At 45.3% G+C, this 57,671-nt stretch carries 45 protein-coding genes (2 of these 45 running past the window's edge); 15 read left to right on the top strand and 30 right to left on the bottom strand.

Annotated elements, in window-relative coordinates:
* From NCI00_RS02595 to NCI00_RS02625, 7 genes are all read right to left on the bottom strand, one after another.
* A protein-coding gene (locus NCI00_RS02595; protein ID WP_253524717.1) for a glycosyl hydrolase crosses the window boundary here: on the bottom strand, positions 1 to 1,566 show its beginning. It extends 1,719 nt beyond the left edge of the window; 1,566 of the gene's 3,285 nt are visible here — the first part of the coding sequence; the start codon lies at positions 1,564 to 1,566; its stop codon lies beyond the left edge, outside the window.
* A 112-nt stretch (positions 1,567 to 1,678) separates the two neighbouring features.
* Entirely contained in the window at positions 1,679 to 2,587 is a 909-nt protein-coding gene (locus tag NCI00_RS02600) for a sugar phosphate isomerase/epimerase family protein (RefSeq protein ID WP_253524719.1), read from the bottom strand.
* A 136-nt stretch (positions 2,588 to 2,723) separates the two neighbouring features.
* A complete protein-coding gene (locus NCI00_RS02605) occupies positions 2,724 to 5,117 on the bottom strand; it encodes an alpha-L-rhamnosidase-related protein (RefSeq protein WP_253524721.1) in 2,394 nt (797 codons plus the stop codon).
* A gap of 51 nt (positions 5,118 to 5,168) precedes the next feature.
* Positions 5,169 to 6,071 (bottom strand): alpha/beta hydrolase, encoded by a 903-nt coding sequence (locus tag NCI00_RS02610; protein WP_253524723.1) that lies wholly within the window; start codon positions 6,069 to 6,071, stop codon positions 5,169 to 5,171.
* Positions 6,072 to 6,350: 279 nt separating this feature from the next.
* Positions 6,351 to 7,541: an MFS transporter gene (locus NCI00_RS02615; protein ID WP_253524725.1), complete on the bottom strand. Its 1,191-nt coding sequence runs from the start codon at positions 7,539 to 7,541 to the stop codon at positions 6,351 to 6,353.
* Between the two features lie 197 nt (positions 7,542 to 7,738).
* Positions 7,739 to 10,036 (bottom strand): glycoside hydrolase family 3 protein, encoded by a 2,298-nt coding sequence (locus NCI00_RS02620; RefSeq protein WP_253524727.1) that lies wholly within the window; start codon positions 10,034 to 10,036, stop codon positions 7,739 to 7,741.
* A gap of 39 nt (positions 10,037 to 10,075) precedes the next feature.
* Positions 10,076 to 10,834, bottom strand: a complete 759-nt coding sequence (locus NCI00_RS02625; RefSeq protein ID WP_166559711.1) for a cyclase family protein — start codon at positions 10,832 to 10,834, stop codon at positions 10,076 to 10,078.
* Positions 10,835 to 10,879: 45 nt separating this feature from the next.
* On the opposite strand from NCI00_RS02625, the gene NCI00_RS02630 reads away from it, so the two are divergent.
* Positions 10,880 to 11,506: a Uma2 family endonuclease gene (locus NCI00_RS02630; protein WP_253524729.1), complete on the top strand. Its 627-nt coding sequence runs from the start codon at positions 10,880 to 10,882 to the stop codon at positions 11,504 to 11,506.
* On the opposite strand, the gene NCI00_RS02635 is transcribed toward NCI00_RS02630, so the two are convergent.
* The 6 genes from NCI00_RS02635 to NCI00_RS02660 all read right to left on the bottom strand — a co-directional run bounded on the left by NCI00_RS02635 (position 11,470) and on the right by NCI00_RS02660 (position 17,189).
* Positions 11,470 to 11,778 carry an antibiotic biosynthesis monooxygenase family protein gene (locus tag NCI00_RS02635; protein ID WP_253524732.1) on the bottom strand — a complete coding sequence of 103 codons (309 nt, stop codon included), beginning with the start codon at positions 11,776 to 11,778 and terminating at the stop codon, positions 11,470 to 11,472. The genes NCI00_RS02630 and NCI00_RS02635 overlap by 37 nt on opposite strands.
* Positions 11,775 to 12,728 carry a fumarylacetoacetate hydrolase family protein gene (locus tag NCI00_RS02640; RefSeq protein ID WP_253524735.1) on the bottom strand — a complete coding sequence of 318 codons (954 nt, stop codon included), beginning with the start codon at positions 12,726 to 12,728 and terminating at the stop codon, positions 11,775 to 11,777. The genes NCI00_RS02635 and NCI00_RS02640 overlap by 4 nt, the downstream gene beginning before the upstream one ends.
* Before the next feature lie 6 nt (positions 12,729 to 12,734).
* Positions 12,735 to 13,505: an SDR family NAD(P)-dependent oxidoreductase gene (locus NCI00_RS02645; RefSeq protein WP_253524738.1), complete on the bottom strand. Its 771-nt coding sequence runs from the start codon at positions 13,503 to 13,505 to the stop codon at positions 12,735 to 12,737.
* A gap of 35 nt (positions 13,506 to 13,540) precedes the next feature.
* Complete coding sequence (hisD, locus tag NCI00_RS02650) at positions 13,541 to 14,830, bottom strand: histidinol dehydrogenase (protein WP_253524742.1); 1,290 nt, start codon at positions 14,828 to 14,830, stop codon at positions 13,541 to 13,543.
* Between the two features lie 82 nt (positions 14,831 to 14,912).
* Positions 14,913 to 16,049, bottom strand: a complete 1,137-nt coding sequence (locus NCI00_RS02655; RefSeq protein ID WP_253524745.1) for an FAD-dependent monooxygenase — start codon at positions 16,047 to 16,049, stop codon at positions 14,913 to 14,915.
* Between the two features lie 27 nt (positions 16,050 to 16,076).
* The gene (locus tag NCI00_RS02660; protein WP_253524747.1) at positions 16,077 to 17,189 is read right to left on the bottom strand and encodes an alpha/beta hydrolase family protein; all 1,113 of its coding nucleotides are present in this window, start codon (positions 17,187 to 17,189) and stop codon (positions 16,077 to 16,079) included.
* A gap of 156 nt (positions 17,190 to 17,345) precedes the next feature.
* Here NCI00_RS02660 and NCI00_RS02665 point away from each other — a divergent pair, with 156 nt between their 5' ends.
* Positions 17,346 to 17,732: a four helix bundle protein gene (locus NCI00_RS02665; RefSeq protein WP_253524750.1), complete on the top strand. Its 387-nt coding sequence runs from the start codon at positions 17,346 to 17,348 to the stop codon at positions 17,730 to 17,732.
* Between the two features lie 75 nt (positions 17,733 to 17,807).
* Here the strand turns inward: NCI00_RS02665 and NCI00_RS02670 are convergent, their stop codons facing one another.
* Positions 17,808 to 18,800, bottom strand: a complete 993-nt coding sequence (locus tag NCI00_RS02670; RefSeq protein WP_253524752.1) for a VOC family protein — start codon at positions 18,798 to 18,800, stop codon at positions 17,808 to 17,810.
* Positions 18,801 to 19,478: 678 nt separating this feature from the next.
* Between NCI00_RS02670 and NCI00_RS02675 the strand changes: the two genes are divergently transcribed.
* The gene (locus NCI00_RS02675) at positions 19,479 to 20,426 is read left to right on the top strand and encodes an RraA family protein (protein ID WP_253524754.1); all 948 of its coding nucleotides are present in this window, start codon (positions 19,479 to 19,481) and stop codon (positions 20,424 to 20,426) included.
* Positions 20,427 to 20,498: 72 nt separating this feature from the next.
* Here the strand turns inward: NCI00_RS02675 and NCI00_RS02680 are convergent, their stop codons facing one another.
* The 3 genes from NCI00_RS02680 to NCI00_RS02690 form a co-directional block, all read right to left on the bottom strand.
* The gene (locus NCI00_RS02680; protein ID WP_253524756.1) at positions 20,499 to 21,407 is read right to left on the bottom strand and encodes a helix-turn-helix domain-containing protein; all 909 of its coding nucleotides are present in this window, start codon (positions 21,405 to 21,407) and stop codon (positions 20,499 to 20,501) included.
* A 28-nt stretch (positions 21,408 to 21,435) separates the two neighbouring features.
* On the bottom strand, positions 21,436 to 23,001 hold the full coding sequence (locus NCI00_RS02685) for a GDSL-type esterase/lipase family protein (protein WP_253524759.1): 1,566 nt from the start codon (positions 22,999 to 23,001) through the stop codon (positions 21,436 to 21,438).
* A gap of 128 nt (positions 23,002 to 23,129) precedes the next feature.
* Positions 23,130 to 24,149 (bottom strand): LacI family DNA-binding transcriptional regulator, encoded by a 1,020-nt coding sequence (locus NCI00_RS02690; RefSeq protein WP_253524762.1) that lies wholly within the window; start codon positions 24,147 to 24,149, stop codon positions 23,130 to 23,132.
* A gap of 288 nt (positions 24,150 to 24,437) precedes the next feature.
* On the opposite strand from NCI00_RS02690, the gene NCI00_RS02695 reads away from it, so the two are divergent.
* Complete coding sequence (locus tag NCI00_RS02695) at positions 24,438 to 26,477, top strand: glycoside hydrolase family 3 protein (protein WP_253524766.1); 2,040 nt, start codon at positions 24,438 to 24,440, stop codon at positions 26,475 to 26,477.
* Positions 26,478 to 26,580: 103 nt separating this feature from the next.
* On the opposite strand, the gene NCI00_RS02700 is transcribed toward NCI00_RS02695, so the two are convergent.
* Complete coding sequence (locus NCI00_RS02700) at positions 26,581 to 27,258, bottom strand: potassium channel family protein (protein ID WP_166559692.1); 678 nt, start codon at positions 27,256 to 27,258, stop codon at positions 26,581 to 26,583.
* Between the two features lie 188 nt (positions 27,259 to 27,446).
* Here NCI00_RS02700 and NCI00_RS02705 point away from each other — a divergent pair, with 188 nt between their 5' ends.
* The 4 genes from NCI00_RS02705 to NCI00_RS02720 all read left to right on the top strand — a co-directional run bounded on the left by NCI00_RS02705 (position 27,447) and on the right by NCI00_RS02720 (position 30,026).
* A complete protein-coding gene (locus tag NCI00_RS02705) occupies positions 27,447 to 27,653 on the top strand; it encodes a DUF8507 family protein (RefSeq protein WP_253524768.1) in 207 nt (68 codons plus the stop codon).
* Between the two features lies 1 nt (position 27,654).
* Positions 27,655 to 28,065, top strand: coding sequence for a putative toxin-antitoxin system toxin component, PIN family (locus NCI00_RS02710; RefSeq protein ID WP_253524770.1), 411 nt, complete (start codon positions 27,655 to 27,657; stop codon positions 28,063 to 28,065).
* Positions 28,066 to 28,176: 111 nt separating this feature from the next.
* Positions 28,177 to 28,743, top strand: a complete 567-nt coding sequence (locus tag NCI00_RS02715; protein ID WP_253524772.1) for a Crp/Fnr family transcriptional regulator — start codon at positions 28,177 to 28,179, stop codon at positions 28,741 to 28,743.
* Positions 28,744 to 28,829: 86 nt separating this feature from the next.
* Positions 28,830 to 30,026, top strand: a complete 1,197-nt coding sequence (locus tag NCI00_RS02720) for an MFS transporter (RefSeq protein WP_253524774.1) — start codon at positions 28,830 to 28,832, stop codon at positions 30,024 to 30,026.
* 1 nt (position 30,027) lies between these two features.
* Here the strand turns inward: NCI00_RS02720 and NCI00_RS02725 are convergent, their stop codons facing one another.
* The 10 genes from NCI00_RS02725 to NCI00_RS02770 all read right to left on the bottom strand — a co-directional run bounded on the left by NCI00_RS02725 (position 30,028) and on the right by NCI00_RS02770 (position 42,281).
* On the bottom strand, positions 30,028 to 30,333 hold the full coding sequence (locus NCI00_RS02725) for an AtuA-related protein (protein ID WP_253524776.1): 306 nt from the start codon (positions 30,331 to 30,333) through the stop codon (positions 30,028 to 30,030).
* A gap of 2 nt (positions 30,334 to 30,335) precedes the next feature.
* A complete protein-coding gene (locus NCI00_RS02730) occupies positions 30,336 to 31,694 on the bottom strand; it encodes an acyclic terpene utilization AtuA family protein (RefSeq protein WP_253524778.1) in 1,359 nt (452 codons plus the stop codon).
* 34 nt (positions 31,695 to 31,728) lie between these two features.
* Positions 31,729 to 32,385, bottom strand: a complete 657-nt coding sequence (locus NCI00_RS02735) for a transposase (RefSeq protein WP_253524781.1) — start codon at positions 32,383 to 32,385, stop codon at positions 31,729 to 31,731.
* 13 nt (positions 32,386 to 32,398) lie between these two features.
* Positions 32,399 to 33,694: a CitMHS family transporter gene (locus NCI00_RS02740; RefSeq protein WP_253524783.1), complete on the bottom strand. Its 1,296-nt coding sequence runs from the start codon at positions 33,692 to 33,694 to the stop codon at positions 32,399 to 32,401.
* Positions 33,695 to 33,793: 99 nt separating this feature from the next.
* The gene (locus NCI00_RS02745) at positions 33,794 to 35,425 is read right to left on the bottom strand and encodes a sulfatase family protein (RefSeq protein ID WP_253524785.1); all 1,632 of its coding nucleotides are present in this window, start codon (positions 35,423 to 35,425) and stop codon (positions 33,794 to 33,796) included.
* A gap of 13 nt (positions 35,426 to 35,438) precedes the next feature.
* On the bottom strand, positions 35,439 to 36,467 hold the full coding sequence (locus NCI00_RS02750; protein ID WP_253524787.1) for an alpha/beta hydrolase: 1,029 nt from the start codon (positions 36,465 to 36,467) through the stop codon (positions 35,439 to 35,441).
* A gap of 115 nt (positions 36,468 to 36,582) precedes the next feature.
* On the bottom strand, positions 36,583 to 37,581 hold the full coding sequence (locus tag NCI00_RS02755; protein ID WP_166559684.1) for a sugar phosphate isomerase/epimerase family protein: 999 nt from the start codon (positions 37,579 to 37,581) through the stop codon (positions 36,583 to 36,585).
* 76 nt (positions 37,582 to 37,657) lie between these two features.
* Entirely contained in the window at positions 37,658 to 38,848 is a 1,191-nt protein-coding gene (locus NCI00_RS02760; protein ID WP_253524789.1) for an esterase, read from the bottom strand.
* 150 nt (positions 38,849 to 38,998) lie between these two features.
* Positions 38,999 to 40,606, bottom strand: coding sequence for a carboxylesterase/lipase family protein (locus tag NCI00_RS02765; RefSeq protein WP_253524791.1), 1,608 nt, complete (start codon positions 40,604 to 40,606; stop codon positions 38,999 to 39,001).
* Between the two features lie 40 nt (positions 40,607 to 40,646).
* Positions 40,647 to 42,281 carry a carboxylesterase/lipase family protein gene (locus tag NCI00_RS02770; protein WP_253524793.1) on the bottom strand — a complete coding sequence of 545 codons (1,635 nt, stop codon included), beginning with the start codon at positions 42,279 to 42,281 and terminating at the stop codon, positions 40,647 to 40,649.
* A gap of 128 nt (positions 42,282 to 42,409) precedes the next feature.
* Here NCI00_RS02770 and NCI00_RS02775 point away from each other — a divergent pair, with 128 nt between their 5' ends.
* Both NCI00_RS02775 and NCI00_RS02780 read left to right on the top strand, forming a co-directional pair.
* Entirely contained in the window at positions 42,410 to 43,102 is a 693-nt protein-coding gene (locus NCI00_RS02775) for an NUDIX hydrolase (protein WP_253524795.1), read from the top strand.
* Between the two features lie 131 nt (positions 43,103 to 43,233).
* Complete coding sequence (locus NCI00_RS02780) at positions 43,234 to 44,604, top strand: TrpB-like pyridoxal phosphate-dependent enzyme (protein WP_166559679.1); 1,371 nt, start codon at positions 43,234 to 43,236, stop codon at positions 44,602 to 44,604.
* A gap of 172 nt (positions 44,605 to 44,776) precedes the next feature.
* Here NCI00_RS02780 and NCI00_RS02785 read toward each other — a convergent pair whose 3' ends face one another.
* Complete coding sequence (locus tag NCI00_RS02785; RefSeq protein ID WP_253524797.1) at positions 44,777 to 46,375, bottom strand: hypothetical protein; 1,599 nt, start codon at positions 46,373 to 46,375, stop codon at positions 44,777 to 44,779.
* A 58-nt stretch (positions 46,376 to 46,433) separates the two neighbouring features.
* Here NCI00_RS02785 and NCI00_RS02790 point away from each other — a divergent pair, with 58 nt between their 5' ends.
* The 4 genes from NCI00_RS02790 to NCI00_RS02805 all read left to right on the top strand — a co-directional run bounded on the left by NCI00_RS02790 (position 46,434) and on the right by NCI00_RS02805 (position 51,996).
* Complete coding sequence (locus NCI00_RS02790; RefSeq protein ID WP_253524800.1) at positions 46,434 to 47,879, top strand: AbfB domain-containing protein; 1,446 nt, start codon at positions 46,434 to 46,436, stop codon at positions 47,877 to 47,879.
* A 52-nt stretch (positions 47,880 to 47,931) separates the two neighbouring features.
* Complete coding sequence (locus NCI00_RS02795) at positions 47,932 to 48,861, top strand: hypothetical protein (RefSeq protein ID WP_253524802.1); 930 nt, start codon at positions 47,932 to 47,934, stop codon at positions 48,859 to 48,861.
* A gap of 76 nt (positions 48,862 to 48,937) precedes the next feature.
* Positions 48,938 to 51,505: a LamG-like jellyroll fold domain-containing protein gene (locus NCI00_RS02800; RefSeq protein WP_253524804.1), complete on the top strand. Its 2,568-nt coding sequence runs from the start codon at positions 48,938 to 48,940 to the stop codon at positions 51,503 to 51,505.
* Between the two features lie 86 nt (positions 51,506 to 51,591).
* Positions 51,592 to 51,996 carry a GxxExxY protein gene (locus NCI00_RS02805; protein ID WP_253524807.1) on the top strand — a complete coding sequence of 135 codons (405 nt, stop codon included), beginning with the start codon at positions 51,592 to 51,594 and terminating at the stop codon, positions 51,994 to 51,996.
* 84 nt (positions 51,997 to 52,080) lie between these two features.
* On the opposite strand, the gene NCI00_RS02810 is transcribed toward NCI00_RS02805, so the two are convergent.
* Positions 52,081 to 55,485, bottom strand: coding sequence for a DUF7133 domain-containing protein (locus NCI00_RS02810; protein WP_253524809.1), 3,405 nt, complete (start codon positions 55,483 to 55,485; stop codon positions 52,081 to 52,083).
* A 317-nt stretch (positions 55,486 to 55,802) separates the two neighbouring features.
* On the opposite strand from NCI00_RS02810, the gene NCI00_RS02815 reads away from it, so the two are divergent.
* Positions 55,803 to 57,671, top strand: partial view of a heparinase II/III domain-containing protein gene (locus NCI00_RS02815; protein WP_253524811.1) — the 5' portion only. Its footprint extends 66 nt past the window's final position; only the first 1,869 of its 1,935 coding nucleotides appear in the window; its start codon is at positions 55,803 to 55,805; its stop codon lies beyond the right edge, outside the window.

A 57,671-nucleotide genomic window follows, 5' to 3' on the forward strand; every position in this document is an offset into this window, starting at 1 on the left:
AAAATCCCACAAAAACTTTTCGCTGGCTTCTTCATTTTTGACGATTCGCCCCGTCAGTACGGGCAGCCAAGGCACGATACTGTAACCGCGTCTTTTCTGAAATTCTTCAGGAAATGCTTTGGTCCAGTTCATGTGGCCAGCTTCGTAGCTATCCAACACCATGTATTGCAAACCTTTAGCCCCCATCATACCACCCGTGGCATCTTTGTACATATCCAGATAGGTGTTGATGTATTTTCTGACGGCTTCTTTATCCAATTTATCCACTTCCAAGCCCGTTGCTTCAGGTGAGGCGGGGTGATTTTGACGGCCTGTTAATGAATAGCCCAAGCGGATAATAGCCCAATCACCAGAGGGCGCAGTCCAGTTCAGCGTGCCATCTGCACTCATTTTTGAGGTCACATCCACTACATCTTCCGTAGGAATAGCATCGGCGGCGCTGCCCGTACTCATTTTTCCATTTTCTCGCCACGGCGAAAACCCTGCTTTGTCTTCTACTTGATCAATGCGGGCGGTATTGTAGAGCACAAATTCGGCTACGTGTACCCCGTCCGATTTGGCAGGAGCGCTGGCGTTGCCCATTAGGCCCCCAAACGGATTTCCCGCAGGTGGGAGTGTTTTTATCGCGATTCGCCAATATTTGGCCGTTGTAGGTGCAAAAGCTACCGTATTGAAAGGCACGGTACTGCCTGATACTTTGGCAATTTCTCGAAAATTGGCCCCATCATCGCTTACTTTTAAGCTACGGTTTTCGGGGTTTCCTCTAAATTCGCTCAGGGCACCTTCTATCGCGCCAGCAATCGCAAATGCCTTAAATGTTTGCGGCGAATCAAATTCGTACTGAATCCACATATCTTGCCCTACTTCCATCGGAGGGATAAATTCGGCCTTGGCCAAATCGCCATCACTTAGGTCTTTGAGGCTAAAATTCCCACCACTTGAAGTGACTTTGGGATTCAGTTCGGCAAAAGGCTTATCCGTTTTGGGCAAACGATACGCAATCACCAACGCATCTTGGTAAAAGTTAGGTTTTTCACCCACAAATCCCCCCGTAAGCCCTCCCGCACCAATCAGTACATTCTGAAACTTCCCGATTACGTCAGCAGGTCGGGGCAATTTTCCCGAAAAAGCCTTTCCACCTTCAACGCGTGTTTCCGTCCAAACGTACTTTTTCATGGCATCTTTGGGTTCCACCCAAGGGCCACCCGTTACGCTCCAACCTGGCGAACCCGCAATGGCCATTTCAAGCCCTTTTTGGTCGGCCGTTTGGGTCATAAACTTGAAGGCATCTTTCCAGTCGGGTGTCATGAAAACCAGTTTTTTGGGCACAACAACGGGCGTAAAAAGGTTGGCATCAAAATTCTGAAAACCGCCAATCCCCACGCGGCTCATCCATTCCAAGTCTTTTTGGATACCTTCTTTGGTGATATTGCCGTTCATCCAATGCCACCAAACCCGTGGTTTTGCCGAGCTTGGGGGAGTTTGAAAGTCCGTTTTGTCTTGGGCATAGCCCCCTAAGCTCAATAGCGCAAGCAGGGCTACAATCGGTTTTTTATTTTTTTTCATTTCAGTTTTAAGCGTTGAAATTTGCCCTTTCAGGTGTTTTTCCCCTGAAAAATAAAATGGTTAGCGATAAGGTTGTTGGCGGTGAGAACACCCCCAACGGTACACAAAGCACTTATTTAGGAAAAAATGGTCGAGGTAAATCCAACGTTTTATAATAGTAATTTACCATTTGTTTTAAAGATGTGAGGTTATTGGGTTGCTCTTTTGTATCTCGCTCAAACATGACATGCCCATTAAACCTTTGGTGTTTTAATTCCGCAAAAACCGCGGGAAAGTCCACCACTCCCGTACCCACAGGCACATCTTGAATTTTGTTGTTATTGTATTCAGCAATGTCTTTGAGGTGTATTCCTATAATTTTCCCCTCCAATTTTTTTAACGCATCTACGGGGTTTATCCCTGATTTTGGATAATGCCCCAAATCAGGGCAAGCGCCAAAATTTGGGTGGCCTTTGAGGGCTGCCAACACCGAATCGGGGTGCCAGTAAATGCTATTTTCTTTCCAATGATTATGAAGAGCTACTTTAATACCATAAATTCCCGCCAAGCTGTCCACGCTATCCCACATGTTACGGGGAGGTTCTCCCGTCACGTATTTTACCCCAAAGGCTTTTGCAACCTCAAAATCTCGTTTCCAATCAGCCACATTTTTGCCTCCAACGACGTAGATAGACTCCATTTTAAGCCCTTGGTCCGCCACTTTTTTCTTTAGATTTTGAATACCCGCTGGTGAAAGTTTAAATAACACGGTGTCTTTTAACTCTTTACCTGATTTGGCAAACACAAACCCTTCTACGTATTTTAGAGAAGCACTGTCGGCGTAGGCCAACTGCTCTGGAAACGACATGGTACTAAAAGTATATAAAGCCACGCCCAACTTCCAGTCAACTGCCTTAGAAGTAGGTTTATCTGCCGCCTTTTTAGTACCAGACTGCGCACTTAAAGTCAATGAAAAGCAGCCGTTTAACACGATACTCAACACCGCCGCAGTTAAAAAGTGGATTTGATATTTTCTTTTCATTTTTTGAGATTTTTAAGAAAGAATAAAATTTTGCCTTTGCAGGTGTTTTTCACCTGCAAAATAAAATGGTTAGCAATAAGGGTGTTGGCGGTGAGAACACCCGCCAACGGCATGAATGGTTTTATTTTTTCTTTTTCTAAATATTGAATTGATTCACCCCCTCTTTCAAAGCAATGGTTTTTCCTTTCCAAACCAAGTTACCTGTTATGGTTTTGGGCAGTTCTATCCGAATCTTCCATTTGCCATTTTCCAATTTATAGCTGGCCGAAATGTTTCCCTTGGGGTGCGGCATCGTTCCGTTTATATTAGTCATCTGCCCCAAATGCGGGGTAATTTTTACTTTTGAAAATGCCAATCCATCGCTGTCTATTCCGAGAATTGTTCGGTAAAATTCGATATTGGGGCTTGAACCCCAAGCGTGGCAATCAGAGCGAGTTTTGTCTACATCTGAGGTTTCGGCCCAAGTGGTAAGTCCCATTTGAATATTTTCGCGCCATTTATCAAGCCATTTCAAATAGTCATTTCCTTTGCCTGCTTTTATCAGTGCCTGATGCAAATAATACTTAAAATAGATAGAGGCAGGCGCGAGCTGGTTGTTGGTTAGTAGTGATTGGGCAATTTGTTTTGCTTCCTCGCTACTTGCCAAACCCGTTAGAATAGCCAGCGAATTGGTATGTTGTGAAAACTCATCTTTTTCTTCACGGTCAGCAAACAGCTTTTTAGTACCATCCCAATATTTAGCTCTGATGGTATTTTTTAAAGTTGCAATTTCCTTTTGGTACTGAGCGGCAAAGGCAGGATTGCCCAGTTTGGTTTCTAAATCTGACGCAACTTGATACGCCCAAAGCAATTGAAAATCAAGCACCGCCGAGGTACCGTTGGCGCTCATGGGTCCTGCACCTGCCCGCCATTCTTTGAAATTATCCACCCAGTCGGTAAACATCCATTGAGGGGTATTTTTTAGTCGCCCATCGGCTTGTTGGTAGCTTTTGAAATAGTCCAATATTTGACGAGTACCACTTATTTTGCTTTTAACAAACTCTACATCAGCCCCATAGCGGGCGTAGTCTTGCAGCATACCAATATACCAAAGCGAAAACGTAGGAATAAATTGCGGGGTGTAAGAGGGATGCCTACTCAAGGTTACACCCTCCGGTGTTCGTGAAAAATCCATGAGATTGATGGCATTTTTTACCAGTCGGTCGTCGCCACTGTTGTAGAGCGACACCAATGCCTGTATGCGACCATCGCCGATGTATTGGAGTTGCTCATAATAGGGGCAATCCATATAGGTTTCATACGCACAAAGACGAGCGGTACGCCAACCGATTTCCAGCATCTTGTCCATTTCGGGCTGATTGGCAGATAGTTGGGCGTTCATTTTAAAAGGATACCCCGTAAATGTGCCGTAAATATCATTTAGGGTAATTGCCTCATTTTGAGTAACAATGCTCAGTTGCAAATAACGATAAGTACGGTAGGTAAGGCTGGTAAATTTCTGATTTTGGCTTCCATCCGAAACCAAGCTATCGGCACGGCCCACAAAGGTTTTGCCAGCGGTTTCGTTTCTATTGCCTTTACCCCCCGATTTTGTAAAAAGTGCTTCGGCGTATCTCAACGTAATAGTAGCAGCTTTGCCTCCGCTAAATTCTACATTTGGATAGGCGTTGGTGAGGTAGCTTTGATCTAAAATGATATTTACTTTTGAGTTGGCAGGTATCAGCACCTCTGATTTTTTGGCAGGAAAATCAGCAGGCAAGGCCGTAATACCTTCGTTACTAACGACTTTGGCTAACCGCTCATCTTTCAACTCCATTTGAGGTATGATGGAAGGCACCAACATCCAGCCACTCATCGTACCAAAAGCGCCTAAAATATTTTTGGGGACTCCTCCACCCACTGGCCTTGCTTTTTGCCAATTTTTATCGTCAAAGCCTTCACTTTGCCAATTTTTGGGGCTTAAAGCCATGTTACGAATCTCGCCAGCCCCGGCTACATAATAGCCCCTAGTTCTAAAAACCAAAGGTGCAAAGCTATTGTCTTTCTCACAAAGCCAAGTATTATTGGTATTGATGGCCGACTCCGCCGAGGTAGCACCTTGCAAAATAAAGCCCGTTCGGTAAGTTATCTGAGCCTCAGGTTTAAATTCTCCTTCATTCCAAACTTGGGCCGCTACAATGTTTTTGCCTGCTTTTAAATAAGACGCAATGTCCACAGTTTCATAATTCCAATGGGCAATATCGCCACGGGCAGGGCCCATTGACACCAATTTTTCGTTCACAAAAAGTTTGTAACGATTATCTCCCGAAACATGAATTTTAAAATTATTGGGTTTTGCGGCCAAATCAATGGTTTTGCGAAACATATACACGCCATACCCATCGGTGGTGGCGTTGGGCACGGTAATCCATTGTGCGTGCCAACGCTTGTTTATGACATCGGGTTCTCCGGTGGGTGGCCCAAACTGAGCTTTTACAAGAATTGACGTTAGTGTTACTAAAAGTAAGGCAAGTACAAATACTTTTTTCATGATGAATGGGTTTGACTTAAATTTTCAGGATACATTTATTTCCAATCAATCCTACTTCAATTCTTTTTTCAGAAAAGCCATCACTTTCGTTCGTATTTCATCTACATCGTACATTTTGCCAAAGTGAGGCGCATCTTTGACGATAATGAGTTCATTTGCAACCCCGTTGGTCGTTAGCCAAGCACTCAACAACTGCGAATGACGGGGAGAAACTAAGTTGTCTTTTTCACCGTGAATCAGTAAAAATGGAGGGTCATTTTTGTCAACGTAGGTTACGGGACTCGCCGCTTCTGCCAAGTCGGGACGGGCAAGCGGTGCCGCGCCAATGAGCAGTCCTTCGGGTGATTTGGCATCGTCGGCGCCAGGAAATAAAATCAATTCGGCAGGCCCATAAAAATCAACGACGGCTTTGATTTTGAATTTCGCGACTTGCTTATTCACATAAAAATCAGGCACTTTGTTGTTGTGGGCCAATCCCAAAAGCGATGCCAAATGCCCGCCCGCCGAGAATCCCATCAAGGCGATTCGGTTTTTATCCAAGCCATATTTTTCGGCATTGTCGTACAAAAAAGACACGGCACGATTACAATCTTGGATTTGGGCTGGAAAAGTAGCTTGCGTAGCCCAACGATAATCTATGGACGCTATGGCAATACCATTGTTTATCAAGGCCGATACGGTATTACCCATGTAGCCAATATCGGCGGTTTTGTCATTTCCAATCCATCCACCTCCATGAATAAAAACCACCAAAGGCAGATTTTTAGGCGCATTGGCGGGCAAATAAATATCCAGCAAATGCTTTTTGAGCGTATCACCATTGTACGGAATATCCCCGTACAGTACCGTTCCTTCGGGAAAGAGTTTTAATACACGGTTGGTTTGCGGTTGGGCATTAACAAAAAACGACTGTAACAGCAGCAGCGCAACAAAGCGTAAAAAGTTGATTTTCATTTGGTTAGCAAAATTTAAAGGGTACATTTCCTATCAAAAGCGAAGACCGAATAGATATATTTCAACTCAAATCTAACGGAATGTCTAATCATCATTGAGTGGGTTTATTTCTAACATTAGTACAAGTTTATAGCGCTTTTGTACAGAAAGTATCCTGAACTCACCTGTATTGACCCAAAATGAGACAATAAGTAAAAATAAAAGTGTCAGTCACGCTAAGTCCCAAAGAAGCAATGCTTTAATGCCCAAGTGGACCGTTCTCCAATAGCTCTGTCTTTTTTACAGCTTTGATGGTTCTTTCAATTTCATCACGAAAAACAAGCCGATTAACGCCAATGCCGCCGCCACCCAAAGAAAAGCCGAAGGGTCGATTTTGTCGGAAAGGACGCCCGCCAAGGCCGGCACCATTACTCCTCCTACAATTTCTGCAATGGCCGTAATAAATCCTAACGCTTTGGCTTTCAAATGGTCAGGCACCGACTCGGAAGGCAATACAGCCGCCACGACGGGGAGTAGTCCCATCATAAAATAAGTCAGAAACATGGCTGGAAGATGCAACACCGAGCCCGCCAAAAAATAGACCGCAAAAGGGTAAAACATACCCACCACCATAAAAATCAGCAGCACTTTTTTACGTCCGATTTTATCCGAAAGTCCAGGCACAATGACAGAAGACAAAAGCCCCGAAACGCCCAAAAGCCCCATGGTTTTGCCCATTTGGTCGGCCGACATTCCCTGTGAATTGACAAAATAATTGGAGATAAACGGCAGTGTAGCAAACCACCACCCAAACACACAGCAAGCCGCCCCGATGCCCCATTTGATGTTGTTGTATTGTAACAATTCGGAGATATTGAGGGTGGATTTCTCTCGGGTTTGCACACTTTCAGCGGTTGATTTTTTGACAAATTTCCAAGCCAATAAACCCAACAATAAACCCGGCGCTCCTGCCACAAAAAAGGCATTGCGCCACCCTATATTTTCGGCAATTTGCACCAAAATAACGGGGGCCAAAATAGACCCAAACAAAGCAGAACCTACCCCTTGCAAAATCCCTGCGTTTATGCCCAGTCGGTGAGGAGAAGATTCGCGCTCAACAAAGTTTTGGGCCAACGGTATCACGGGCCCTTCGGCAAAACCCATGACGAGGCGGGCTATCAGCAACGTAACAAACGAAACCGCCCAACCAGAGCCAAATGAACAAAGAGAGAAAGTAAAAACGGCGGCAACGAAAACGAGTTTTTTCTTATTATTGGTTTCGGCCCATGCCGTAGAGAAAAAACTCGAAAATGCCCACGCCAACGACAATGCCCCCGCCAAAAGTCCGATTTGCGTGTTGTTGAGTTGAAGGTCTTTGGCTACATAAGGCATCAAAAAATTGAGCGCCAAGCGGTCGAAAAATAAGCACCCAAATGTGAGTGCCATTAACAGTACAATGCCGTTTTCGTACGTAAAAAGTCCTTTTTTCATGTTTAAAGCGAGGTTTAGGGATGTTCTGTTATTTAAAAAAGTAAGAAAAAATAGGCATAAACCAACTAAAATCAGGCAGAATCAATCATATATTGCCATAAAATACAGCCGTTGCTTCGTATCGAACAAGAACATAATTCATTCCTTTTGATACGAAGCCGCGGCACGCATTGCAGGCTCAGCCTGTCCTTTCCTTACTATTTCCGATACATCGTTTTACGGGCATCGTTGATGACGCCTTTCCAGTTCATACCAAACCCAAAATCGTAGCTGTTTCCTTCCGAATCTTTGTGGCAGGTCATGTCGTAAGGCACATCTTCGGCTTGTTTTTCGACGGTTTTCATGTCGGCCGGCATTTGCATGGGCAACAGCGCTGAGGGCTCGGCTTTGCCCGAAACGATGTCCAAAATGGCTTGGTCTTGCACTCCAAAACTCACCAAAATGGACGAGGCATCTTTCTCAATTTCGGCAAAAACCATGGGGTTAGACGTATTGATTGAAACCACTACGGGCTTGCCTTTCATCTTTGCCTTGGTGTCGGTTACCAATTGCGCATCGGTAACGTTGGCCGTTTTGGTCGATTTGTTTTTATAACCACGGTCGGTAAAATTCTCCAATGGGTCGCCGCCAGCAATGCTTTTTTCACGGGCATCGGTAGCGGTGTAGTCGCCGTATTGTAAACTGATGGGAATATAACCGTTGCCTCCCTTTTTCAAATCCTCTTTGTCGTACCCAATGGTGGCGGTTGGATTTTGAATAAACACCAGCGCAAAATCAGCCTCGTCGACATTGTCAGTGACGTTGTAGTACTTTTTAACAATGTCAATATTCACGGGATATTCCGTTGATGCGGGTGTTTCCACTCCGAGAAAATTACGGCCCGCTGGAGAAAAACGTTTTGGAACATACACCGTTTTTTTTGAAGTAATGGGCAATGCTTTCGCCTGATTTTTCAGGAGCACAACAGATTTCAACTGTGCTTCGTAGCCCGCCTTCATGTATTCGGGTTTTCCAACGATGGCTTTGGTTTCTTCGGGGTTTAAGTAGGGATTTTCAAAAACGCCAACTCTGAAAATATTGCGCAGCAAACGAACGGCGGATTGCTCCATTCTAGCCCTGATTTTGGCTTCTCCGTGTTCTTTTATCCCCAACTGATACGCTTCCAAAATGGGCTTCATGTCATTTACGCCACCATATTGGTCAACGCCCGCCATTAAGGCTTTGTAGTGAAGTTCACCCAAAGAAAGATTCTCTACCCCCCAAGATTTACCGTCGAGAAACGAATCCATTGAGGTGTGAAGTTTGGTTACGTTCCAGTCGGTACACACTACGCCATCGTAGCCATATTTGGTACGGAGTAAGTCAGTAATGATGTATTTGTTGTAGTTATTTGCTACGTTTTCGTGGTATTTTTTATCCTGATTCCACGAAATAGTATAGTAGGGCATCACCGCCGACGCCATTTTGGTTTGTCCTTTCAGCTTAAAGGCACCTTGCGTAAAAGGAATCAAATGGGCATCAAAATTATTGCCCGGATAAACCGCAAACTTACCGTTGGCATAGTGTGCATCACGCCCCGCCTCTCCCGAACCGCCACCCGACCAGTGTTTTACCATCGCATTGACACTTTTCGCACCCCAGACACTCGATTGGAAACCATCGCAATAGGCTTGTCCCATGGCCGCCGACAACGCAGGACTTTCGCCAAACGTACCATTGAAACGGCCCCAACGCGGCTCGGTAGCGATGTCAACCTGCGGCGAAAGGGCCGTGGTAATGCCCAAAGCGCGGTATTCGTCCGCCGCGATTTTACCAAATTTTTCAATCAACGTTGGGTCAAATGTTGCAGCCATTCCCAAGGGGCTTGGCCACATGGAGATTTCACCGCCAGCAGCCGCGTCAAACTCGGCTTTGGCTCTGGTGCCGTGGCGCGGGTCCGAGCTATTGTTGGCGGGGATTCCGAAGCCTACGCTTTCGCAAAAAGCCTGTAATTTGTTGTTCCATTGCGCCGCAATCTCGGGCGTTTGTACCGTGGTGACCAACACATGACGCAGATGATCTTTTTTCAAAAATTCCTTTTGCTGATCGGTCAACTCCGTCGGGTCGGTTTCTCCGGCTTTGAAAGGTTTGCCATTGTACGTTCCTGCAAAATACCCTCCCGCGCGGGCAGGAATGGACTGATGCGACGAGTACAACATCAAACCCGCAATTTCTTCAATACTCAGTTTGGAAGCCAAGTCTTTGGCGCGTTGGTCATACGGCAAACGCCAATCTTCAAACGCATCCAGTTTGCCGTTTTTATTTAAATCTTTAAAGGCTAATCCATTAACGGTCAAGATTTTCACCCCTGACATAGGCGAATAACCTAACGTTTGGCCTCCCTGATTTTCGACCAGATTAAAACTTCCTTTTGGGGTTTCTTTCCATTTGGTTTGGGCATACACTGGCGAAGCAGCCACGGTTAAAATCAGAAAGAATAGCGGGCATTTTCTCATTATTGGGAAATGTTAGGTTGGTTTGAATGCGTTTTTTGCTTACTCAATAATCGCCACGGCGCGCGTCCAGCCCGCACTTGCGGCTTTGATTTTGGCGGGGAAACAGGCCACTTTAAAGCCAAACGGCGGCAGTTGGTCCAGATTAGCCATTTTTTCGATTTGGCAATATTCTTTTTCGATGCCCACATAATGCGCCTGCCAGATGATACCCGGACGCGGATTGGCCCGGTAATCCGCCGCCTGAATGTGCAGCGGAATATCCCAACCCCACCCGTCGGTACCCATCACTTTGATGCCTTGGTCAATGAGCCAATGTGTGGCTTTGGCCGAAGCTCCTACGTGGATTTTTACAAAATCGGGGTCGTGCAAACGCTTGTCGGCATCGCAGCGAATCAGCACAATGTCAAAGGGTTTGAGGGTATAATTGATGGCCGCCAGCTTTTCAATCAAGTCTTCTGGCTCAAACATGTAGCCATCGGGTTTGTCGGTAAAATCCAGCACTACGCCATCGTGAAAAAACCAATCCAGCGGCATTTCGTCAATAGTACGCGAGGGTTTGCCTTCGCTGGTGGGGAAATAATGGTACGGTGCATCCACGTGCGTTCCGCAGTGGCTCGTCACGGTCAGAAATTCTCCTGCGGGGCCGTTGCCGTCAATAAACACATCGCCAGCAATGCCTTCAAAGAGTTTTCCACCCATTTTTTTAGCCCCTTCTTTGTGGTCTTCATAGACAATTTTGGTAGGAAGCGGCTCTTTGATTTCTTCAGAAATCGTCACGGAAAGGTCAATGATTTTCATTTGAATTGGTTGATAATTACGTTATTTTTGTAAAAAGAACAGGTCATGACTACCCAAACACGAGAATTTACGCCACCTCTCAAACTGAGCCGTCCTGTGCGTAGATATACGCTCGAACAGTATCTAAAAAAAGAAGCGAAGTCCATTCATAAGCACGAATTCATTGACGGTCAAATCATTAAAATGCCCTACGCCAAAGGCCCTCACAATATCATTTCGGTCAATATGATGACCGAAATGGTTATTAATTTTCGGATATTAAAAGAAAAGTATGTTGTATTTCCTTCCGATCAATTGGTTTATTTCCCAAGTCTTGATGCGGGTGTTTATGCCGATGCTTTAGCCGTTTGTGATAAACCTTTGTATTGGGACGATAATCAACTTTTGCTGATTAATCCCATTGTGGTTGTAGAGGTTTTATCAAAAAGCACCTCTCGCTACGACCGTACAAGCAAATTTGATAAATACAAAACCCTTGAATCATTCCGTGAATATGTACTCATTCGTCAGGATGAATGCTACGCCGAGGTTTGGTTTCGTGAAAGTCCAGGACGTTGGCAGGAAACCATCGTTACCGAAATGACTGGTCACTTACCTTTACAATCCGTCGGCATTTCTATTTCCATGGAATCTATTTATCTTAATGTCGAACTAAAACCCAAGTCTTCATAATGCAGCACCACAGGCGGATTTTCAAAAAACGGCCCAATCAATCCGCGCCATTCTTTGAATAATTCTGATTCCCGAAAACCGATGGTATGCGCTTCGAGGTTCTCCCAGCGAATGAGCAACACATAGCGGTTTTGCTGTTCGATACACTTCTTAAAATCATGTCCCAAATAGCCTTTTGATTGGCTAATCACGGCTTGGGCTTTTTCTAAATTCTGCTCAAACTCAGCATTGGTGCCCGCTTTAATGTCGATAGTGGCAAGTTCTAAAATCATATTACTTTATTTCTTAAAATTCCGATTCCTTCAATTTCCAATTCCACTACATCCCCGGGTTCGAGTGGGCGGTGAACGGTGAAGTTGTTTTCAATCAAACTCCCCCAACCCACTGTTCCTGAGCCCAATATATCTCCAGGCATCAGTGTCACGTTGTTTTCAGAGGCGCGTTCCATCATTTGTTCGAAGGTGTAATACACGGTTTGGTAGTTTCCTTCACAAACCGTTACGCCATTAATACGGGACGTCATTTTGAGATTGAACCTATCCATTTGAACATTTGGTACCCGAATTGGGTCGGTAAATACGCTTTCATCAAACGGCTCTCGGTACGACTCCATTTCGTCGGCCGTCACGATGCAAGGACCGATGGCATTGGCAAAGTCTTTGCCTTTGTGCGGCCCCAACGGAATTTCCATCTCCACTTTTTGGATGGCGCGAGCGGTCCAATCGTTGAAAACGGTATAGCCAAAAATGTAAGGACGGGCGTCTTCGGCTTTGAGGTCTTTGCCTTTTTTGCCGATGATACAGGCCAACTCTAACTCAATGTCCATTTTGGTCTCTTTGGCTGGGCGCTTGATTTCGTCATCGGGGCCGTAAATGGCCTGATGATTGGTAAAATAAAAAATCGGCATATCGTACCAAGCGGGGCCGATTTTGTGCCCAAACGACCGAGACGCATTTTGCATGTGCATCTCAAAACCGATGTAATCCCGAAAACTGCGGGGGTTGGGCAACGGGGCCAGCAATTGAATCTCTGATAATTGATAATGCGGCTGCACATCGCCTAATGCCTTGATAATGGGAAAGTACAATTCGTGATTGTCAATAAAAGTCAACATATCGGTGGGCAGCTTTTCACTGGCCAAATTCATGTCAACGACCTTGTCGCCTGCGAGCCAGCCCGTGCGGGAATCACCCTTTGGATTTTTGAAGGTTACTAATTTCATCTTTTTCTATTTTAAAAGTCTGCCTCCATCAACTGTAATGATATTACCAGTTGAGAAAGTTAGAGAAGTGGCTAAAGCAAAAACGGCATTGGCAACATCTACGCCCGTTGCAAAACGCTCAAGCGGGGTATTATCCATTTGATTTTGTAGGAATTTTGGGTCAAAATTCTTGGTATATTCACCCTCCACAAAACCCGGCGACACCGATACTACTCTGATTTTTGGAGCTAAAGCCCTTGCTAATGAGCGTGTCATGGAGTCAATGGCTGCTTTTGAAGCACAATAGGCTACATTGCTTCCGATACCAGAAATACCTGCAATTGAAGAAATATTTACGATCAAGGAAGACTCATTACTTTCATCCGAACCTTTTTCCAATAACTCTTTGGTTACTCTGACCATCGCAAACGAACCTCTGAAATTGGTCTGCATGATTTTATCGATCCACTCATCGGTCAAGCCTTGTAAATCATCATGCGGTACCGGCGTAGTAATTCCTGCGTTATTTACCAATACATCTAACTTCCCATATTTCTCTGCCACAAATGCCTTTAGTTCAGTCACTTTTTGGGCGTCTGTGGTGGGAGCGTGGAAAATACTGTGATTGGAAAATTGGTTATTGGTTACTGGTAATTGATTTAGCTCAGCCAATAACTTTTCTGCCTTTACAGGGTTCGAGTTATAGGTTGCAATAACATTATAACCGTTTGCTGCAAATTGTTTACAAATGGCCGAGCCAATTTCTCCTGCCCCACCGGTGACTAAGACTGTTTTCATTGGTTGCATTTTTTAAACCACAGAGATAAGAAGGATCACAGAGAGGGAGCTTTGGAATAGCGACGTACGCGCAAATCGGCCTGCTCTTTGTGGCCTGAGAAATTTTCGATGGCACACAATCGAGAACAATATTCACCGATCATTGCACTGGCTTCGGGGGTTTTGATTTCCTGATAGGTACAGGTTTTCAGGAACTTCCCTACCCACAGACCTCCCGTATAACGAGCGGCTTCTCTAGTGGGCAACGTATGGTTGGTGCCGATCACTTTGTCGCCGTACGCTACGTTGGTTTTGTCACCGAGAAACAATCCACCAAAATTGGTCATTTTGTCAAGGAAATAACGCGGGTTTTCGGTCATTACCTGTACGTGTTCGCTGGCAATGCGGTCAGCCTCCGACACCAACTCATCGACGGTGTCTACCAAAATCACCTGCCCGTAGTCCCGCCACGCCACACTTGCCACATCGGCAGTGGGCAACACGGCCAATTGGCGCTGGATTTCGGTTTCGATGCCTTCGGCAATGGTTTTACTGGTGGTCAACAAAATCGCGGGCGACGTAGGGCCATGTTCGGCTTGGCCGAGCAAGTCAGTGGCGCAGGTTTCTACATCGGTGGTATCGTCAGCAATGACGAGCGTTTCCGTTGGGCCAGCAAACAAGTCGATGCCCACTTTTCCGTACAATTGGCGTTTGGCTTCGGCCACGTAGGCATTTCCTGGGCCCACCAGCATATCGACGGGCTGAACGGTTTCGGTACCCAATGCCATCATGGCAATGGCCTGCACACCACCCAACAAATAAATCTCATCGGCTCCAGCCATGTACATCGCCGCCACGGTTGCGGCAGGAATTTCGCCATTGATGGGCGGTGTACAGGCAATAACGCGCTTTACACCCGCCACTTTGGCCGTCAATACGCTCATGTGGGCCGAGGCCACCATCGGGTAGCGTCCGCCGGGCACGTAACAGCCGACCGAGTTGACGGGGATATTTTTATGTCCCAAAATCACGCCCGGCAAGGTTTCAACTTCCACGTCTTTGATGGATTCGCGCTGAATTTGGGCGAAATTACGGATTTGGGTTTGGGCAAATTTGATGTCTTCAATCACTTGCTCGGGCAAACCAGCGATAATCTGCCTGATTTGTACCGCAGATAATCGAAAGCTTTCGGGCGACCATTTATCCAATTTTTCCGAATATTCTCTGACCGCTTTGTCGCCGTTGGCGGCCACGTTTTCCAGCATATTTTCTACCAAAGCCCGCACTTTTAAGTCGGCGTCTTTGCTTTCGGCGTAGGTAATGCCTTTTTTAATTTGTTGTATCATTTGCTTAATGGAGAATTTTAAAAATAGGTTTTAGGCCCTACGACCATGGCTTAACGCCCCATTTTTTAGGGAATTTTTCACTTTAAATTGGAGCCGTTAAGGCCATTCCAGTTTTACCCATGAGCATTCCCATATTCGCACCTTCTGGAAGTGGTTGGTCGTTGTATTCAAGTAACTCCCAAGCGCCTAAAGTTTCGGAAACATCTACCACCATCATACAGCGCTCATAGCGACGTTTCATGTATCTATCGAAAACCGCTTCAACTTCCCCTTCCTTCTGTAATTCTTCTATCAACACCACGGCATCCTCTATGGCTAAGGCAGCGCCTGAGCCCAATTGTGGAATGGTGGTGTGAGCCGCATCTCCCAACACAACCACTCTGTTTTTATACCAAGGTGCTGGCATTTTGAGCGTTTCTAATGCTCGGTAATTCACCAATTTAGCATCGGTTACTTGGGGAATTAGCTCTTGAACGATTGGTACTGGATAAGCCGACATATACCCTTTCAGTTTTTCAACTAATTGGTCTTCGGGAATCATGGGGTTATCGCCTTCGGCAGAATTTAAAAATATATAACACGACTCGGCCGTCATCGGGATAACCCCAATTTTGTGTTTTTTATGAAAGAAAATATAACCCGTATCTAAGCCAGCAGGGCGTTTGAAGGGATAACGCCATACTGATAAACCTACATAATTGGGCTTGAATTCGCCAAAGATGAGTTTTCGTACTTTTGAATGTACTCCATCGGCGGCAATCACAATGTCATAGCTATCCGTTGTACCGTCCGTAAAAGTAACATTAGCAATATCAGGCTGATTATCAATAGATTCTACCGTTACTCCCATCCGATATTTTAACCCGATTTTCTGAGCTTCCTCAAATAAAACATCGTGCAGAATCCGTCGAGAAATACCGTTATGGCTTGGAAATCTGCCAATAGGCGGAGTGCCAGCTTCGCCGATTTGAACGCCGTGAGGCAAACAAAGTTTTACTTTTCCATAAGGTGAGCCTCTTCGCATCACCTCGTCGGCTACGCCAACAGCATCCAACGCTCTGAGGGCGTTGGCTTGCTGAATGATACCAACACCATACACATTAAACTCTGAAAGAATTTCTACCACATCTACCGCAAAACCTCCTTTTTTTAAACCAATTGCTACCGACTGGCCGCCAATTCCTCCGCCAACGATCAGGACTTTCTTAATGTTGCTCATTTTATTTGTGGTTCAAAATTAAATGGGTTATGCCCTTATCTTTTCAGCAATCCAATCGTACATATTGAAGGTCTTGGTGAAATCATCTACTGAGCAGTGCGCCGAGCCGCTTTCTTCTTTTGGAACAATCTCCATAACGTGCTCGCAGGTAAGAACTTCGTTTACTTTATAGGCATTTTCTACAAAATTCTGACGGTCGTCTTCACCGTGTAGGATATACGTAGGCATACTAATTTTTTCGGCGACGCCCTCCAGCGTAAAGTTTTTGAGCTTTTCACGCGCCTCTGTCATGTTTTCAGCGCCCACGATATGCTGCACGATTTCAGCCAAAGGGTGATTGTCGGGACGGTTTTTCCAAATATCATAATACGACCAAACGGCCCCGAAAATCATACAAACCTTGAAACGAGGCTCAAAAGCCGCACAACGTGCCGCCATGTAACCACCCATCGAAACGGCCCCGATACCCACCCGTTCAGTGTCCACTTCGTCTTTTAGGTTTTCGATAATATAATCCAAAACCGCCGTTCCGGGTACGTTGTAATCATAACGGGTATGAATGTGATTGAGACGCAAAGCGGCTCCCTGGCCCGGGCCATCTACTGCCATCATTGCGATACCGCGTTCATTGAGATGTTGAGCTATACCAAAATACAGTTCCTCGGCCAAGCTATCTAAGCCACCGAACATCACCATCACTGGCGGATTTTTCACTCCTGCTGGTTTGAAAAGATAAGCAGGCAAAAACGAGCCTTCAAAAGGGATATTAACCGTTATAGGTCGTTCATCGAATAAGTCAATGGCTTTGATGAACGCATCACGGCATTTGAGATAATAAGGAATCTTGCGTTCATCACGGAGCGTCATAAAAAATTCGGCGGTGCGCAGGTAGTTGAAGGCCCTGAGATAGGTTCTTCTGGCCGAAACTTTATGACCCGCTTGGGCGTATTTTTCGGCAATTTCATACACTTTATCCCCCATTTTTACCCATGCCCGATTAAAGCTTTCTCTATCGGCAGGGTCAATTTCACTGGCTACTTCTAATATTTCTGCAAATTCGCCACCACCGTAATGCGCCTGCGTCAATGCTCTGTTTACTTGATATGAGGGCATGTACTGCCCCGGAAAATAATGCCACATTTTACGTTTGGTTATTGGTTACTGGTGGAATGGTTGATTAGAAATTGGTTAATTGTTTAAATCAGTCTCAATTTCTTACTATCCAATCAATCAATTACCGGTTACTAAAATTATTTGTAACTTGATTTCAATTTTCAAAACACCTATTTCCTACTAATGAAAAATCAAAACTTTACTGAGCTTGAGGTTTATAAAGAATGTCGTCAATTAAGAATCATAATTTCTTCACTTGTAAAAAGCGAATTTCCAACTGACGAAAAATATAAACTGTCTGATCAAATTATTAGAAGTTCGAGAAGTATTACTGCAAATATTGCCGAAGGCTACGGAAGATATTATTATAAAGAAAACATCCAATTTTGTAGAACTTCGAGGGCTTCTTTATTAGAAACTTTAGAACACCTAATTACTGCTTTTGATGAAAACTATATTTCTAAAAATCAACTAATTGAGCTTAAATCCAAAATTGACACTTGCGGTAGATTAATAAATGGCTATATCAATTTTTTAAAAAAACAACAAAAGCCAAAAGATGAGGATTGATATTGGCTATGTGTCATTTGTAATTGAAAATTGGTTATTTTATGTCCCAATTACCAATCCACCAGTAACCAATCCCTAAATGTCCACTGGTTTTACCACTCCGTCGGTGAGGCCGTGCTTCTTACCTTTACCCATTTCGGCAAAAGGATTGGCATTGCCCCACGCATCGTTTGGATTGTCTTTGAGGTAATGCAAGTCAGGCCCGTGGTCGGGGGCAAAAATCAATCTGGCTCCCGCATAAAATTCAAAAATGATGTTGCTGCCGGGGTCAATGATGTAGATAAAAAACCCTTCGTCGGCTTTGTGGCGCGTGGGGGCGCCCATTACGCTTTTGAAACCTTTTTCGGTAAAGTAATCGAGGGCCAACAACACCTCTTCGCGGCTGTCGAAGTTGAATGCAATGTGGTTGAGGGTAGCTTCGCCAGGGCCCACATTGGGGTCGGTAAAGATGGCAATGTCGTGCGAAAGATTCGCCGTTGTCCAAAGACCTCCGATGGGTGGGATTTCGTCGTCAATTCTTACTTCATCGGGATTCTTCAGTCCCATTTTTTTCCAAAATTCTTTTTCTTTGGAATACTGAAACTTAGCCACCATGTACGTGACGTGGTCTATGCGGCGCGGGTTGACCCCAATACGGCGATTGCTGGCGTAACGGTCGGCGTATATACTACCACGTTCGCCCGTTTCTTTCAGCCAAACCACATCCCAAAAAATTTCATGTATATGTCCTTCGGGAGATTGAAAACGATAGGCTTTGCCATGCCCCATGTCACCCTCAACCCAACCCAATCCAGCGCCAATGCTTTCGAGGTACGCCACGCATTCTTCCAACGCCTCTGGGCTATCGGCGCGCCAGCCGATATGTCCTAAGCCGTTGGTTTCGCGCGAGGTGATTTTGAGGGTGTGATGAAAATAATCGCCCCAAGCTCTGAAGTAAACAGAGTCGCCCTCCCGGCCTGTTTCGTCCAATCCAACAACTTCTTTGAAGAAGTGAATTGATTTTTCAATATCGGGAGAATAAACCTCCACGTGCGCCAACTGCGAAAAGTAATGCGGATTCTTTGCCACCAACGTATGTTTTTAAGATTGAATACTGCTTTAAATAGTTCTATTTTTCAATGCAAAGTTCCAATAAATAAACACGTTAGCGTTAGTCTAAAAGACGCCATTAATCCGCAAAATCAATCCATTTTTTTATATTTCACCAGAATAAAGGCTTTATTTTATAGTAAATGAGGCCAAACAGTTCTTAGCTCCTTTTATTCAAACATAAAAAAAGGATTAACTGCTCTTTAAGCGGCAAATGCTTTCTTTTTTTCAGGTATTCCTGACGGATTGATTCGCTTTTTGTAGAATTTCTGACAATTAGTACGGAGTTTAGTACCATATTTTCCAGAGGAGAAGCTGGCTTTTTTTCCCAATCAACTTAAGTAACTAAACAAATTTATTCACGCAAAGTCGCAGTGGCGCAAAGAGTATAAAAGGTTGATTATCCAAAACTTAGCGGCTCTGCGTGAAGTATAAATTAATTTTGCACATTTACTTAAAGAGTACAGTGGCGGCTTCTCGGCCCATTTCATACGACCGCTACTCCACAGTTTCCCTAAGGCTAGGAATCACATTAAATACACTAAAAACTGTACAATACCAAGAAATATTTTCAATTTCAGGGTTCACAAAACAGTAAATTTGGTACGATTAAGTATTACAATGTAGGTAGCCAAACAAACCTCTAAATCCATAACTATGCGACGCGTTCTTTCTGGTTTATTCATCTTTACTGCTCTTATCTGCAATGATGCCCATGCCCAATACAACAGGGTTGCGATGAATCGCGAATACATCATCTCTCTTACCCCACAATGGAAAGGAGAGCGACTTCCCGACGGAAGACCCTATGTATCAGACGATTTACTGGAGAGACTCAAAAAGGTGGTGTTGACCCACGCTTGGGGCGGTTTAAAGAAGCACAAATTCAATAACCAATACCAAGGGAATTGGATGATGGTCAACCCCGACAAAAATACCATCATGACCGGGCGGGCGGTGACGGCTCAATACATGCCACAACGGCCTGATTTTGGGGATGTCATCCGAAAAGTGGGATTGGCCGAAGGCCACGGCGACAAGGCACTATCAAACGTATGGCCGATTGAGATGCTTAAAGATGGAGATGTATACGTGGCCGATGGTTTTGCAAAAATGAATGAGGGGACATTGATTGGCGACCGATTGGCCAACTCTATTTACTCAAAATCAAAACGGGGCGTGGTATTTTGGGGCAGCGTAAGAAATTTGCAAGAAATCCAGAAGGTAGAAGGATTTAATGGTTGGATTTTGGGCAATCACCCTTCGGCCATCAATGAAGTGATGTTGACCTCAATCAATGCCCCTATCCGAATCGGCGATGCCACCGTTTTGCCCGGCGATGTGGTGTATGCCAGCCCGTATGGCACCCTTTTTCTACCCGCCTATTTGGTAGAAGGAATCGTACTGGAAGCGGAAATAAGCAACCTTCGTCACGTATACGGCATCATGCGCAATAAGGCTGGCGATTGGACAACCGGCCAGATAGACAGTGAGTATACCCCACAGATGAACAAAGAATTTCATGATTATTTGCGTAGCCTACCCGACAACAAACTTCCCATGCCCCGCAAAGAATTGAATGCGTATTTGGAAGCTAAAAAATAATGTATTGTTCGGATAGGGCTATTCTGAACCTCGTATAGCCCTATCCGAATTCTCTCAAACACTCCCTTCTTTTCAGTCCTTTTTCCGGTATTCTCCGGGGGTAAATCCCGTTTTTTGTTTGAAGAAACGACCAAAATCACTCAGTTCAGTTTTCCCGATTCGGAAAGCGACTTCGGCAATCGAAAGCCCCGTCTGTTTGAGCATTACCTTGGCTTCTAGTAGGAGCATATCGTCGAGCAACTCGTGGGCAGATTTGCCCGTTGTGGCCTTCACGCACTTGTTGAGGTGATTGGGCGTCACCGAAAGAATATCGGCATAATCCCTGATTTTTTGTTTTTGATAACTATACTGCGCCAGCGCACTTTTGTATTTTTCCGTAATCTGCGAAGCCGCGTTGATTTTTACTTTTTGCTCGGTTTTCACAAACGGTCTGATTTCCGACATCAACGCCAGCAAATACCCCTGCACAATGCTAAAATCGGGCGAGTCGCTTTTTTTGTATTCTTTTTCGAGCCGGTGCAGAATAAACAAAATCGTTTGCGTGGTTTCTTCGTCGATGGTCACCAACGGATTACCAATAAATTGCAGAAATGAATAGTCGGCAAACAGGTCTTTGGATTGAAAGTTTTTGGTCAAAACCTCGCTATCAAAGTGGCAGTAAAATCCTTTGGCATCCAAGCTCATGGATTTGTGCGCGGTAATCTGGTAGGCGGGCAAAAAGAAAAACGTATTGGCCCCAAATTGATAACTGTCCAACCCCTTGCTCCTGACGCTGGTTCCGCTCGTCAAAAACACAAAGTCAAAGACCATTTTTCGGTGCGGCGGCAGCGGAAACTTCATCATGTCTTTGTATTCTTCGAGGCGATTGATGTGAAAAAAATGATGCGTCGACGTAAACAACGTTTGCCACGCCAACTGGGCGTCAAAATGGATTTGTCCCATTTCAAACGGATTCAGGATGGGAACAGTGCTGTTTTTCACGCATCAATTTGTTTAAATCTTACCAATCCTATTTTTTCAACGCCTCCTCAATGGCCTTCTCGGCCAGCGGAGCCATGATTTGGTAGCCTTTTAAGGTTGGATGCACACCATCGCCGGCAATGTCCGGGCTCATGCCATTACGACCGTCTTTCATCGCGGTATGATAATCCAAATACACCAACCCGTTCTTTTGAGCATACGCTTTTAAGCGTTCGTTTAGTTGAATAATTTTATTGGGAACATCCGTAATTTCCTTCCGCCACGGAAACTCAAACGCGGGGTGCACCGACGCCAGCACGACTTTGATTTGGTTAGCCTTTGCAATTTCGACCATAGAAGCGATGTTTCCCAGCGTAAATTCGGGGTTGTATGGGCCTGTATTTTCGGCGATGTCGTTGATGCCGATGTTGATAACCACCACTTTAGGTTTCAGCTCCACCACGTCGGGCCGAAACCGGAGCAAGGCTTGCGGCGAGGTCTGCCCGCTAATGCCCCGACCGATGTAGTTGCCTTTGGCAAAAAACTCAGGTTGTTTGTTCACCCAGCCTTCGGTGATGGAATTCCCCAGAAATACCACCCGATTTTCATCGGCTTTAGGGGCGGGCAGCTTTTTATTGGCATCGGCATATCGGCTCAAATAGGCCCAGTCGTTGCGTTGAAAACTCGCAATTTGCTCTTCTGAATATTTCAAATCCAACGCGGAAGGACGCAATTTTTTCAGGTAACCCTGCAATTTCATCCAATCGCCAAAACGCTCATACCACGTATCGGTGGGGATTTTTTGTTTGTTCATGCCAAAACCATGTCCTCCTTTTTGGTAAATATGTAATTCTGCGATTTTTTTGGCCGCAATCCACGCATCATACAAGGCCGTGGCGTGCGGGGCAAAGCCCAGTTGGTCGTCGGAAGCGGCGCAAATCCACGCTGGTGGGGCATCGGCAGGGACTTCTATCTTCCCAAAAATATCTGTTTTGGGATAAATCGGCGCAATAAAATCTGGACGGTTGGCGGCGGTGTAGCTCAATCCCACACCCAACGTCAACGCTCCACCCGCCGAGAAGCCCATAATCCCGATTTGGTTGGGCAAAATATCCAGCTCCTTGGCGTGTGTTCTCACATATTCAATCGCTTTTTTGCCATCGGCTACGGCCATTTCTACCACGGGGGCGTTTTCTTCGTCGAGCTTCTTAAAATCCCGCATTTTGGGCATTAGTTCCGCCACGGGGTCATCGGTGACGCTTCGCACCAGTCGATATCTAAGTACAAATGCCGCCACACCTTTGGAGTTCAGCCATTTGGCTACCTCAATACCCTCGCTGTCGATCGAAAGAATGTGAAAAGCTCCGCCCGGAGCCACAATCACCGCCGTTCCCGTCGCGATTTCCAGCTTGGGCAAATAAGCAGTCAACGTGGGCTGCGATACGTTATAAACCGTTCTGGTCTTGAAGGCATTGTTCACGCTTTCCTTTTCTCCCCACGTCCAACTTTCAGAGCCAGGCGCTTTTCCCTCATACAATTGGATTACTTGTTGGGTATATCCCGTTGCTCCCGTCAGGGTCAGAAGGGCAATAAGCGTGTAGATAGCTGATTTCATTGGTAGTTTTAAGTGTTTTTTTTGTACAAAACTGCGGATAAATAAGCAAAAATTGTAAGGGAAAGCAATCAATTGTCGACAAATTCAATCCATTTTAGGACATTCTGCCTGATATAAATCAATTTAGTTTACTGAATCCTCAAGGATGATTCTCTGACGACCAAGCCCGTTCTCAAAACATTAGAAATCGAAATCCTGTCGTTTTTGGGGTTTTTGATCAGATTAATCAGCAATTCAGCCGCGGAGCGCCCCATCTCAAACGCAGGCTGCGCTACGGTACTCAAGGGAGGATTGAGCAGGCCAGTGATGGGCAAATCCGAAAACCCAATCAGCGCAATATCGTGCGGCATGGATAATCCTGCTTCCGTAATGGCCGCGTGAGAACCAATGGCGATGTTGTCGCTGGAGGCAAAAATTCCGTCTACTTTGACCGAGCCACTCAGCAACTTACGCGTAATGACGAGGGCTTCCGGCGAGTTGTATTCAGACGACATAATGATGTCCTCCAAAATAGGTATTTTATAGTCAAGCAACGCCGACCGATAGCCGTGCAATCGACGACGGCTAATGAGTAAATTGGGCGGCCCAGAGATATGCGCGATTGTTTTACAACCCTGTTTTATCAAGTGCTCGGTGGCTTGATAAGCCCCTTCAAAATCATCTACCGATACTTTATGGGTATCTATTTCGTCACAAATACGGTCAAAAAACACAATGGGAAATCCTTGATCGTGGAGACTCTTGAAGTGGGCATAATCTTGGGTTCCGGTAGCCAACGAAACCAACATCCCATCTTTACGACGATTGGCAATGTGCCTGACGTTCATCACCTCACGTTCGTAGTTGTCGTGGCTTTGATAAATCACTACGTGATAGCCTTGGGCAAAAGCCACATCTTCAATGCCCGCAATCACCAAGGCAAAAAAAGGATTGGAAATATCGGGCACAATCACCCCAATATCGTTGCTGTGGCTACTCAACAGGCTCAACGCTACGGGGTCTGGCGTATAGTCGAGCCGTTGTGCCAGTTCCAAGACCCGCTGTTTGGTCTCGGCTCCGATTTCATAGCTGTCGCGCAACGCTCTCGAAACCGTAGAGGTCGAAACGTTGAGTTCCCGGGCAATATCTTTGATGGTTGTTTTTTTCATCTTAGGTACTATCTTAAAAAAGTCATATTTCTCTCCAAATCAGAAAAAAATAAATACAACAAGGTAGTCAGGTATTTTTACATTTTTTATTGAAATGTTCTGATTGACGCAATCGTTTTCGGGAACGTTTGCGTTAAGATTTTTAAAAATAAACGTATATTTTCTTGTAAATACACCCTAATAGACATAAAATCAACAAAAAAAGTGGGATAAATTCCCGAATCGTTCAAACTGTACCTTGGTTTAATTATACTTACGTTAAGCCTCAACTTCAAAAACGCATAACCTATGAAATCTACTAAATTGCTCTCTACGCCATCGCTTCTTTTGGGAGTGCTGTTGTTTGCTTCCAATGCGGTTTGGGCGCAGATAAAAACGCAGCCGTCTCTCGGATACCGTTCAGCAAAGTTACTGACCGTTAACGGATTACAATTTAAAGATTTAAACAAAAACGGCAAACTCGATAAATACGAAGACTGGCGATTGTCCAACGAGGTCAGAATCAACGACTTGATTTCTCAGATGACGATGGAGGAAAAAATCGGCTTTATGATTATCAGTACAACGCGTTTGAAAGGCGATCAGGCGTTTCAGGCTAATGCAACTAGGGGAGAAATTACGAGTGATTTCAATGAAGAAGATTTAGTACAACCAAATAATATGTTTACCCGCAAGCCTTTGCCTACGCCAATGATGTCGGCGGCGGGTACCACCAAAGGGGTCATGAATTTCCACTTGCGTCATTTTATTTTACGGGCCAACACTTCCGCCAAAATCATGGCTGATTGGGCCAATAATTTACAAGCGTTGTGCGAAACCTCCCGTTTGGGCATTCCTGCCATTGTCGCGTCAAACCCACGCAACCACGTGACGATTGACGCCTCTGTCGGCTTGAGTGTAGGCACAACGGTATTTTCTAAATGGCCCGGCGAATTGGGTATGGCGGCCATGCGGGACCTGAAACTTACCCGTGAATTTGCCGAAATTGCCGCCCAAGAATGGTCGGCGGTAGGCTTGCGCAAAGGCTATATGTACATGGCCGATTTGGCCACCGAACCCCGCTGGCAACGCGTGGAAGGCACTTTTGGTGAAGATGCCGATTTGTCGGCCAACATGATTCGCGAAATTGTGCTGGGTTTTCAAGGCACCAAACTGGGCAAAAACTCGGTCGCGATGACCACAAAACACTTCCCCGGCGGCGGTCCGCAAGTCGACGGCCAGGATTCACACTTTGAGTGGGGCAAGTTTGCGCATTATCCGGGCGGGATGTTTGAGTACCACTTGAAGCCTTTCAAAGCGGCCATCGAAGCGGGCACATCTTCCATCATGCCGTACTATTCGGCCCCCAAAGACAAGAGTATGGAAGCCGTGGGATTTTCGTACAACAAAGCCATTATCAACGATTTATTACGTAAAAAACTCGGCTTCAAAGGCATTATCAACTCCGATACTGGCCCCATTGACATGATGCCTTGGGGCGTAGAAAACCTCACGATTGTTGAGCGCTACCAAAAAGCCATCGAAGCCGGCGTTGATATTTTTTCGGGCGGTGCCGACCCCGCTATTTTGTTGGAAACGGTCAAAAAAGGCTTGGTAAAAGAAGAGCGAATCAACGAATCCATCAGCCGACTATTAAAAGAAAAATTTGAACTGGGCCTTTTTGAAAATCCGTACGTGGATACCGAGGCCGCCTCTAAAATAGTAGGCAATGCCGAATTTCAGAAAAAAGGTGATTTGGCCTTGCGCAAGTCCATTGTGCTGCTCCGCAACGACGCGAAACTGCTGCCCCTCAAAGCCCAAACCACTGCGCGCCGCACGAAAGTTTATTTTGAAACCTACTACAACAACGGACGCACGCCCAACCCAGTAACGGTCTATAAACCAACCTCTACCCACCCCACGATTGAGTTTGTGGCCACCAAAGAAGAAGCCGATGCAGTGCTGCTGTGGCTGATTCCGAGCGGCGGAAGTCTGTTCAGTTCTGCTGGCAAACCAATTGAATTGAGCCTTTCAAAAAACAAAATCGACGTGGCTCACGTCAACGAACTTATCAAAAGCAAACCCACCATTGTGGCCATCAACTATACCAGTCCATGGGTAATTAATGAGTTAGACATGGATAATACCAAGACCGTTTTGGCTACCTTCGGCACCACCACCGACGCCCTGATTGACATCATAAGTGGAGCATTTAAGCCCACGGGCAAGATGCCGTTTTCGACGCCCATTTCTGAACAGGCCGTGGTCGAAAACAAGTCAGACGTACCGGGCCATCTCGAAAACAAGGGCTACGCACTCTTTAAATTTGGAGATGGATTGAGCTATTAGGGGTTCCGCATAAATCTGGGGAATGCGTCAGTCGGTCCGCCGACACACTCCCCAGATTTACGTTCAAGCAATTAATCAAACTTGGAAAGTCTTTTTTGCCCAATCATTTTTCTTCTTCTTTGTTGGTAGGATGAATGACAAACCACGATGCAACATAGGCCGTGAAAGTTCCAAAAAGGCCTACCCCACCCGTCATTAAAACCACCGCAATCAGCCTACCCTCGGTCGTGACGGGGTATTTGTCGCCGTAGCCTACGGTTGTGATGGTAACATACGCCCACCAAAGGGCATCTTCGGCGGTTTTGATGTTGCTGTTGGGATCTTTTTCAACCTGCAAAATACCGATGGCCGAAAAAATAATCAGCAAAACCGCAAGAATGGAAACGGAAGTGAACGCGCCCTGCGCTTTGTTGTGAAAAAGGTGATGAAGCAACTGATGAATAGACCGAAAAGCGCGAATGAGGCGCAGCAATCTGATGAGCCGTAATAGCCTTCCAGCCCGCAGAAAATCAACCATCGGAATGCTGGAAATGAGGTCAATCCAGCCCCAACGCATAAACTTTCGTTTGTTTTCGGCTTGATAAAATCGGATGCAGAATTCCACAAAGAAAAAAACGCAAATGGTATTGTCGATGTAGTTTAGCAACAATGATGTTTCTTTGGGCAACACATAAACCGTATCAATGGTCAGTGCGCCTAAGACATAAATAGAAAGCACCAGCACCAGCAAATTCAAAAGCCCTAATCTGTTTGTAGGTCGGGGGGTATCTGCTTCTTTCATCGTGAAACTGTAAAATTAAGAGATTAAACATGAATTCAAGCCTCCTTTAGAGTTATCATAGTCATGACAACGTCATACCACCTGCTCATTTGAGAATAAACTGCTGATGATTACCCAAATATACATCCTTTTTTATCTGAGTTATTTGTTAAGAATTAAACCGTAAATTTGTAAAAAATAAGAAATTTATGAAACTACAAGCTCCATTATCTAACCTCCAAATGGAACTGCTCAAACTATACAGTGCGGGAGTTTCTGACGAACACTTGAACGAAATCAAGGTATTAATTGCAAAATATCTTTTTGAAAAAGCACGCGAAAGAGCTGATGCCATTTGGGATAACAAAAACTATAGTGACGAAAAAATCAACGAACTCCTAAAGCCAAATACCTGAAATGATTCGAGTAGTCATCGACACAAACATTTTTGTAAGGGCAATTTCTGGGCGTTCATTTTCTAATTTCATCTTCGATTTATTGTTTAATAATCAAATCACGTTGTGTGTTTCGACTGATATTCTTCTGGAATATGAAGAAATAATCACAAAGATTTACGATTCTACAACCGCTGAACTAGTCATTGGGGCTTTGCTCCTGCTACCCAATGTACACCGTACTGAAGTATACTTTGATCTTCGTCTAATTATACAAGATGCTGATGATGACAAATTTGTAAATTGCGCTTTTGCTACCAATGCCCACTGCATTGTGAGTGATGACCGGCATTTCAGTGTATTAGACAAAATTCCTTTTCCTAAAATTCCTGTTTTAAAATTTACTGAGTTTAAAGAGTTTATAAAAATTTAATGTTGTAGCCTTCCATTAAAACTACCTCAATCGTTAAAATTTCTGAGCTCAATTGCATGTAAAAAACAGAACACCATTATTCACCTAGGCTCCTTCCATTATCTTTACAAAATGGAGACACTTTTTCGTTTTTTTGCCCAATTTCAACCCCTCTCGACCGATGCACAAGAAGCGATTCGGGAGATATGCTCGGTGGTTCATCTCAAAAAAAATGAAGAATTACAACCCATCGGGCATACCTGCCGCACCATTTACTTTGTAAAAAAAGGCATTGCGCGTATTTATTATTATAAAGATGACATCGACATTACAGAGTCATTTTCTTTTGAAAACAGCATTATTGCCCGCGTAGAGAGTCTTTTTACCACAAAACCGTCGCGTAAAGCCATCCAAATCATTGAAGATACCGAGCTGATTGCCATCAATGCAACCCAACTTTTCAAACTCTACGATATTCATCCGTCTATTGAGCGGCTCTTTCGGAAAATCTTCGAAAAAGGCTACGTCGAAACCGTAAATCGCATGGAAAGTCTGCAATTTCATACCGCCGAAGAGCGCTATTCAGCCCTCCTACACGAAGCCCCCGACCTCCTACGACGCGTACCGCTCAAATACATTGCTTCTTATCTGGGCATTACGCAAGTGAGTCTCAGCCGAATTCGCGCTACCCTCAAATAGCCTCGTTGACGTTTCGATTATTTAACAAATGTAAAAGGAATCCGTTTTCTAGGGGCTGACCTTTGTGGGGAAATTAACATCCTCGCATGGAAACCATTCAATTAGGACTCAAAGAAAATGGACGGCAGTTTGCCCTTTTGGTCATCATCAATGCCTTTGTGGGCGGTATGATTGGGCTTGAACGCTCGATTCTGCCGCAACTCGCCGAGCAAGAATTTGGCATCGCTTCCAAAACCGCGCTTTTATCATTCATCGTTACGTTTGGCATTACCAAAGCCATTGTTAACTATTTTACGGGTAAACTCGCCAACTCGTTGGGACGAAAAAGGCTATTGGTGATTGGGTGGCTGTTTGCCTTACCCGTGCCGTTTATTCTGATTTATGCGCCCAGTTGGTCGTGGATTGTGATTGGTAATATCCTGTTAGGTATAAATCAGGGGTTGAGTTGGAGCGCGGCGGTGATGATGAAAATTGACCTCGTCGGCGACAAAAATCGGGGACTGGCGGTCGGTATCAACGAATTTGCGGGTTATCTTTCGGTAGGGCTGGTGGCCTTCCTGACTGGCTATATTGCTGAACGTTATGGAGTTAGACCGTATCCTTTTTACTTGGGCATTGGATTTGCCACGATGGGATTAGGTCTGACTTTGTTGTTTGTCAAAGATACGCGTCAGCATGTTTCTAAGGAAAACCAAAAAAGCAGTATTCCAACGCTGAAAAGTCCGTTTTGGGATACTACTTTTCGTCATAAATCATTAAGTGCCATCACCCAAGCGGGTTTAATCAACAACCTCAACGACGGCATGATTTGGGGAATATTGCCGTTGCTTCTGCTAACCAAGCACTTTACCCCCGCCCAAATCGGCATTTTGACCGCCGTTTACCCCTCAGTTTGGGGGCTGAGTCAGTTGGTTACGGGCAAACTTTCTGACATTTACGCCAAGAAGATGCTCCTCTTTTGGGGAATGCTCCTCCAAGCCGCTGGTATCGTGGCGTTGATTTGGGCCAGTAACTTTCTCCAATTTACACTGATTGGAATATTTTTAGGCATGGGAACGGCACTGGTTTATCCCACTTTTCTGAATGCCATTTCTGATTATACCAATCCCCTCCAACGCGCCGAAAGTCTGGGTACTTTTCGATTTTGGCGAGATTTAGGCTATGCCATCGGTGCTTTGCTCACGGGTATCGTTGCCGATTCGCTGGGGATTGACGCATCCATCGTTGGCGTCGGTGGTTTAACCGCCCTTTCGGCTCTTGTGATTTTATTCAGGATGAAGTAGACTATGACTCAATCTCCATTTCTAACAACGCATAACTCAACGCTTTCCCGTGAGTATCTATGGCCAAAGAGGTCGTTACTCCTGTCAATAAGGCATCTTGACAAACAAACAACAACGACGAAATATGGGGCATTTCGTACCGAATTATTTCGCCAAATACGATTTCTTTTAAATGTTCTTTCACTCTTTCTGCCGTTACTTTTTGGCACAAAAGTTCATAATCTTTTGCATCATACGGAATCAGCGAGAGGGTAGAGATATTGCCTTTATCTCCTGCGCGGCTGTGGGCAATGTGGTAGAGCTTCATATTCAAAATATTATCACTTCTGGAATCACTTTTTTTCTATCCACCAAAACCGATACAATACCGACGAGTTCGGTAACGTATTTCCTGGCGCCGCCTCCGCCCGCTGGACCGTTGGTGTAAAGGGCTTCTACTTCTTCGCCAATCAGGGCGGCTTTTTGGGCGGTATCAGCATTGGCCGCTACTCGTAATCTCACTTCATAAGGTTCAATTTGGTGTGCAAAATCGGTACGGTGGATGGCTGAGACCCCAACGTAATCTGTTCGCAAATCGGGGAAATCGGCTTTGAGCCTTTTTTCAAGGGTATCGCCTGCTAATTTTGCCCGAGCGAGTGCATTTTGACCCGCGTACGAAATTTCGCCTTCAGCCAGAAAACCAGCCTGATAACCCACGCTTACTTTGAGTGTCGAAGGTTTTTCTTGGCCTGTTCCACCCCATACTTTGACTTGGTTTTCGGAAATTTCTTCCAATTGAACCGTGGTAAAATTGGCCGAAACATCGGGAGTGAGATAGGAAAAAGGATTGACGACTTCGTACAATAATTGTTCTTTGACCGTAGCTAGATTAACGACTCCACCCGTACCTTCTACCTTGCTAATGATGGCCGAACCATCGGCAAAAACATCGGCAAAGGGGTGTCCCAAGGTGTCCATGTTTGTCACAGGTTTTGTGATTGGGTCGGCAAAATACCCCCCAGTCACTTGTCCTGCACATTCCAACAAATGCCCCACAACGGTTCCTTGACCTAGCAGATTGTAATCGTCGGTAGCCCAACCAAACTCATGAATCATGGGAGCTAAAAACAGGGACGGGTCAGCCACTCGTCCCGTAATAATGATATTTGCATCTGATTTTAACGCTTCCAAAATTCCTTCTACCCCCATGTACGCATTGGCCGAAATGAGTGGGGAGGGATGAGCGCTGGGGGATGAGTGATTTTTAATTAGTTCAACAGCAAAGTTTTCGTTATTGAACTTAAAAATATCATCACTCATCACTTTTAACTTATCACTCAATTCATCGCCGATAACTGCCGCTACTTTTACAGGAATCCCTTGTTTGTTAGCAATTTCGATAATTTTCTTTGCGCCTTCCATGGGGTTGGCGGCTCCCATGTTGGTAATGAGACGAACGTTATTTTTAACCAAAATGGGCAATAACCCTTCGATGCGACGTTCCAGCAACGGGTCATACCCTTTGGCGGGGTCAGCAAGTTTCCGTTTTTGGGCAAGGGCAATCGTGCGCTCGGCCAAACATTCTAACACCAAATAATCTAAATTTCCTTGTTCGGCCAAAATCATGGCAGGTTCTAATCTATCACCCGAAAAGCCTGCCCCGCAACCTATTCTGATTTGATTTTTCATTGTTATTTATTGCCCGTAGAGACAAGGCGTGTCTCTACAATGTATAAAATTTGTCGTTATCCCAATTTTTGGGATTGTTTTCGATATAATCATTAATTCGTTGGTATTCCGCGTCGTTTCGGATAATATGGTCATGAAACCTGGATTGCCAACCGAACACAACCCCTTCATTATCTGTCAGTTGCAACCTATTACAGTGTTTTGTAACAGCGGATTTATAGGAACCAATAATAGACGAAACGGTATTTTGTCCCTGATTTTGAAACCGTTGTTGGGCAGGCGATTGCGGTTGTATTGACGGTAGAGACAAGGCATGCCTTGTCTCTACGTTATTACGGACGTTATCGTTATTACGGACGTTATCGTTATCGCGGACGTTATCGCCAACGACATTATTGATAAACGATTCATTTTCAGGTTTATCCAGAATCAAAATCCCATGAATATGATTTGGCATAACCACAAATGCGCCTAATTCAATATTTTTTGCATGGTTTTTAATCTCGTGCCAAAATACGTCGGCGAGAACACCGATGGACGATAATTGCATTTTATGATTGATAATTTTACCAAAAAAGTGCTCGCGATTTTTGGTACAAATAGTGATAAAATAGGCACCATTCCACCCATAGTCCCACCACGATGCACGTGCCGACGCAATACGGTATTTATTTTGAAATTTTTCCATCATTACGGCAATCATTTTACAAATGAATCGACCCCGTTAACAGCGCAATCAACGTCATCACAATCGTAGTGCCCCACGCCCAGAAAAACGTATGGCGTTGGTGTTCACCTAAATCCACCTCGGCAAGGCCAACCAGCAGAAACGTAGAAGCCGTGAGCGGACTGATGGGAAAGCCAACCGTCATTTGCCCTAGTAAAGCCGCGCGCCCAATTTCTAGTGGGTCTAGCCCAAATTGGGTAGCGGTTTGGCTCAAAATGGGAACTACGCCAAAGTAGTAGGCATCAGGAGTAAAAAGAATACTTGCAGGCAAGCTCGTGAGCGCAGTCAAGGTAGGCAGCCAACTAGCGTGTTGTTGAGGAATGAGCGCTACCAAAGAATTGGCCATGGCGTCAATCATTTTAGCCCCCGTCAAGATTCCTGAAAAGACGCCTGCGGCAAAAATCATGCTTGATACCAAAAATATATTGGTGCCGTGGCTTTTGACAACCTTATGTTGATCAGCGAGTTTTGGGTAATTAATAAGTAACGCAACCATGCTCGCTACCACAAACAGTACTGGGGCAGGAATCCACCCTTTGGTCAAAGCTACAATAAGCGCAATGGTCAAAATAGCGTTGAGTACAAGTAGTTTTGGTCGACGTAAATGATGCTGTTCTGTGCTTAAATTGTCTTTGTGACTGTACTCAAACTCAATAATTCCGAGGCGTTTTCGTTCTTTTTGTCCAAATAAATAGGCAACAAAAAGTACCCAAACAATACCTGCTACAATGGCAGGAATGTTGGGGTTGAAAATGTGAACGGCATCGCTTTTGAGTGTAGAAATGGCACGAGCAGATGTACCCGACCACGGAACCAAATGCAACGGCCCAACGCTCAATGCAACGATGCTCGCCAAGATTTTTCGGTTGATTTTCAGTTGTTTGTAAATGGGCAAAAATGCCGATAACACAATCATAAATGTCGCCGTACCGTCGCCATCGAGGTGAACAATCATGGTAAGAATGGCCGTTCCCATAATCACTTTGAGCGGGTCGCCTTTTACCGATTTGATAATAACGGCAATGACGGGGTCAAACAATCCCGCATCGAGCATGGTGGCAAAGTACAACACCGCAAACATCAAAAGTACCCCTGTGGGTGCTACTTGCTTAATACCCGCCAAGGCAAAATCGCCGAGCTCTTTGGGCTGAAAACCCGCCAACAATCCAAAAACAATGGGTGTAATGACCAAGGCTGTCATCACCGACATTTTTTTTGTCATGATTAGCACCAAAAAGACAAGAATCGTAGCAAAACCGAGGAGGGAAAGCATTCTCTTAAATTTTACTTTTCATACAGATTTTCACAGATGTTTTTACAGAATTCGGTGGCTATTTAATCTGGAGCTATCTGTGTGAAAAAGTGTTATTAATTAGCGTCTATTCAACTGTTTATATTTCTCAATATACATCTTATCTAGTGCTTCGGAGTCTTTGTATTTGACACGGAGATCAGCCAATTTTTTGTGCATTTCTGTTTTTATCTTGGCGTATTTGGGGTCGTTATAAACGTTTTTAAGCTCGTTTTTATCGTTGGTACGGTCATACAGCTCCCATTCATCCACATCATGATAAAAATGAACCAATTTGTATTTTTCGGTCACGATTCCGTAATGGCGTTTTACCATGTGTATACCTGGATATTCGTAATAATGGTAATAGGCGGCATCCCTGAAATTTTTGCCTTGGCCCTTAAAAATAGGAATCAGGCTTTCGCCCTGCATATCAGCAGGGGGGTTTACACCCGCAGCCTCCAAAAACGTTTGAGCATAGTCCAGATTTTGAACCATTTGGCTATTTTTTGACCCCGCTTTTATCACACCAGGCCACTTTATTAACAAAGGAGTTTTGAACGATTCATCAAAAATAAAACGCTTGTCAAACCAGCCGTGCTCACCCAAATAAAAACCTTGGTCGGAGGTGTAGACAACAATCGTATTTTCTTCTAGGCCATTCTCTTTCAAAAAGTCTAAAACCTTGCCGACGCCTTCATCTACCGAGGCGATACAGCCCAAATAATCTTGCATGTAGCGCTGATACCGCCATTTCATTTTGTCGGTTTCGCTCATTTTGGGATAATTTTTGATGAACTCTTCGTTCATTTTGTCGTAGGTTGCATCCCACACCTTACGCTGTTCGGCATTCATTCGGCCAACGGTGTAGTTATAATTGCGTTTATCGTACGGGTGCGACTCTTTGATGCCCAATTTATCCATGTTTTCGGGCTTGATTTTGGAATCACCCGCCCAGTTCATGTGCGTCAGAAGGTTCATTTCGGCTTGCTTTGAGGCACTTCCGCGACCTTCATAATTGTCAAAAAGCGTGGCAGGTTCAGGAAATTTTTTGTTGATAAATTCCTTGAAGTGGCGTTCGGCAGGAAGCCATTCGCGGTGAGGCGCTTTGTGCAAATAAGCCAAAAAGAACGGTTTTTCTGGGTTACGCTCTTTTTTGAGCCAGTTGAGCGTCAGGTCGGTGATGATGTCTGTGACATAGCCCATAATTTTCTTTTTACCCTCTTTTTTGGTGATAAAGTCGGGATTGTAATAGTCACCTTGGTCGGGCAAAATCTTAAACTCGTCAAATCCTTTGGGACTATTTCCAAAGTGTAATTTCCCGAACATCGCCGTCTCGTAGCCATTGGCTTGAAGAAGCTGTGGGAAAGTCATATTGGTGGTGTCAAACGGAAAATTATTGTCGATTTTTCCGTTTAAGTGACTGTGTTTTCCTGTCAAAATAACGGCTCTCGATGGCGCGCAAATGGAGTTGGTGACACAGGCATTGCTAAAAAGCATCCCTTCCTTGGCAATTCGGTCGATGTTGGGGGTTTGGGTAAGTCGGTTGCTATACGCCGAAATCGCCTGATACGCATGGTCGTCTGACATAATGAAGACGATATTAGGTCGGCGTGCCACCTGATGACGATTTTTCTCGGAGGCTTGTTTGAACGAAAATATACCAATAGCAATGACTGCTACGGCAGCGATAGAAAGGGTGATTTTTTTCATGAATACTAGCTTGTCAAAATTTCAAATAATCATTAAAAAACGGTAACAAATCATTCAAAACGCGACCGTCTGGAGACCAGATTTTATTGCCGTGGTCGCCAATATATTCTTCGGCAAAGTGATTGATACCCAAATTTTCTAACCGCTGACTCAACATCCCGATTTGAACGGGAAAACGGGGTGAGTCATTTCGTCCCCAGTCAAGTTTAATAGCGGTCATTTTTCGTAGATTATCCGCGTATTTGTTGACCATATACACGGGCATATTGGCCTCCCATTTCTCCAAAACGGCTTGATTCACTATCATTTTATCACCTTCGTAGCTAAATGGGAAATCACAGTAAAAGGGTGGTTTGTTTGGGTTTGGCGACCACGCACGAGCCACCGCCACCAATACTTTTGGATAGTAAGTCTTCTTTAATTCTTCTTGCGTTTTTACGTTTTGTACTTCTTTGAATGAGGGGCTGTTGGGGCCAAATTCTTTGACCATGGCCAACAAACCTGGGCTCAAGGCATAAATACTGCTGAAAACTTCGGGATGCAACATCCCAATCTTGAACGCCCCATAGCCTCCCATCGAATGGCCTGCTATTCCACGGCTTTCGCGAGTGGCAAGGGTTCGGAAGTTTTTGTCCATGTATTCAACGAGTTCTTTTGATTCAAACTCATCCCAGTTGCCAGTCAATGAAGAATTTGAGTAAAAACTACCCTCGTAAAGTGTGTAGTGGTCGGCTTGCACAAAAATGAAGGGACGAATTTTGTTGCGTTTGATGCCTTCGTCGAGGATGGCCTGCATTTGAGGAAAAATATTGTCTTTCCCCATGAAGCCGTGCAAGTAATAAATGACGGGATAACGTTGCGTAGATGCGTCGTAATTGGGTGGAAGATAGACTGAAACCTTCCGGTTGGGGTCTTCGCCTCCTGTGTTTTGAAGGGCTTGGGAGTTGAGGACAAAGCTGACGACTTTGCCAGATTGGGCAAAAGCCCCCTGCACCCCGACGGAGGAGCTAAAGATTAGGAGTAAAAAGAGTATTTTTTTCATCGGGTTAGTTTATTAAAAAACCTCCCGAAAGTTTAAAACTTTCGGGAGGGTGAGTAGTAGTGGCAGATACCCATACGGGCGTCCCCATTCTATCGTCGGTTTGACAAAAAATGCCTTAGCTCATCAAAATATTCTTAGCAAAAGCAACGCATTTTGCTACTTCTTTGACCGCATCCGAGCCTTCGGGAATTTGATACTCAAGCTCCACCGAAACGGGGAATTTATATTTGCGGTCACGAATCATCAACAATATTTCACGAATAGGGGTATCGCCCGTTCCCCAAACCAAGTTACCTGCGCCGTGCTCGGGCGTGGTACGGTCTTTTAAGTGCATCGTCGAAATACGGTCATGTTTGTTTTCGATAAATTTCATGAGCGCTTCTTTGGTGTTTTTGCCACCCGCCGCAAGGTAGTGCCCACAGTCAAAATTAATCGAATTATAAGGAGATTGGCTCAATGCGTTATCCCACAGGGTATCAGTAGCTTGGGTGTGGTTGTGGTAACCTACATACACCTTGTTTTTAGCCCCCAAATCACCCAAACGTTGCGTCTGTTTTGGATCGGTGGGTAGTTCTAGTGTCACAGAGGTTGCTCCCAAGACTTTGGCTACTTTCATACCGTATTCTACTTCGGCGTCGGTGTTGTTTACCCCAAAAGCGTTAGGTTTGAAAGCATAGATAGAGATACCTGCCTTGTCGAATTTCTTACGCACCTCTTTGAATTTATCCATCGAAACCGTACTGCGCCACTCGGCTACCTGCTTGTTGTACTCCGCCAACTGAGCACGTTGTTCGTCGGTCAGTTGCGGGCGTCCACCTCCTGCGGGCGGGGGACCCATCCGAACAGGTGATTTTGGTTTTCCAGCGTATTCTTCCACCGAATCTCCCATCAATTCGATGGCACTCAGGTTGGAATCAATGCAAAATTGGATTAATTTATCGACGTCGTGGGGCATACTGCGAAACGAATAAGTAATGGCCCCAATCTGAACTCCTTTGAATTTAGAGTTAGGCTTCTCGCCTAATGCCCATGCTTTGTTGAAATTCATTAATCCACCCATTGCGGTGAGCGAAGCCATTGCCATAAAATCGCGGCGGGATATTTGTGTATTCATTGGTGATTGGGATTTAATAATGAATTAAGGTTTTGTAAGTTTTTAATAAAAGAAAAACGTCCCTATCTTTTCCTGATTAATTAAATAATTTCGGAACAAATTGGGTTAAATATACCCGCCAGTTTCTCCAAATATGCCCACCTTCTGATTCCACATATTCGTATTTCATCCCCATTCCATCTAATTTTTTACGGAAATCTACATTGGCTTGATAAAGGAAATCTGTTTTACCGATTGCTATCCAATAGAGCTTGGTGCCGTTTTCTTTTTGCACTTTCAAAGTTTCGTCAATGTTGCTATACACCTTTGCGGTAGCATCTTCACGGGGCATAATGGCTGCGGAAAACAAGCCCACGTAGTCGAAAGTGTTTGGATAAAACCTTGAAATGTGCATTGAATGAAAGCCTCCCATGGATAAACCCGCAATGGCTCTGCTTTCTTTTTTAGCATTCACTCGGTAGCTTTTTTCTACAAATTTTACAATATCCATAAAAGCCGCCTCATAAGAGCCTTCCATGGTACGAGGTGCCATAAATTGCGGTTTGTAGAAGCCTGTGTTCCCTTCGCCAGGGGCGGCATCTTGCGAGGCATTCCCGTTGGGCATTACCACAATCATTGGTTTCGCTTTACCTTGGGCTATCAGATTATCCATGATTTGGGCAGTGCGTCCAAGGGCTATCCAAGCCTCTTCATCTCCACCTGCGCCGTGTAATAAATAAAGTACTGGATAGGTAGCGTTGCTACTTTCATAGCCTGGAGGAGTGTAGATAGTAACTCGGCGGTCGATGCCAAGGCCTGGTGAGTCGTACCAACGTCGGGTGACACTGCCGTGGGGAATATCATTAACCTTGTAAAAGTCTGCCTGCGGCCCTCCCACTATAAAAATATTAGTAACGGTCGCTACGTCACGATTTAAGAACGGGTTGTTGGGGTCGATGCTACGCAGCCCGTCCACCGTAAACGAATACGAATACAATTCAGGGGCGAGGGCGTCGGAAGTAAAAGTCCAGACGCCTTTAGCATCTTTTTGCATCAAAGCAGGTTTGGGCACATCTACCAAACCAAAACGTGATTTGACCTTCATGGTAGGCAGAAAATCACCTGTTATAAAAACAGAGTCTGCTTTTGGGGCAAAAAAGCGGAACGTAACCGTTTTATCCGCATTGATTTCGGGCGACTTTAGGTCGGCGGCATTGAAAAGAGCTTCTTGCGTAAAAGCTAAGTGGCTCAATACTAAGCTAAAAAGTAAAACAAACGATTTTTTCATGTTTTGAAAGGAAAGTTTAATTGAGTGGAATCTGCCTTTTTCTTGAATAAACAATGTCGTTTTTAACATTAAATGACACCGCCAGCGAGTTTTGCAACCCTCTGACGGTGACGAAACGAATTGAATTGAACTTTGATAGGTAAGAAAAAATTATTGGGGAGCAACGACCTTCAATAATTCTTCGTCGTGGTGATAACGAATGTTACACTTATTGTCGAAAAACATCGTTGTTCCTTTCTCGGCCGTATAAGGTTCCCATTTTGGAAGCCCTGCATGGTTTGGATTGCCTGTTTTGGCGAAATTAATCCACGATTGGCTTATTTTATCGGCCAACACATATGCGTCTTTGCCACCACCCGTCATTTCTTCACAGCGCGCAATGTTGTTGAAGACAAACGGAATTTCCATACAGTGAACAGCCTTGTATTTTCCGTCCATCACAGGCGACTGCCAAGTAAACATGAACATATAAACGGGTGCTCCCCCTGCCAACGACGACTTTTGCTTGGCCTGCACCACTGCCCCCGGACGAAACATCACGTCAATGTCCAAAACGGCAGAAGGTTTGGTATCTTCAGGAAAGGCCTTTTTGGCCGCAGCGATATACGCATCGGCTTTGTCACCATACGTTTTCTTTACCAATTCTAGTACTTGTTCTGGGGTACTGTTGGCTGGTGCTGCACGGAAGGCCGAAAATTCATTTTTAGTGGTTCCAATGAGCAAAGGAATGTTTTTTGATAACTCAAACGCTTCATTTGAAAACAATTGATATGGGAGGACCTCACCGTCTACGCTCGGCCCCCAGCTCAAACCAAACCCAATGACGGGCTTGCCTTCGGCTTTCAATTTATCGGCAATGGTTTTGAGGGCTTTTTTGCCTGCGTCGCTCAGGGTTTGGAAAGGTACATTCTGAACATCGTCCACTTTATCGGCAGCAATGTTAAGTTCTTTAAGCACTTCTGCACCAATGGCTTGGGTTGTTTTTTTGTCGAGCATGGCCGCGCGAAACGACCCACTTTGGTTGATGGCTTTGTGGAATAAACCTTTGGCCGATGGCATCGCCATCAGGGTGTTTACTTTCGCTCCTCCACCCGACTGCCCGAAGATGGTTACGTTGTTGGGGTCACCGCCAAAGTTTGAAATGTTTGTTTTTACCCATTCCAAAGCGGCTTTCATGTCCAATACGCTCAAATTAGCCGATTGTTTGTATTTATCACCGTAAGCTGACAAGTCCAAATAGCCTAAAATATTTAAGCGGTGGTTGATAGAAACCACGACAACATCCCCTTTTTTAGCCAGATTCTCCCCATCGTACGAAGGTAATTCTTGCGAAGAACCTGCCGTAAAACCTCCCCCGTGAATCCAAAATAATACAGGCCGTTTTTTGCCGTCGTTTATGCTTGGCGACCAAACATTGATACGCATACAGTCTTCGCTTGTATAGCCCCAATTGTGGTTAAAAACAAACTCAGATTCGTCCATTACAGAGGTCGTTGGATCCATGAGCGGAGCCACGGGGCCATAGGTCATTGAGCTGCGTACATTGCTCCAAGGCTTTGGCTTTTGGGGGGCTTCAAAACGCTTGGCTTCTGCATACGGTATACCTTTATACGTAAAGATTCCGTTGTGAATATAGCCTCTCACTTTGCCCGCGTCGGTATTTGTGACGGCTACATTTTCGCCCGTTTGAAGTTGGGCCTGCATAGGTTGTGACACACAAGTTGCGGCCAGCAAAAGTGGAAAAATGAGTCTTTTCATTGTTTAATAAGTAGTAAAACTGATAGGTTAAATTGATTCGTTATTTATTCCCGTAGGCTTTGTCTAAAAATAAATAACGCGCATCGTTTGTGGCTTTTTCGGCTTTGGATTCCGTATCCAAAATCATCACAGGCGGCGTAGCATCCCCCGCTTTGGCAACGGGCCATTCGGGGAGTTTATCGCCGTTGGGGTTGCCGGTTTTAATGAAATTAGCAAAGAAATTGAGCATTGTGTCCGAGACTTTGTAATCATCGGCTGTCCAAGCATAATCTTTCACAAGGTGCAGATTACCCATGCAATACTCAATTTCACAGGCGTGCGGAGCGCCTACGGCCTTGGGTGCTTTGGGCGCGGGGCCATCGGCTCTTACGGTTCCTCCCGCTAGGCCTGAAGTCAATGATTTATCCACCAACTCAGGACGCAGCTTGCTGTATAAATAGCGATATACGGGCTGGGCGCTGTTGTTACGGTGTAAATCAAACCATTTCCAAGTACTATAAGAAATAAAACGGTCGGCGGCCAAAGCCGTGGCAGAGAGTTCAATTTCTTTTTCTGAACCATGCGGATAGAGTTGCAGCACTTCTTCAAAATCGTTGGGGTATTCCTTTTTCACCCGCGCTACGTAGTTTTCCTCTTTATACGGTTGGCCTTGCATGAAAGCCATGCCCGGGATTTCGGCGGAGTTCCAGCCCAACAACAACGGCACCTGCGCTTGCTCTTTGGCCACAAAGATTTGAGGAATCGTTTTGGGAAGGAAATACCCATCAACCACGATAGGGAAGCCAAACATTTTTGATTCATCAAACAGTTCATAAACCTCTCTTGACGACAACGCCCGCAGTTGTTTGATGCTTGCCACACCTGATTTTTTCAAGAAATCCACGCCCATTTTTTCGGCATCGGCCAAAGGTACAGGAGCCATGGTAGGATTAATACCCGCACCGCTTTCGCCGATGGCGCCCGCGATGAGCCCGCGTGACAAGGGCGAAGACATCTGCATACTGACGGCAATTGAGCCCGCCGACTCACCCGCGATGGTTATTTTTTTGGGGTCACCTCCAAAAGCGGCAATGTTTTTCTCCACCCATTTCAGCGCCGCCGACTGGTCCAACATTCCATAGTTGCCCGATGCTTTATAAGGTGCTTCGGCTGAGAGTTCGGGGTGCGCCAAAAATCCAAAAATATTGAGACGGTAATTGCACGTAACGACCACGATTCCTTTCTTGGCCATTGACTCACCGTCGTAGCGGGGCTCGGAGCCGTCGCCCGCGGCATTGCCGCCTCCGTAGTAGTACAATAGCACAGGCAACCCTTTGGTGTTTCGTTTGGCAGGCGTCCAAACATTGAGATAAAGGCAATCTTCACTCAGGCCGTTGGAGCGGGAATTCATATCGCCAAACACAATTTTCTGCATAGGACGTGGGCTAAATTTTTTGGTTTCTTTCACACCCTGCCAATTGTCGGCGGGTTGGGGCGCTTTCCAGCGCAGATTTCCGACGGGTGGCTTGGCAAACGGTACGCCAAAGTAGGTCTGAATGCCCGTTTTGGTATCGTAATTTCCTTCAATGATTCCGTTTTCGATGGTTGTCTGTACCGCAAAAGCGTTATTTCCTTGTGCCAGCACAGCGCCGCTCAACAAGCAAAGCACCCCTAACAAATAGCCTTTTCTTTTCATTTTTTTGGGTTAATTTTATTCATTGTCTCAATTTGTGACAATAATAATTCACTTTTTGAAAATTCCCTATTTATTTTTGAAAAAATTGGTAGATTGCCACAAAAAATTGAACTTAACCATTGGAATTGGTGGACCAAAAAGACTTTTTAACGAATATTGCCTTCGACTCGGTGGTGTTTGGTTTTTCGGGAGGCTCGCTGAAAATCTTAATCATGGAGTACCATAATACTGGATTCTTTGCGTTGCCAGGCGGCTTTGTCCAGCGAAACGAAAACCTGAACGACGCCGTCCGGAGAGGATTGAAAGAGCGCACGGGACTAGACAATATTTATTTGGAGCAATTTTATACGTTTGGAGATACCGCCCGCTATAAACCCGAAATCATGCAAACGATTTTGGAATCTGGCAACTATTCTTTGGAGAAATATGAATGGCTGCTCGACCGGTTCATTTCAGTGGCCTATTATGCCCTAATCAATTATAAAGAGGTAGTTCCCCAACCCGATGCCTTATCGGATTCGTGCGAGTGGTACGACATTGATGCGCTGCCACCGCTCATATTTGACCACGCCGACATCGTAGCCAAAGCCCTGCAAACCCTGCGCGACAACCTAGACCGTAAACTGGTGGGTATGAATTTGTTGCCCGCCCGGTTTACCATGAACGACCTGCAAAAAGTGTACGAAGCCATTTTGGGAGAAAAAATCCGTCGAACTACATTTCAACGAAAAATGCTCAGTCTGGAGATTTTAAAACGCCACGAAAAGCAATATTTGGGCAAGGCCCATAAAGCACCGTATCTGTACAGTTTTGAAGATTAATAACCTCTATCGGCGGTGGTCATGAATCCTGTCAGGATTATCAAACAAATACTGAGCATTTTCATTGTGCCTCATAAAAATACTTTTTATGTTTAGCGGCAAATTTTCAAACACCCTTAATTCCAATAATCATGGCCGAAAAACAGTACAAAATCCTGCTGTCGGAAGATGAAATTCCGAGACATTGGTACAACATTCAGGCAGATATGCCCAACAAACCGCTGCCTCCGCTTCATCCGGGCACGAAGCAACCCGTAGGCCCTGCCGACTTGGCTCCGTTGTTTCCGATGGAACTCATCAAGCAGGAAGTCTCACAGGACCGTTACATTGAAATTCCCGAAGAAGTACGTGAGATTTATAAATTATGGCGGCCTACACCAATGTTTCGGGCGCATCGACTCGAAAAAATGCTGGACACCCCCGCCAAAATTTACTACAAATACGAAGGCGTAAGCCCGTCGGGCAGTCATAAGACCAACACGGCCGTGGCGCAGGCGTACTACAACAAAATGGAAGGCGTCAAGCGTATCACCACCGAAACGGGTGCAGGGCAGTGGGGCACCGCCTTGGCCATTGCGTGTCAGATGTTTGGTATTGAGTGTGAGGTGTTTCAGGTACGTATCAGCTACAACCAAAAACCCTATCGCAAAGCACTCATCGAGTCGTTTGGGGCCAAAATTTATCCTTCTCCTTCCGAGCTAACCGAATCGGGCCGTAAAATTCTGGCCCAGTACCCCGACACGCCCGGCAGTTTGGGCATTGCCATTTCTGAAGCCATCGAATGTGCCGTGCAGGACGAAAACTGCAAATACGCCCTCGGTAGTGTACTAAACCACGTGCTCATGCACCAAACCATCATCGGACAAGAATGCTTGGTACAAATGGAAAAGGCGGGCGATTTTCCTGACATTGTCATTGCGCCTTTGGGTGGCGGCTCCAACTTTGCGGGAATTTCGTTTCCGTTCCTGCACCAAAACATCACGCAGGGCAAAAAAGTACGCGCCATCGCGGTAGAGCCGGCATCGTGCCCTAAATTGACCAAAGGCGAATTCCGCTACGACTTCGGCGACTCGGCTGGTTTTACGCCATTGTTGCCAATGTACACCTTGGGCCACAATTTCCGCCCTGCGGCCATCCACGCGGGTGGTTTGCGCTACCACGGTGCGTCGGTGCTGTGTTCGCAATTGTTGAAAGACGGCCTCATTGAAGCCAACGCCATTCAGCAGTTGGAATGCTTTGAAGCGGGCATTGCTTTTGCTAAAGCCGAAGGCATCATCCCCGCTCCCGAAGCTACGCACGGCATTGCGCAAGTGTTCCGTGAAGCCCAACGTTGCAAAGAAGAGGGTAAATCGGAAACCATATTGTTCAACCTCTGCGGACACGGCTTCCTGGATATGCAGGCCTACATGGATTATTTTGACGGCAAACTCTCCGACCACTTCCTGACCGACGAAGAATTGAAATCCGGGCTAAAAGAGCTGGAAGGCTATCCAAGTATTTAATTTTCAACTTTCTAGCATACCAAAAAGAGAAGGCGCTGCTGCCTTCTCTTTTTTATGGATACTCAAATCTCAACGCTATTTTAAGAGCTATTGCGTTGACCAAGGTGTTGATAATCAACAAATAGAAAAGCCCAGTAAAGAAACGCGAGCAAGCGGCCATTTAGCTTTTGCTTCAAAAATCGGTTTGATACACTACTTTTCCCGTATAAGAGTTGGATACTTTGACCCAATCTATTGAACCTGCGCCTTTGAATAAAAAGCGCAAATCCACCAACTCAGTACTGGGGTCTTTGGTCTTAAAATGGCCTTGATACGCTTCTCTGTCATTGACAAAAACCCAGAATTCAGACCCCAGTGTCTTGATTTTCAAAACATTCCACTCATTGTGATTGATTCCAAACCGGTCTAAGTCTACGTTTTTGCCTGCGTGCGGCGTTTGCCGCCTAAAAACACTTGCCCCCACGGTCAATTGGGCAAAATCGGTACAGCCTTCCTGAACAATCTTCACGGCAAGCGCGTTGAAGTTTTTGTCGAAAGCGTTGATTTCCATATCATAACAACTTTCTCCCCCTTCGTTTTCGGGGTTTTTGAGGCGGGCTTCGATGGTCAGGCTGTCAAAAGAAACCCCAAAATCTTGGGTGAGGGCATGGAGAGCCTGCCGGTAGTCAAATTCACCTTTGATTTCGTTGGGGAAAGCCTGCGGGTCAAAGTGCAGTACCCCGTTGTCGATATAATCTTTGGTGGTACTGATGTTGGTAGCCCAGGCCTTTTCGTAAGCCAGCCCGTAGCCCCAAGAAGACCAAGTAGACGGTTTTGAATACACTACGTGGTGGTGTGTTTTGATGGCTTGCCCGTTTACTTTCAGCACAAGCCGATAAATACCCGGATAAAAATACGTTTGCGCCACGGTATCTATCAATTTCTCAGAATCAGTAAAAAAGGCTTTTACTTTTTGGGCGTTAAAGACTTGCCCTACGCCCAACTCCACTTCTACTTTTTGTACCCTTGGCAGGCTCGACACATCATAAAAAATCCGTGCCGCTTGTGGGTACTGCCCCACCGTTTTGATGACTTTGAACTCCACCTCTTTGAGCTCTTGGGAAGAAAACGGTCGGTTTTGCCACCAATCAAAGCTAAAATAACAAAGAACCGATAAAGCAATCAGCCAAAAAAAACCAAAGACAAATCTGGAAACAGAAGACCTCGGTTTTACTGCCTGAAACGTTGTGTAGGGTTCATCCAAAAGCGGTATTACCTGCATTTTACGAAGGGCAGGCAATAAGGATTCTTCGATGTTGACGTAGTTGATGTGGATGTTTTGGCGGTCGAGGTCGTTGTTTTTTTGCTGAAAATCATCCCAATTGGCATAACCTAGATATACCGCAATGACGTTGCGGGAACGGGTTTGGATACGAACTTCTTTGGTGCCGTATTCAAAAATAAAGCGGCGCAGGAAATCTTTACTGAACAGCTCGTTTTTGGCTTCACCGTTGAGCTGTCGGTGTAATACTACTTCTATATCGACCAGCAGCGCTTCCAAAAACGCATTTTTGCTTTTAAGTGCCTCAAAACTGCTGAATTCATCAAACTCTTTTTGCCATTTGGAAGGCCATTCATCTACAACCTTAAGTAAGAATTGTTCGCGAAGCTCGTGCAAATAAATTTTGTCTTTAAGCAGCATAAACGAATGAGTAGCAGGAAAAAGGCTGATAAATATACCTTTTGCAAAATCTTTTACAAAATTAAATCCTTTGCAAACCTGATTTTGCAAAGGAAATCTTCTGGTTTGGTTTTTACTTCATGGCACAAACCAGTTAAACTTTTATCAAATGAACTCTCTTTTCAACCTCCTTGCTTTTTTCGGTTACAGTTTTAAAGTTTTGGCGATTGTGTTAATTAGTGTTTTTTGTGTTGCAAATGTTGCAGCACAAAGTGTTTCCACCTCACAACTTATTTCATTAGAAGTAATAAACAAACCTGATGTTTTTGTCAGGCACCTCCCCAGTAGCGGGGTTAGAATTGCGAAACTTAGTACAAAAATCGATAAGCAAGATGCCACATTTATACTTGTGAAAGGGGTAGATACTAAGTGTGCGGATTGTATTTCTTTCGAGTCGGTGAATAATCCGGGCAAGTATTTGAGGCATCAGAATTCTCGAATTATGTTGACGACACTTTCCAGTGATTTAGATAAGGCCGATGCCTCTTTTCGGCAAGTTGCTGGTTTAGCAGGCAAGGGCTATTCTTATGAATCGTCTAACTTCCCCAATCACTTTATCCGAACAATGAGTAATGGCCTTCTTTCTATTGCAGCTCGAACAGAAGAGGTAGCCTATAAAAACGACGCTTCGTTTGTCCAAAAAGGAAGTCAAATTGCGGATATTGTCACAGGTAAGCTTTCTGCCGATAATATCCACGTGTTTATGAATCCACTCCCGTTTAACCAAACTCGTGAAGGTTATACCTCCGGTAAACAAGCCGTGAATCTATCGCTTACCGTTACGCCGAATATCCATGTCAGCAATAGCGGTTCGCAAGTCATTGTGGTTGACTTGGATGGTTCTTTACTAAGGGACCAATTAGAGGGGCTGGATGAAAATAATAAAAAAGCAAGAGGCTGGTTTTATGAAAAAGCTACGGTCCGCATTGTCAACTCCTCAAATGTACAATTGGTAAAAGTACCTAAAGTGAGTAACACCGACGAAGGAGTGATGACATCAAGTTTGGAAAATACGTTTAACGTAAATCTTAGTGCCAGTAAAGATGGACCCAGTGGGGGGGTAGATGTGACTAAAACCGAGAATAAGACATTTTCTCGTATCGTGAAAGGTTTTACTTTAGACCCACCCACCATGAATGGCAATGTGGCAACGCACACTATCCGGATGACGGGCTGCTACGATGGTGAAGCAGGTGGTTTAAAACCTTATAACAAATGGGAAGATGCCACCGATAAGGATAAATGGCAGAGTTTCTGGGATGGTTTTATCGGTGCTTTTACATTAGAAAATTATTATGGCTATAATGTGTACGGCTTAACCGACCCCGCCATGGGCAAAGGACTTTATTTGCCGGTTCAAGCTGCCTACCTTGCCCCAAAAAACGCCAATGGGGTAGCGTTTTTTGATATAGAAGTAATCGTTGATTTGAGACACATAAAAAGTGAAGGACACACAAAATATGATAGTAAACTCAAAACCGAGACGAAACAATTCAAATTCTGGAAAACTGTGGCAGTTAATTTAGACATGAATGCCTATGGACAATCAAAATAGCTTGAATATGGCTCTATAGCAAAGTAATTACGAAATCTTTCACAATCCTCCCATGAAAAAAACGACTATTTGCTACCTTCTTATTCTACTTTCAGCCGCTTTTACCGCTATTGGGCAGAGTATTACGGTATCGCCAAGTATTTTGAGTCTTCAAAGTACAGGAGTGGGCGATGTTGGTATCAGTGCCTACCGTGCAAACAATGAAGGATTACCCGTCACGAGCGGAAGAGTTTTGTTCTTTATTAACGCAAGAGGAGAAGCAGGAGCTACGCCAAATATACCCAACGCAAGGATTATTATTGCTGCCGAAGAAAACTTTACCGCAACATCAAGAGCTACTGGCATATCTTTCGATATCACAAAACCTAATACAAACATATTTCAACGAGCCATGAGATTATCCTCCAAAGGCTTTCTTGCCATTGGTAATCTTACGCCCAACGCTCCTTTGCAATTTGAAAATACCATTTCAAACCGTAAAATTGTGATGGTCGAACAAGCCGACAACGACCATGAGTTTACGGGTTTTGGCGTGGGTGGAGGCATTCGTTACCAAATACCCAATACGACCGAAGCTCATATTTTTTATGCAGGTGCAAGTGCCAGTAGCTCCAACGAACTCATGCGGATACAGGGCAATGGCAACGTAGGCATCGGAACGATGAGTCCGACTGATGCAAAATTGCATATTGCATCAGTCGGCAATGCCCTGCACGTAGAAGGTGGTATCAAAGTATCAGGCAGCAGCCCTGCGGCACTTCGGTTAGAGGCAAATGCCAATGTGTTTTCTATGCCTATACCTACCACCTCGGCAAATGCCCAAACCGATTTGATATTTGTTACCCGTGCCACAGGTATTGCTGGAGGAACGAGTACCAGTTATTATGCCAAATGGGACGGAGCCGTTTGGGAAATCAGGCGGGAAGACAATGAGACAATAACGGCTGGTACAAATATTAATGTGTTGGTAATAAAGCAATGAGGTGAGATTGGAAGTTTTATTTTTAAAAAATATGCAAAAAACCACCAAATTGTAGTAAAATCTCACACAAAACCCCATGAAAAAACTATTCCTTTTCCTACTCATCACTTACTCGTGGGCAGCACAGGCACAGATTGTGGCCTTCAACTTTGCTCAGAGAAACACTTTCTATGGCATTGGGGGCTATTCTTTTACGCAACAAACCTTCCTTAATGGCGTGCAAACCAATCCATACGTAGTGTCAGGACCTTCGCCTCAAAATGATTTTACCTACTTGGTATCTGCCACGGGTGGAATAAAAAATATCTTAAACGCTATTTCTACCAATACCACCAATACCTCTATTTCTATAAAGTTTAATGGAAATAATGTAAGGAAATTTTCCTGCCAACCCGTCGCACTTAATGCAGGTGGTATCAATGTTACGCTTGATGACATACAACTAACAGCCACCACAAATTTGGGAAACTCTGCTACACAAACGGGGGGCTTTAATAGTGGTGCTTTTGTAGGGTTTAATGTTACCGGCAACGAAAACGAATACATTGTTTCGATAACCGCTGCTTTTCCAACTACTCCAAGCCCTGCCGCCTTAGTTTCACTTGCGGGAATTATAGCAGGCGACAACACCCCCCAAAACGTAGCCCTCCATTTGGATGGGGTTAATGATTATGTTTCGATACCAAATAATGTTGGCAACTTTGCCGCCAATCAAGAGTTTACCGTAACTTGTTGGGTAAAGCCTGACGCTACGCAAACAGATATTGGGCAGCAAGACAATGACTTTCTTGAAAAATGGGATGGAACCGGTGGCTATCCGTTTGTTATGCGTTATTTGAATCAAACCGCAGGAGCTAACAACGGAAAAGTACAAATTGCCAGATACGATGGCACAAATGGCCCTAATATTATGTCAACTGCCAAAATAAATGATGGCCAATGGCATCATGTAGCCATGACAGTAGCATCCGGTAGTCCTAAAACCATGAGTTTGTATATAGATGGCATTTTGCAAGGTAGTGTAACTGATAACACGAATGCAACTACCACTAACAATTCACCCTTATACATTGGGGTGAGGGGTATTCAGGGGAGGTACTTCAAAGGTGAAATAGACGAAATACGCATTTGGAATGTTGCCAAAACCGCCACACAAATAGCCGACGAACGCTTTTGCAAAACCCCCAATGCTATCAATTTACAAGCTGCCTATAATTTCAGCAATGGCGTACCGCATGGCACAAATACCCTCATTAGCCAAATAAACGAAGCCTCAAACAGTGCCAATAACGGTACATTAAACAACTTTGCTAAAACAGGTGATGCTTCCAATTTTGTAACGGGGCAGGTGAAATATGTGAATAATACACCTAATATTGGGAACAAAAATGGTAGCTCTTGGGCAAATGCCTATGATACCCTACGATCTGCTCTAACAGCTAATACCTGCAACGATCTTTTTGAAATTTATGTAGCCAAAGGTACCTCAGCTTACAAATCTTCTACCACCAACAATAAAAATGATAATTTCAATATCCTATCTGGGATGAAAATTTACGGTGGTTTTGCGGGAACTGAAAAAAGTATCAACGAACGCAATTTGGCATTGATACATAGCACTAATGAAACTACCCTTTCAGGCGATTTAGGAAGCAACGACACCCCTTTTGTTTTTACCTCAAATCGAAATGATAATTCTTATTTCGTTGTAAATATTGGCAAAGACGTTGTTTTTGATGGATTTAAAGTCATTGGGGGGCGTTATGATGGTATATATGGCAACTCCGTAAACTGCAAAATAAGTAATTGCAGAATAATAGATAATGAAGAAGGCTTAAATATTAGAACTTCAAATATAATAGTCGCAAATTGCATAATAACAGGAAACAGTGGCAGTGGAATATATGACGATGAAGGTAGGACTTCAAATTATCAAAATTGCTTGATTGCTAATAATGGGCAACACGGAATTTCTTTTATAAATCTCTATTCGGATTTAAATATTATCAATTGCACTATAGCTTCAAATGGTAGAAATGGAATATCCATTACCCCAAGTACCATCACTAGTACTACCCCTTTTAGTAATACAATTAAAAACACTATCATAAAAGACAATGCTAATGGTGGAATTTCAAATATCATGCAAGCGGCTACAACTAATACTTTCACCAACAGCTTAATACAAGGCGAAACCAGCACTGCCAATGGCAATTTGGTGGGTACTACCAATCCACAGTTTGTAAGTCCGGTAGCAAATACGGTGAAGAGTGATGCTGGAAATTATCGCCTAAAATGGTGCAGCAAAGCCATCGGTGCTGGAGATAATGTAGGCATCAATCCCTTAGATTTAGACCGTAATCCAAGAAATTTCAACGCCACAGCAGACATGGGAGCGTATGAGTTTTTGGGCAATACGCCATCACAGGTCAATAACAGCAGCATCACGGGTACCATAGACTCACCCACCTACGCAGGCGGTGCCATTCAGACTATCACTTCCACCGCCAAAATCTTAGCTCCTGCCGGTGCCATAGATTTCAAAGCGCCCAATTCGATAACACTGAACCCGGGCTTTGAAGCAAGGGGCGTAGGCAAGTATTTTGAGGCAAGGATTGGCCCAAATGTGGCGTGCAGCAATTAAATCCGTCTAAATCCGTCTCATCCGTGTGCTAAAAAATGGAACACGGATGACACGGATTTAGACGGATTTTTAAAAATTTTATTTTTATGCTGAAAGACACCAAACATAACGAACTGACGGAGCAAATTATCAAAGTATTTTATGACGTTTACAATGAATTGGGCTTTGGATTTTTGGAGAAAGTATATCAAAACGCTCTATACTTAGAACTGAAAAACAGAGGTTTCAAAGTGGAAGCCCAGAAACAAATAAAAGTACATTTTAAAGGCTATGAAGTAGGCGAATACTACTCCGACCTGATAGTAAACGACACAATAATTTTAGAGCTAAAAGCCGCCGAAGGTATTGTAGATGCCTTTGAAAATCAATTAGTAAACTACCTAAGAGCCACTAATATTGAAGTAGGACTCCTCCTAAACTTCGGCAAAAAACCAGAACTCCGCCGCAAACTATTCGACAATGACAAAAAAAAACTGAAAAAATCCGTATAAATCCGTGTCATCCGTGTCCCATTTAACGACAATAATGGAACACGGATGACACGGATTCTGACGAAACACGGATATAAAAACGTCCTACTTTTTCAAATTCGCCAAATACTCAATCACATCCCGAATCTCTCTTTTGGAGAGCAGCGAGCCCATCGGCGGCATACCTGACGGCATGTTTTCACGTTTGGTAATGCGCGCAACGGGAATCACCAACGGCTCGGCGTCGGAGGTATTGATGGTTAGCTCCTCGGCGGTTTCTTTGGCCAAGGTACCGTTTACCACCTGCCCATCTTTGAGTGTAAGCGACACCGAACCGTAGCCCGGCGCAATGCGAGCACTTGGCTCCACAAGCGCCTGCAACAGCTGCTCACGGGTAAGCACATCGCCAATGTGGGTCAGCGAGGGGCCTACCGCACCGCCCGTACCACCCACCGCATGGCAGCGCACGCATTGAGCGGTGGAGTTGGTGTTGAAGATGTTACGACCCTGAAAACGATTGCCACCATACATCGTTTCGGCGTATTCATCCAAGGCCGAAGCATTGGGTTTGAGCGACGCCATTTTGGTTTTTAAGGTTGCTACACCTGAGGCATCCACGGCTTCTTTCAATTCCAGAGATAGGTTCGGCGAGAGTTTTTTGGCGGCCAATTGGTCAATCAAATCGCCCAAAATCACCTGCGTTTTGTCGGCTTCCATTTTGCCCAACACTTCCAGCATTTTTTGCTGCTCACGCACCGTGCCTTTGGTAAAAATAGAACTCACGATGGCGGGTAGGCTTTCTTTGGTTACGTTTTTATTGTCCAACAATCCCAACGCCACGGTACGCACGCTTTCGTCTTTGTCGTCCATGCCTTTCTTGATGAGGGCATCCATTTGGGCGTAGCTTAGCTGATTCAGCGCGGGCAAAATCGCGGCTTTCACTTTGGGGTCGGTAGTGGCGTCATAAAGTTCGGCCAATTGCGCGTTGGCGCTCGTAATCTTCAAATCGGCCAGCAAACCTGCCACCGCAATCAGCGATTCGGAATTTTTCTCTTTCAAAAAATTAGCGATATGCGGCGTAACTTTGGTCCGTACGCCAGCGGGGTCGCGTTCGATTTTGCCCCGGTAGCGACCATCCACGCGGTCGAGTACCGACGGATTCGCCCACGTACCCAAAGTGGCTAGGGCTTCCGCTTTTACATCATCTTTGATGTCGGTGCGGGTAGCAAAAGCCACCAACATATCCAATTCTTTGTCGGTACCCACGCGCAAGGCGGCGTTGATGGCGCGGCGCAGAATCACGTCAGACGTAATGCTTTTGTCTTGCAATTTAGCGGCCAGCGTAGGCAGCGCCCCCGGAATCGAGAGGTCGTCGTTGATACCGCGCGCGGCTTCGGCCACGATGTATTCGTCTTTGTCGTTGAGAAACAACGCGATGTTATCATTTTTCATCCGTCGCAGCACCAATACCGCCGCTGTACGCAGGGCTTTGCTTGGGTTGTTGGCCAAGGCGACCATTGGTTCTGCTTTCCCGATTCTCGACAACGCCAACACGCCCGCGTGACGGATATACACGTCTTCGTCGTTGTTGGCCGCAATCATCTCAATCAGGGGCGTTACGGCATCAGCGTAGGCAATTCGCCCCAACGCCTCAGCGGCATAAAAACGAACGCGTGGGCTGGTGTTTTTGAGCAATGGAATCAGCTCAATGCCTGCCGTAGCGATGCGGGCATCGCCGAGCATTTTGGCCGCCTGCGTAATGATTTCGGGGTCTTTGTCTTTCAACAAAGGCAACAATATCGACGCATTGGCTTTGTTGACGCGGGCCAATTGCCCCACGCCCCAAATGCCGTGAATCCGTGCCAATTGACTTTCAGTTTGGTCAATGGCTTTGGTCAACATCGGGACTCCTTTTGCACCCCGATTCACCAATTCAAACTGCGCTTTTTGACGAATCCGCATGTCCACATTCGACAATAGCGAATACAGCATATCCTCACTTTGCGAAGCATAATCCAACTGAATCAGGCGTTTTGTTTCCTGACGCACCGCCGCCAAATCGTTCTTTTCTTTGGTTACGTCGAGTTTCCACACGCGACCGTAATTCTTGGTATCCCAGCCGTTAATCCAGTCGGCTACGTACAAGGCTCCGTCGGGGCCAAATTTAATACCTGTGGGCAGAATACCGCTGACAATGTCTTTCTCACCATCCAATTCAAACGACGCGCCTTTGGGTTTGAGGCCAAACGACCAAATGTGCGAGCGCGTAGGTGTACCCACAAACTCCACCAAGAAAAACTTCTTTTTCCAATCTGAGCCCAAAGCCGTACCCGGATTGTAAACCATGCCCGTGGGGCCGTTGTGGTAGTTCATGATGGGCGGAATGATATACGCCGCCTGTCCGTCCCAGCGGGGCTTAAACAGTTTTTCGTCCATCCACACCTTGTATTTATTGTTTTTGGGATCGGTGTATTTACCATACTGCCAGTTGGAACGCCAGCCCGCATCGGAACCTTCCACGACGTGAACCAACCGCTCACTTTCACCAGGGTGGTCGCCGTCGTTGTCAGAAGAAATCAGGTTTCCGTATTCGTCAAACACAAACTCGTGGGTGTTGCGCAGGCCGTGGGCAAAAATCTCAAAATCGCTGCCATCGGGGTTGGAGCGCGCAATGATACCCGAGTTGGGATGCTCGTGTTTCTTTCCGTCGGGAGCGGTGATGTTGGCTCCGATGTCGCCGATGTTCCAATAAATACGACCGTCGGGCCCTTCAATAACGCCCGACATCCCGTGGCCACCAAAACCGATGTGGACCCCGTAGCCGTGGCTAATCGAAGTTTTTTTGTCAATGATACCATCGCCATTGCGGTCTTCGAGCCGCCACAAATCGGGGGCTATCCCTACAAACATATCCTTGGCTCGCACCAACATTCCACCCGCTACGTCGGTAACTTCCTCGTAAAAGTCTTCCAAAATACGGAGCGAAACATCCGCGATTCCGTCGTTGTTGGTATCTTCCAAGCGCCAGATTTCGTCTTTTTCCACCGCCAAATCTCGCCAATCGTGCGAGCCATCTCCGTTAAGGTCGGCCAGCCACGAATTTTCGGCGGAGCGCTCAGGAGCGAAGGTCTTCCGCAAAAACGCCCGACGGTCTTCCACCGTTTGCAGACCGATAGATTCGGTCATCCAGTCGCGGTGCCCACGAATATCAAACTCGGAATTTTTTTGGCGATTGGTACGGTTGAGGTACACTCGCCCTTTATCGTCGATAGACATCGCCACGGGGTCAGGGGCGAGCGAATCAGACGCCCAAAGGCTCATTTGTAGCCCGTCGGCCAGTTTTATGGCCGTTTTCTCGCGAATTTCCCGGGCGTTGGCCAACGCCTTTGCAGGGTCTTCCTTGATCATCACAGGTTGGCTACTGCGCGGCATTTTCATACACGAAACCACCAGAAAGGCGACTCCGAGCGATGCCGAGAGTTGAATCTTGGCCTGTTTATTTAAATGCATGGGTTATTGAACGTTATATGTTAGAGAGAATCAAAAATAAACAGTTGTAGATTAAGTAAAACGGCTAATTACGGGTTTTTACTTATGGCGGACTCTTTTTTTAGATTAACCCCCAGAGGAATCACACCACAAGGGCATTTTTGCAGACTTTTCAAATTTTTGAAAAGGGGACGCCTAGTCGGGGACGCCCAGTCGGGGACGCCCAGTCGGGGATAGTCAACTCATTATTTCCCGCCAAATTCAAGTATCAGGGTCTCACCTTTGCCTTCTTTACATTGAATGAATGCATTAGATTATTCACAAACCTCTATCCCAACATGAAAAAACTTGTTATCCTCACGATTGTTTTATTTAGCCAATGGGGGCTGATGCAAGGCTACGCCCAAGTCACCCAACGCAACATTCTTGGGAATAAATACTCCTTGGAAGTGGTCAAACAATCCCTGATTCCGCAAAATCAATTCAAGCCTTATCCCAAAACCGTTAGCGAGTGGAAAGCCGCCCTCCCCGACTCCGTCATTGTGCGCACCCTCAAGGCAGGAGAAGCCTTGTTGGATTATAAATTTGAGCCCATCTCGGCCACGCTTTCACTCGATTTTGTGCGCTCTGGCGACCGCGAGCGTCACAGTAAAATCTCTTTTAGCAAACGTAACGCTTTGATTGACTTGGTGTTGGCCGAAAGCATTGAAGACAAGGGTCGCTTTACAGAAGCCATTCTCAACGGTGTTTGGTCTATCTGTGAAGAAAGCTTTTGGGGTGTTCCCGCTCACATTAGCGGTACAGGGTTGCCCAATGTAGAAGATAACATCGTCGATCTTTTTGCCGCCGAAACCGCGTCCGTTTTGGCATTGACCGACTATTTTGTGGGTGACAAACTGGATAAAATCAACAAGCTCATCCGTAAGCGCATTTACCACGAAACCAACCAACGGCTCTTTATTCCGATGCTCAAAAACCCCGACCGTTATGGCTGGATGAGCAAAAAAAATGCGGTCAACAACTGGAATCCGTGGATTATGTCCAACTGGATGACGGCCACGCTGCTGCTCGAAAAAGACGAAGCCCGTCGGGCAGAATCGCTGCATAGCACCATGCTGGGATTGGATTTGTACCTAAACGGACTGGGCGAAGACGGCGGCTGCGACGAAGGGCCGAGTTATTGGTTTGCGGCGGGGGCTTGCGTGTTTGACTGCCTAGAATTGCTCGACGAAGCCACAAAAAACAAAGTGGCGATTTACAATGAACCGTTGATTCAGAAAATGGCTTCGTACGTGTACAAAACCCATATTTCCAACGATTACTTCGTCAACTTCGCCGACGCAGACCCCAAACTCAAACCCGACGGCGTTATGCTGTACCGTTTTGGGCAAAAAATCAACGACCCGCAATTGAAGCAGTTTGGCAAATGGGCAGTAGAGAAATACCCAACGGCCATTTCCAACAACGGCTTTCACCGGATGCGCAAGATTCAGAACCTACTGACTTTCAAGAACATTGAGCCCGCCAAAAACAGCTACGAACCCGTAAGAAACGCGTGGTTTAATGACATTCAAGTGCTGACTACCCGCGCCGACAACGGTTTTTATATGGCAACCCACGGCGGCCATAATGCCGAAAGCCACAACCACAACGACGTGGGCGATTTTCTACTTTACGCCAACGGTGAACCCGTCATCATTGACGCAGGGCGCGGAAATTACACGGCACGCACGTTTTCATCTAAGCGCTACGAACTGTGGTTTACGCAATCGCAATACCATAACCTACCCATCATCAACGGCTTAGGACAAATCGCGGGCCGCAGCTACGAAGCCACCAACGTAAAAAGCACCGTCAACGACAAAGAATCATCGTTGAGTATGAACATTGCGCCGAGCTACGACAAAGCCGCTGGCATTGCGGCTTGGAACCGTACCGTCAAGTTGAACCGCGCCAAAAACACCGTAGAAATCAACGACGATTACGCGCTCAATCAAAAGCCCAATTCGTTGCAGCAAATCTTTATGACCGTTTGCGACATCGACATCACCTCGCCTGGGAAAGTCGTATTCAAGACGTGGAAAAACCAAACCGTTACGCTGCAATATGACCCCAAACTTTGGAGCATTTCTACCGACTTACCTTCTACCGACGGCATGGAATACGTGAGTTTTAAAACCAAATGGGACAATCACCCCGTGCAGCGT

It is taken from the genome of Runella salmonicolor, from assembly GCF_024158025.1.
GTDB lineage: Bacteria > Bacteroidota > Bacteroidia > Cytophagales > Spirosomataceae > Runella > Runella salmonicolor.

Coding starts and splice junctions, on each gene's coding strand:
- NCI00_RS02600 (WP_253524719.1), bottom strand. CDS start 2,587: ATGAAAAGAAAATATCAAATCCACTTTTTAACTGCGGCGGTGTTGAGT.
- NCI00_RS02605 (WP_253524721.1), bottom strand. CDS start 5,117: ATGAAAAAAGTATTTGTACTTGCCTTACTTTTAGTAACACTAACGTCA.
- NCI00_RS02610 (WP_253524723.1), bottom strand. CDS start 6,071: ATGAAAATCAACTTTTTACGCTTTGTTGCGCTGCTGCTGTTACAGTCG.
- NCI00_RS02615 (WP_253524725.1), bottom strand. CDS start 7,541: ATGAAAAAAGGACTTTTTACGTACGAAAACGGCATTGTACTGTTAATG.
- NCI00_RS02620 (WP_253524727.1), bottom strand. CDS start 10,036: ATGAGAAAATGCCCGCTATTCTTTCTGATTTTAACCGTGGCTGCTTCG.
- NCI00_RS02625 (WP_166559711.1), bottom strand. CDS start 10,834: ATGAAAATCATTGACCTTTCCGTGACGATTTCTGAAGAAATCAAAGAG.
- NCI00_RS02630 (WP_253524729.1), top strand. CDS start 10,880: ATGACTACCCAAACACGAGAATTTACGCCACCTCTCAAACTGAGCCGT.
- NCI00_RS02635 (WP_253524732.1), bottom strand. CDS start 11,778: ATGATTTTAGAACTTGCCACTATCGACATTAAAGCGGGCACCAATGCT.
- NCI00_RS02640 (WP_253524735.1), bottom strand. CDS start 12,728: ATGAAATTAGTAACCTTCAAAAATCCAAAGGGTGATTCCCGCACGGGC.
- NCI00_RS02645 (WP_253524738.1), bottom strand. CDS start 13,505: ATGAAAACAGTCTTAGTCACCGGTGGGGCAGGAGAAATTGGCTCGGCC.
- hisD (WP_253524742.1), bottom strand. CDS start 14,830: ATGATACAACAAATTAAAAAAGGCATTACCTACGCCGAAAGCAAAGAC.
- NCI00_RS02655 (WP_253524745.1), bottom strand. CDS start 16,049: ATGAGCAACATTAAGAAAGTCCTGATCGTTGGCGGAGGAATTGGCGGC.
- NCI00_RS02660 (WP_253524747.1), bottom strand. CDS start 17,189: ATGTGGCATTATTTTCCGGGGCAGTACATGCCCTCATATCAAGTAAAC.
- NCI00_RS02665 (WP_253524750.1), top strand. CDS start 17,346: ATGAAAAATCAAAACTTTACTGAGCTTGAGGTTTATAAAGAATGTCGT.
- NCI00_RS02675 (WP_253524754.1), top strand. CDS start 19,479: ATGCGACGCGTTCTTTCTGGTTTATTCATCTTTACTGCTCTTATCTGC.
- NCI00_RS02685 (WP_253524759.1), bottom strand. CDS start 23,001: ATGAAATCAGCTATCTACACGCTTATTGCCCTTCTGACCCTGACGGGA.
- NCI00_RS02690 (WP_253524762.1), bottom strand. CDS start 24,149: ATGAAAAAAACAACCATCAAAGATATTGCCCGGGAACTCAACGTTTCG.
- NCI00_RS02695 (WP_253524766.1), top strand. CDS start 24,438: ATGAAATCTACTAAATTGCTCTCTACGCCATCGCTTCTTTTGGGAGTG.
- NCI00_RS02700 (WP_166559692.1), bottom strand. CDS start 27,258: ATGAAAGAAGCAGATACCCCCCGACCTACAAACAGATTAGGGCTTTTG.
- NCI00_RS02705 (WP_253524768.1), top strand. CDS start 27,447: ATGAAACTACAAGCTCCATTATCTAACCTCCAAATGGAACTGCTCAAA.
- NCI00_RS02710 (WP_253524770.1), top strand. CDS start 27,655: ATGATTCGAGTAGTCATCGACACAAACATTTTTGTAAGGGCAATTTCT.
- NCI00_RS02715 (WP_253524772.1), top strand. CDS start 28,177: ATGGAGACACTTTTTCGTTTTTTTGCCCAATTTCAACCCCTCTCGACC.
- NCI00_RS02720 (WP_253524774.1), top strand. CDS start 28,830: ATGGAAACCATTCAATTAGGACTCAAAGAAAATGGACGGCAGTTTGCC.
- NCI00_RS02725 (WP_253524776.1), bottom strand. CDS start 30,333: ATGAAGCTCTACCACATTGCCCACAGCCGCGCAGGAGATAAAGGCAAT.
- NCI00_RS02730 (WP_253524778.1), bottom strand. CDS start 31,694: ATGAAAAATCAAATCAGAATAGGTTGCGGGGCAGGCTTTTCGGGTGAT.
- NCI00_RS02735 (WP_253524781.1), bottom strand. CDS start 32,385: ATGATGGAAAAATTTCAAAATAAATACCGTATTGCGTCGGCACGTGCA.
- NCI00_RS02740 (WP_253524783.1), bottom strand. CDS start 33,694: ATGCTTTCCCTCCTCGGTTTTGCTACGATTCTTGTCTTTTTGGTGCTA.
- NCI00_RS02745 (WP_253524785.1), bottom strand. CDS start 35,425: ATGAAAAAAATCACCCTTTCTATCGCTGCCGTAGCAGTCATTGCTATT.
- NCI00_RS02750 (WP_253524787.1), bottom strand. CDS start 36,467: ATGAAAAAAATACTCTTTTTACTCCTAATCTTTAGCTCCTCCGTCGGG.
- NCI00_RS02755 (WP_166559684.1), bottom strand. CDS start 37,581: ATGAATACACAAATATCCCGCCGCGATTTTATGGCAATGGCTTCGCTC.
- NCI00_RS02760 (WP_253524789.1), bottom strand. CDS start 38,848: ATGAAAAAATCGTTTGTTTTACTTTTTAGCTTAGTATTGAGCCACTTA.
- NCI00_RS02765 (WP_253524791.1), bottom strand. CDS start 40,606: ATGAAAAGACTCATTTTTCCACTTTTGCTGGCCGCAACTTGTGTGTCA.
- NCI00_RS02770 (WP_253524793.1), bottom strand. CDS start 42,281: ATGAAAAGAAAAGGCTATTTGTTAGGGGTGCTTTGCTTGTTGAGCGGC.
- NCI00_RS02780 (WP_166559679.1), top strand. CDS start 43,234: ATGGCCGAAAAACAGTACAAAATCCTGCTGTCGGAAGATGAAATTCCG.
- NCI00_RS02790 (WP_253524800.1), top strand. CDS start 46,434: ATGAACTCTCTTTTCAACCTCCTTGCTTTTTTCGGTTACAGTTTTAAA.
- NCI00_RS02795 (WP_253524802.1), top strand. CDS start 47,932: ATGAAAAAAACGACTATTTGCTACCTTCTTATTCTACTTTCAGCCGCT.
- NCI00_RS02800 (WP_253524804.1), top strand. CDS start 48,938: ATGAAAAAACTATTCCTTTTCCTACTCATCACTTACTCGTGGGCAGCA.
- NCI00_RS02805 (WP_253524807.1), top strand. CDS start 51,592: ATGCTGAAAGACACCAAACATAACGAACTGACGGAGCAAATTATCAAA.
- NCI00_RS02810 (WP_253524809.1), bottom strand. CDS start 55,485: ATGCATTTAAATAAACAGGCCAAGATTCAACTCTCGGCATCGCTCGGA.